A 54,275-nucleotide genomic window follows, 5' to 3' on the forward strand; every position below is an offset into this window, starting at 1 on the left:
CGCGGCAAGCTGACATCAGGCGGGCGGCCCCTGTTCACCTTCTCCGGCACGATCAAGCGGGTGAAGCGGAAGCCGGCACCACAGCCAAACGCATAGCTCGCCGCCTTCCCTTTTGGCGCCCCGTCGCCCAGACTTCGGTCCAGCGCTGTCGCGCCGGGAGCAACACCAAGGTGCCGCAGAGCACACCGCCGACGGGTCGCGCCTCGGCCTCGCCGCTGCCGTCCATGCCCGCCACCAGCGCGCGCAACTGGCGTGACTATGCGCTGCTGGTCGCGCTGGCCTGCTGCTGGAGCTCAACCTATCCGCTGGCCAAGCTCGCGCTGGATACGATCCCGCCCGTGACCTTCATCTCGGCGCGCTCGCTGATCGCGGCCGCCTTCCTGTTCGCGATCCTGTGGATGCGCGGCGTCAGGATTCCGACCGACGCGAAGGCCTGGAAGCTGTTCGCGACCCAGCAATTGATCAACTCGACCTTTCCGTTCCTGATCATCACCTGGTCGCAGCTCTATGTGCCGGCCGCGAACACGGTGGTGCTGGCCTCGACCACGCCGATCTTCGCCTTCCTGATCACCTCGCTGATCACGCGCCACGAGCCGGCAACGCTGCTGAAGCTGTTGGGCGCGATTCTCGGCCTTGCCGATACCATCGTCATCGTCGGCCTTGATGCGCTGCGCGGCTTCGGGAGCGAGATCGTGGCGGAGATCGCCATCCTGCTCGCCACCATCTCGTTCGCCTGCGCCACGATCTTCGGCCTGCGGCTGTCCGAATACGATCCGATGGTGGTGGCGGCCGGCTCGCTGCTGTTCGGCGGCCTCGTGCTGCTGCCGCCTTCACTGATCATCGACCAGCCCTGGACGTTGCACCCGACGCCGACCGCGATCACAGCCACCATCGTCATGGGCATCGTCTCCAGCGCCCTGGGGCTGATGCTGTTCTACATGTGCCTGGGACGGCTCGGCACGCTGACCACGAACGCGCAAGGCTATTTGCGCATCCCGATCGGCGTCGGCCTCTCAGTGCTGCTGCTCGGCGAGAGCGTGCCCTCGAACCTGGCGCTGGGCCTGGTGCTGGTCATGGCGGGCGTCGCCGCGATGACGGTGCCGACGGAACGGCTGAAACGACGCTAGCTATTACTTGGCGTCGTCCGCCAGCATCTTGCGATACTTCTCGACGTCGCGCGTCACGAGCTTCTGAAGCACCTCGGGCGTGTGCTCGTCGGGATCGGGTGCCACGGTCGAAAGATCGGCGAACCGTTTCTTCACCGCGTCGGTTTCCACGGCCGTACGCGCGGCGGCATTCAGCTTGGCGATGACCGCCGGCGGGGTGCCCTTGGGCGCGAACAGGCCGTTCCAGCCCTGCGCTTCGAATTCGGGCAGGCCGGCTTCGGCTGACGTCGGCAGGTCGGGCACTGTGGCGAGCCGGACGGTCGAGCCGACCACGAGCCCGCGCGCCAGCTTCTCGTTGATCGACTGCGAGACGGAGGCTGCCGCATCGCAGACGCCGTCGATCTGGCCGCCGATCGCGTCGGTGAGCGCGGGCGCGGCGCCGCGATAGCCGACCAGCGTCGCGTCGATCCCGGCGGCTGTGACGAAGCTCTTGCAGATCAGGTAATTCGAAGAGCCGACGCCGGCATGGCCGAGATTGATCTTGCCCGGATTGGCCTTGGCGTAGGCGATGAACTCCTTCAGGTCCTTTGCCGGAAAATCTTTGCGCACGGCGATGATGCCGAACGTCTTCGCCACCATGGCGATCGGCACGAAGGAGTCCGGCGTGAACGGCAGTTTTGGATAGATCGTATAAGTCGCGGCGTTGGTACCGGCATTGCCGATCGCAATGGTGTAGCCGTCGGGCTCGGCGCGGGAGGCACGCGCCAGTGCGGTCGATCCGCCGGCGCCGGCGACGTTCTCGATCACGATGGTCTGGCCGAGCGCGATGCCCATCTGCTCGGCAACGGTGCGCGCGATCACGTCGGAGGTGCCGCCAGCCGCGAACGGCACGATCATGGTGACGGGACGCTTGGGGAAATCCTGCGCGAGCGCGGCTGTCGCGAACGCAACGACGGCGACAGCGGCCGGCAGCCGCTTCAGCACGAACGCAATCACGCGGCTTTTTCCAGATGCGCGGTGAGGCCAGCGAACAGACCGCGGCCGTCGGTGCAGCCCATGATGTCTTCGACGTGGTTTTCCGGATGCGGCATCATGCCGAGCACGTTGCCCTTGTCGTTCACGATGCCGGCGATGGATTGCGCGGCGCCATTGATGTTGCTGACATCGTCGATCGTGCCGTCGGCCGAGCAGTAGCGGTACAGCACGCGACCCTCGCCTTCGAGCCGCTTGATAGTCTCCGCGTCCGCCGCATAATTGCCCTCACCATGCGCGATGGGCACGCGGATCACCTGCCCCGCATTGTAGCCGCGCGTGAACGGCGTGTCGGAGCGCTCGACGCGGAGATGCACGTCGTGGCAGATGAATTTCAGCCGCGCATTGCGCATCAGGACGCCGGGCAAGAGACCGGACTCGCAGAGGATCTGAAATCCGTTGCAGACGCCGAGCACGAGGCCGCCCTTGGCCGCATAATCGCGCACCGCGTCCATCACCGGCGCCCGCGCCGCAATCGCGCCGCAGCGCAGGTAATCGCCATAGGAGAACCCGCCGGGCACCACCACGAGGTCGGTACCATCAGGTAGCGACGTCTCGGCATGCCAGACCATTGTGGGCTCGCTGCCCGAGATCAGCCTCAAGGCACGCGCCATGTCGCGCTCGCGGTTGATTCCGGGAAAGACGAGGATGGCGGCTTTCATGGCAGAGGTTCCGAACGAGGATTGAATGGGGCTGGCACGGCTGCCAAATCGGCAGCAGACATAACCATTTGACGGGGATTTTACCAGTGCTAGCCTTGCCCGCGAGCGTTGTGCACAGGCCATAGCCCGCCATTCGGCCGATCGATTCGCCCGGGATCAAAGCCATGAATGTCCCCTCGCTGCCCGCATCCCTCTCCGAGCCGGTGTCCACCGAGGGCGTCATCGCCGCCGGTGCCTATGTCGACGGCCGGCGCGTCGCCAATATCGCCATCAGCGAAGCCTCGAGCTGGCGGGCGAAGCCCGGCCACGTGGTCTGGATCGGGCTGCACGAGCCCGACATGGCGCTGCTCAGCGCGGTGCAGAAGCAGTTCGACCTGCACGAGCTCGCCATCGAGGACGCCAACCATGCCCATCAGCGACCGAAGATCGAGCAATATGGCGAGGCCCTGTTCATCGTGGCGCGCACGGCGCAACTGATCGAGGGCCGGATCGCCTTCGGCGAGACGCACATCTTCGTCGGCGAAGGCTATCTGGTCTCGGTGCGCCACGGTGCGTCGACGTCCTACACGCCGGTGCGCGAACGCTGCGAAAGCTGCCCGCGAGCGCTCGCGCGCGGCGAGGACTACATCCTCTACGCCATTCTCGATTTCATCGTCGACAACTACTCGCCCGTGCTCGAGAGCATTCACGAAGAGGTCGAGAGCATCGAGGATGACGTGCTCTCCAAGTCGATCAGCAAGGCGCAGATCGAACGGCTCTACATGCTGCGCCGCGACCTCTTGCGGCTCCGGACCGCGATCGGCCCTCTGGTCGAGGTCTGCCGCCGGCTCGAGCACGACGAGCTGGCGATGGTGCGCGCGACGATGCAGCCGCTGTTCCGCGACGTCACCGACCACGTCCGCAACATCCAGGAGCGGATCGATTCGATGCGCGAGGTGCTGGCGTTCGCCTTCGAAGCGAGCCTGCTGGTCGGCCAGGCCCAGGAGACGGCGGTCTCCAAGAAGCTCGCCTCGTGGCTCGCGATCATCGCGATCCCGACCGCGCTCGCCGGCATCTACGGCATGAACTTCAAGCACATGCCGGAGCTGGACTGGGAGTACGGCTATTACACGCTGCTCGGCGTGATGCTAGTCTCGTGCGGGGCGCTGTACTGGCGTTTTCGTCGGGTCGGGTGGCTGTGAGCCATCCCGTTCACCCGATCAGCTCGACCCGATAATTCTCGATCACGGTGTTCGCCAGCAGCTTGTCGGCGGCGTCCTTCAACGCCGCCTCCGCTTTCGCCTTGTCCGCGCCGGCGAGCTCGATGTCGAACACCTTGCCCTGGCGGACGCTGGCGACGCCGTCGACGCCGAGCGACTTCAACGCACCCTCGATCGCCTTGCCCTGCGGATCGAGGATGCCCGTTTTCAACGTCACGGTAACACGTGCCTTCACGTCAGATTCCTCTTAGCTCTTCACCAGCACCGGGCCGGAGCCCGCCGGACGCTCGTTCTCCATGAGGATGCCGAGACGCTTGGCGACTTCGGTATAGGCCTCGAGCAGCCCACCGAGATCCCTGCGGAAACGGTCCTTGTCGAGCTTCTCGTTCGACTTGATGTCCCACAGACGGCAGCTATCCGGCGAGATCTCGTCGGCGACGATGATCCGCATCATGTCGTTCTCGAACAGTCGGCCGCACTCCATCTTGAAGTCGACGAGGCGGATGCCGATGCCGAGGAAGAGACCGGTGAGGAAGTCGTTGACACGGATGGCAAGCGCCATGATGTCGTCGATCTCCTGCGGTGTCGCCCAGCCGAAAGCGGTGATGTGCTCTTCCGACACCATGGGGTCGTTGAGCTGGTCGTTCTTGTAGTAGAACTCGATGATCGAACGGGGCAGCTGCGTGCCCTCCTCGATGCCGAGGCGCTGCGACAGCGAACCGGCGGCAACGTTCCGCACCACCACTTCGAGCGGCACGATCTCGACTTCGCGAATCAACTGCTCGCGCATGTTGAGGCGGCGGATGAAATGGGTCGGCACCCCGATGTCGTTGAGGTGCTGAAACAGGTACTCCGAGATCCGGTTGTTGAGGACACCCTTGCCCTCGATCACCTGATGCTTTTTCGCATTGAACGCGGTGGCGTCGTCCTTGAAGTGCTGGATCAGGGTACCGGGCTCCGGGCCTTCGTAAAGAACCTTTGCCTTGCCTTCATAAATGCGACGCCGACGGCTCATGGGGATGTACCGTGTTTTGTTGAAATCCATGTATCTGGTGTGCTCCGGTTGACGAGACTACGACCCACAGCGGAGCTGCCGTGAACGGCCCGGAACCCCTAGAAACAGAACGGGAACCCAGCCCTAGGCAACCTATCCGATTGGCTGTCCCAGCACAATCGATCCGGCCGTCCGGCATCAAACTTATACCGTCTTGCCTGCGGCTTAACGGCTCGTTGTTTTGCCGATTCGTGCCCCCTATCTAGGCATGCACCGGGGCTCTCGCAACGAGGGCCGGCCGGGTCCAGTCAGCAGGGAATTGGAAAAGGCATGAGCACGTTGGACAAGCGCGAGGAAGGCTTCGAGAAGAAGTTCGCCCTCGACGAGGAGCAGAAATTCAAGGCGGAAGCCCGCCGCAACCGCCTGCTCGGGCTGTGGGCGGCCGAAAAGCTCGGCATTACCGGCGATGCCGCCACGGCCTATGCCAAGGAGGTGGTCGCGGCCGATTTCGAGGAAGCCGGTGACGCCGACGTCCTGGGCAAGGTCATGGCCGATTTCGCCGCGAAGAACGTCGCCATCACCGAACAGGCGATTCGGGCCAAGATGAACGAGTTGATCGCGGTGGCGGCGGCCGAGGTGAAGGCCGGGAAATAAGGCGAAAGCGGCATCCGCACGCACTGTCATTCCGGGGCGGTCCGCAGGACCGAACCCGGAATCTCGAGATTCCGGATCGCCGCTATCGCGGCGTCCGGAATGACGGAGGGATCGATCACCCCTCCTTGAATCCATACTCCGGCACGTTGCCGCTGGCGCCGTAATATTTATACGGCAGGAATTTGCCGCTCATGGTGATCTTGACGCGGTCGCCCTTCGGATTGGGCAGGCGCTCCATCACCATGTCGAAATCGATCGCCGACATGATGCCGTCGCCGTACTCCTCCTCGATCAGCGCCTTCCAGGCCGGACCGTTGACCATGACCAGCTCGTAGAAGCGGTAGATCAAGGGATCGGTCGGCGGCATCGGCATGCCGCGCATCGGCGTCTCGTTCAGCATCGTGGTCTCGGCCTTCGTCAGGCCGAACAGTTCAGCGGCGTTCGCGGCCTGCGGCTTGGTCAATTTCATTTGGCCGAGGATCGCGCCTGTTATCAGCACCTCGGAATAGCCGCCGATCTGCTCGCAAATATGTTTCCAGGTCCAGCCCTTCTCGCGCTTGATGTCGAGCAGCTTCTCGGTGAGGTCTTCGCGTTTCATGTCAGGGTCTCCTTTTTCAAGCAGTCAGCCCGGGACTCGTCCCGGGTATCCAGGTCTGTCGTTGCTCGTCTCCACTGGACGCGACGGTCAGTCCGGGCTTGCCGATATGCACCACCGGCACATTGCGCGGATCGTGAGCGGGCGTCTCGGCCGCGAAAGTCTTGCTGCGCGTCACCAGGAAATCAACGATGTGGTTGCGCAGCGCGTAGTACAACGGGTGGCGGTGCAAATCGGTGCGGCCGCGGTCCCTCGGCAGTGGGTTCACGACCACTTCGGCCAGCACCGCGCCGGGACCGTTGGTCATCAGGAATATCTTGTCGGCGAGATAGATCGCCTCGTCGACGTCATGGGTAATCATGAACGCGGTCTGCCCGGTCTCCAGACAGATGCGCCGCACCTCGTCCTGCAGCGTGCCGCGCGTCAGCGCGTCGAGTGCCGAGAACGGCTCGTCCATCAGCATCATCTTTGGCGTAATGGAGAGCGCACGCGCGATGCCGACGCGCTGCTTCATGCCGCCGGAAAGCTCGGAAGGTCGCTTGTGTTCCGAACCCGTCAGGCCGACGAGATCGATAAATGTCTGCGCATGCGCCTTCACCTTGGCGCGATCCCAGCTCCGCCATTTCGAGCTCACGGCGTAGGCAACGTTGCCGAGCACGGTGCGCCAGGGCAGCAGCGCATGGCTCTGGAAGATCACGGCGCGATCGAGGCTGGTGCCTGAAATGGCCTGTCCGTCGACGATGACCGCGCCTTCGCTCGGCGCATCGAGGCCGGCGAGGATGTTGAGCACCGTTGTCTTGCCGCAGCCGGAATGGCCGATCACACAGCAGAACTCGCCGCGCGCCATCGACAGCCAGAGATTCTCGAAGACCGCCGTCGTCGCGCCGTCCGCGCCCGGATAGCGCTTTGCGATGGCTTCGATGGAGATGAATTTTTCGGTCACGGCCCTACTCCGGAAACGTGACCATGCGCGTGAAACGCGCAAGGATTTGGTCGAGCAGCATGCCGACGACCCCGATCAGCAGGATCGCGATGATGACGTTGGTGATCGAGAGGTTGTTCCACTCGTTCCAGACGAAATAGCCAATGCCGGTGCCGCCGACCAGCATTTCGGCCGCGACGATCACCAGCCACGCAATGCCGATCGAGATGCGCATGCCGGTCAGGATCGTCGGTGCTGCCGCCGGGAGGATCACGGTGAAGGCGCGCCTGATCGTGCCGACCTCGAGCGTTCGCGCGACGTTGATCCATTCCTTGCGTACGCTCGCGACCCCGAACACGGTGTTGAGCAGCATCGGCCAGATCGAGCAGATGAAGATGACGAAGATCGCGGAGATCGAGGAATCCTTGATAGTGTAGAGCGCGAGCGGCATCCACGCGAGCGGCGAGATCGGCTTCAGCACTTGGATGAAGGGATCGAGCGCCTGACTTAGCAGCGGCGACATGCCGATCAGGAAGCCGAGCGGGATGGCGACGAGCACGGCAAGCAGATAGCCGGTGCCGACGCGCGCGATCGAGTAGCCGAGCTGGATGCCGAGCCCCTTGTCGTTCGGCCCGTTGTCGTAGAACGGCCTCCTCACATGCTCCCAGAGTTTTGCGCCGACATCGAGCGGCCCGGGCATGGCTGATTTGCCCTGGGTCGCGGTCAGGCCCATCAGCTTGGCGTATTCCGCGCTCATCGTGGCCACCGGCGCCGTCGAGCGCACGGCGAGATGCCAGACGCCGAGGAACGCGACGAGCAGCACGATCGAGACCAGGCCGGCGCGGATACGGAGGGAGGCGGTGGTCATCTCCCTCTCCCCGTTCTTACGGGGAGAGGGTCGGGGTGAGGGGCATGCTTCCACATATTCGGTGAGAGACGAACTCGCGGAGAGTCCCCCTCACCCGGATTGCATCTAACGATGCAATCCGACCTCTCCCCGCAAGCGGGGCGAGGTGAAAAGACAGCGCGGCCGCTCACGACGCCTTCCTGATCTTGAAGCCCGCCAAATAATCCTCGGGCTTGGCCGGATCGAAAGTCTTGCCCATCACCGCGAACGATTTGTAGCTGCCGGCCGGCGGCGCCAGGCCCATCTCGGTCATCAGCTTCCTGGTGTCGGTGGCGAGATAGACCTGCTCGGCGACCGCCTTGTAGTCGACGTCGCCCTTGATCTGGCCCCAGCGCTTCATCTGCGTCAGCATCCACACCGCGAAGGACTGCCAGGGGAACGGGTCGAAATCGACGCGCTTTTCGTCCGTCTTCACGCCGCCGAGGCCGTCGGCATAGGTGCCGGTCAAGACCTGTTCCAGCACCGTGACCGGCGCGTTGATGTAGTTCGCCGGCGCGATGGCTTCCGCGATCTGCTTGCGGTTCTCCGCCTTCGACGCATAGGCCGTGGCATCGACGATCGCGCGCGTCAGCGCGGCAAAGCTGTTCGGCGCCGTCGTGATGAACTCGCGGCTGGCCGCGAAGCTGCAGCAGGGATGGCCGTCCCAGATTTCCTTGGACAAGAGATGCATGAAGCCGACGCCGTCATAGATCGCGCGCTGGCAGATATTGTCGGGCGCGAGGAAGCCGTCGATGTTGTCGGCGCGCAGGTTTGCCACCATTTCCGGCGGCGGTACCGAACGCAGCTGCACATCGGTGTCGGGGTCGATCCCGTGTTCGGCGAGATAGTAGCGCAGCAGATAATTGTGCATGGAATAGTCGAAGGGGATGGCGAATTTCATGCCCTTCCAATCCTTCGGGTCGCGCTTGTCCTTGTGCTTGCTCGCCAGCACGATGCCCTGCCCGTTGATGTTCTCGATCGCGGGCACGGCAAACGGAATCGCGTTGGCACCTAGGCCAAGCGAGATCGCGAGCGGCATCGGCGCCAGCATGTGCGCGGCGTCGTATTCCTTGTTGATGGTCTTGTCGCGGATCACGGCCCAGCCGGCGGTCTTGACCACGTCGACGTTGAGGCCGTGCTTGGCATAGAAGCCCAGCGGCGCCGCCATGATGATTGGCGTGGCGCAGGTGATCGGGATGAAGCCGACCTTGAGATCCTTCTTTTCCGGCGTGCCGGCCTGCGCAAAAACCTCGGTCGCGGTCTGAAGCGGGAAGAACTGCGACAGCGCGGCCAGCGCGGTGGAGGCCCCGACCGACTTCAGGAATGCTCGCCGCGCCAGGTCCTGCGGAAACATCGCGCGCATCACGGCAGAGGCGACCACGCCCTCGTAGCGCTTCTCCTCGCTCTCGACGGGATCACAGCGCAACGCGGTGGCCTGCTCATGCTCCGCCGCGGATTGATGCTGACCACAGGCACAGCCGGCTCGCAGGTTGCGATTGGGATCAAACGGATTGTCGAAAGTGGACATCGGACCTCCTGCGCGTCGTTGCGAGGAGAATTACGCAAGGAGCATGCCACCACCTTCGCGCCCACCAGTGCCTTGATGACGCAGCACTTTCGCCTGCACTTGGTCTTTACGAAAATTCGTGATAAACGACATTTCGTAGTTGAATAACGAGATTTCGTAATGGCAACGACGCCAATGCTCGCCCACGACGACGTGGCCCCGACCATCGATCCGCGCGTCGCGGCTTTCGAATCCTCGGTCGAAGCGACGCTGCTGATCGACCCCTTCGGCGACCTGATCGTCGATGCCAATCCCGCCGCCTGCGCCCTGCTCGGCTACGACCGCGCGCTGCTGCGCCAGACCAGGCCGAGCACGCTGCATGCCGGCGAACTTCCGGCGCTGACCGTGTTCACCCAGGCCGTGCTGCACAAGGGCGCCTACTGGACCACGGCGCTCAACCCGCGCCATGCCACCGGGCAAAATCTCCGGCTCGAATATGCCGGCTGCGTCCTGCCCCATGACGGGCGCACGCTGGTCCAGCTCACCCTGACCGATCTCGAAGCACGCCGCCGCCGCAATGTCGATGCCGCCGCTGAAGACCACATGCGCAGCGGCATCTCGACCTGGCAGCGGGTCGAGCGCGTGTTCCAGGACATCGAGCGCGAGAACCAACTGATCCTGCGCGCCGCCGGCGAAGGCATTTACGGCGTCAACGCGGAAGGAAAGACCACCTTCGTGAACCCCGCCGCTGAGCGGATGCTGGGCTGGACTGCCGAGGAGCTGGTCGGCAAGGAAATCCATCCCATCATGCACCACACCCACCATGACGGGCGGCACTATCACAACCATGATTGCCCGATCTACGCGGCGTTCCGCGACGGGGCCGTGCACCAGGTCGACGGCGAGGTGTTCTGGCGCAAGGACGGCTCGCCGGCCTGGGTCGAATACACCTCCACGCCAATCCGCGACCGCGGCGTGGTGGTCGGCGCCGTCGTGGTGTTTCGCGACGTCAGCCAGCGCCGCGAGGCCGACGAGAAGCTGCACGCCGCGCTCGCCGAAGTCGATCGCCTGCGCGAACGTCTCGAGCTCGAAAACGCCTATCTCCAGGAAGAAATCCGCATCGAGACCAATCCGCGCGGCATCATCGGTGGCAGCGAGGCGATCCAGAAAACGCTGCGCCAGGTCAAGCTGGTGGCGCCGACCACCGCTGCGGTGATGATCACCGGCGAGTCCGGCACCGGCAAGGAGCTGATCGCGCGCGCCATTCACGAGGATTCCACCCGCAGCGACCGGCCGCTGATCCGCGTCAATTGCGCCGCGATCCCGCGCGAATTGTTCGAGAGCGAGTTCTTCGGCCATGTCCGCGGCGCCTTCACCGGCGCGACGCGCGACCGCATCGGCCGCTTCGAGCTCGCCGATGGCGGCACGCTGTTCCTCGACGAGGTCGGCGAGATTCCACTCGAATTGCAAGGCAAGCTGCTGCGCGTGTTGCAGGAGGGCAATTTCGAGCGGGTCGGCCAGGAGCGCACCCGCGCGGTCGACGTCCGCGTCATCGCCGCGACCAACCGCGACCTCAAGCAGGAGGTGCAGCGCGGCCGTTTTCGCGAGGATCTCTATTTCCGGCTCAACGTGTTTCCGATCGAGACGGTGCCGCTGCGCGAACGGCGCGAGGACATTCCTCTGCTCGCCCAGCATTTTCTGACCCGCGAGAGCAAGGCGCTGAAATCGAATCTGCGCTTGTCGGAAGGCGATGCGCGGCGGCTGACGCGCTATGACTGGCCGGGCAATGTCCGCGAACTGCAGAACGTGATCGAGCGCGCTGCGATCCTGTCGCAGAACGGCCGTTTGCGGATCGATCTGCCCGACTCCTCCGGCACGCAGGCCCCGGTTGGCGCCACGCGGCAGAAGGCTGACGCACGGCCCGCTGTGATGACGTCATCCGAAATGCGCGATCACGAGCGCGCCAACATCCTGGCCGCGCTCGAGGGCTGCGCCGGAAAAGTGTTCGGCCCCGGTGGCGCGGCCGAGATGCTGGATATCAAGCCGACCACGCTGGCCTCGCGGATCAAGGCGCTGGGAATCGCGCCCCGTCCGCGTGCCCTCGGTTAGCGGCGATCACGCCGCCTTGGTCGTCACCTCCGATGCGATCGGCAATCCCTGCTCGATCGGCAGCGACGGATCGCGCGACCATTCGTTCCAGGAGCCGAAATACATCCGCACGTCCTTCACGCCGGCGTTTTTCAGCGCCAGGAACGTGTTCGAGGCGCGCGCGCCCTTGAAGCAGTAGAGATAGACCGGCGTGGAGGGCGAGATGCCGACAGTGGCGCATTCCGCCAAAATCTCGTCCTTGGACTTGAAGCGCGGGCCCTCGGCGGTTGGCTTCATCATGCGATACCATTCCAGCCACACCGCACCGGGGATGCGACCCTTGCGCGGGCAGTAATCCTTCCCGTACGGAGACGAGCTGTCGCCGATCCATTCGTCGACGTCGCGCACGTCGAGAATGGCGACGCCCGGCTTGCCGACCGCCGCCAGCATGGTCTTGGCGTCGATCAGGATATCGCCCGCTTCAGGCACGATTCCGAACGACGCCTTCGCCGGCGCCGGCACATCCTTCGTCACCGGAAGACCTGCGGCCGCCCAGGCATCGAAGCCGCCATGCAGCACCTTGATCTTGGGATAGCCGAGCATGGTGAGCAGGTAGTAGCCGCGGCAGGACTGGCCGAAGCCGGAGTTCATCGACTGCTCGTAGATCACGGCGGTCTCCTTGCCGGACAGGCCCGCGCCGCCAAAGGCGTCGGCGAACTTGGTCTTCAGCTCGGCCATGCCCTCCGGCGTCGAGGTCGCAAGAAACGTGAATATCTCATGCACGTTCACGGCATTGGGAAGGTGCCCGGCGCCATAGGCGTCGGGGTTGCGGGTGTCGATCACGACACAGGGCTCGGTCTTCAAGAGATCGGCAAGTTCGCTGGCAGAGATCAGAACGTCCGTCATTGGCAGCCTCTCCGTTGAGGTTAGATGGTGGGTGGGCTCGTAAAACTCAGGAATCGGCAAGCATCTTGCGCAACTGCTTGGTGGCAGGCGTGACGATCGCGACGAAATAGGCCTCGCGCAGCCGGCGCTGCGCGCGGTGGGACTTGAGGTAGCCGCGCGCGCCACAATGCAGCATCGCCGCATGCGCCGCCGCGACGCTGGCCTCGCCGGCGCGAAGCCTGAGCGCGATCACCTTGCGCCAGTAGGTCTCCTCTTCATTGTAGGGATCGCGCGCCAGCGCCATGGTCTCGGCCTCGAGCTCGGCGGCGAGATCGCGGAAATGCACCGGCTGTTGCGGCAAATAGCGGTTGATGTGACCGAGCGGGTTGTCGACCTCGTCCATGATGTTGATGCAGTCCTTGATGAGCCCGAGCGCCATGCCGGCCTGCAGCAGGATGAACCCGGCGCGGATCTTCTTGACGAACGGCGCGGCGGGATCGGCCAGGATCAGCTCGTCCGGCACGAAGGCGTCGCGGAACTGCACGCCGTAGGTGCCGGTCCCGTCCATGGCGAGAAACGGCTTGCATGGCGTCAGCGTGATCGCGGGATCCGAGCAGTCCGCCAAAAACATCACCTTGCCGGGCTCGCCACTTGCGATGCCCGGCTCGTCCTCGCGTTCGAAGATGGTGCCGAAATAATGGCCCGGGCCGAGATTGGAGACCCAGGGCAGCGCGCCGCGCACGATGTAGCCGCCGTCGACCTTGCGCCCCTTCAGTTTGAGCTTTTCGATGCCGAAAAAGCTCTTCATCGGATTCGAAAGCCCGGTGCCGCCGAGCACGCGACCGGTCGAGAACGCATCGCCGAAGCGCTTGGCGAGCTTCATATTGGTGGAGTTGGCGGCGTACCAGACCAGCGTGTTCTGGCACCACGCCATGAAGGCGGTGCTGCCGCAGACCTCACCGATCGCCGACATGGCCTGGATGGCACAGCGCAAATCGGCGGGACCTTCGTGGGGCATGTGACTGCCCCAGGCACCGACCTCGCCAAGTTTGCGCAGCACTTCGGCCGGATAGACCGAGCCGTCGTCGATGCCGGCGGCGAGCGGCGCGAGCTGCTCCCGCGCGATCCGCGCCACCTCGCCTGCAATGGACGGTGCGGGCTGATCCAAAACTTCGGCCCGTGATAAAGCCAGTGAACCCATGATCGTCTCCCGCACCTGTCCTGATTGCCGTTCGCTAGATGCCGACCTCGAGATTGACCGGGCGGGTGAAGGTGTTGGCGACCGGCGACCATTGCTTGACGTGGGCGACCAGCGCATTGATCTCGTCCGGCGAGATCCCCTCGCATTCCATGTCGACCTTGACGCGGACGTCGGTGAAGCCGACCGGCTTGTCCGAGACGTCGCCGGTGCCCCAGACCGCGGTGATGTTGAGGTCGCCCTCCAGCTCGAGCTCGAGCTTGTTGACGATCCAGCCGCGATGCACGGCGTTGGCGTGCAGGCCGACGGCGAGGCAAGAGCCGAGCGCGGCCAGCGAGGCCTCGGACGGATTGGGCGCAGTGTCGTCGCCGAGCAGACCGGGCGGCTCGTCTACGATGTAGGGCTGCAAATTGCGGATGTAGTTGGCGTGGCGGAATTTTCCTTCCGCGACCGTCTTGCACTTCAAGGTCTTGATGACCTTCGGATTGGCCTTGCCGCTCGCGATCAGTTGCTCGAGGCCATTCTTGTCGATGGGCGCGAGGCAACCCGTCAGCACTGTCTTTTGAACGAGGGCAGTCATCATCTTCTCCCTGGCAGAAGTGGAAATCGGCAGGATACCGAACGGTCTGTTTCCTTGCATAGAGCGTGCCAGAGCCCGCCAAAATCAAAAGGCGAAGCATTGGAGCGGCTTAGGGAGCGTTGCCTGCGGATCGATCAGTCGCCCTTTGCTCAAAGGCGATGCAGATGCGCCTCCCGTGCGAATCTTTTCGGCGCCGAACAGATGCGGCTTGCTGATGCGGCGCGGCTGCGGGTAAGTTTGGAATCATGACAAAGACGTCAAAGAAAAAGCCTCATTCGCCCCACGCCGGGGCAGGCGACGAGGAGTCCGCGCGCGGACGCCTGCTCAGCGCCGCGACGCATCTGTTCTGCAAGAACGGCATCAACGCCACCGGCATCGACGCGATCATCGCGGAAGCCGGCACCGCGAAGACCACGCTCTATAAATTGTTCGGCTCCAAGACCAATCTCGTCAACGCGGTGCTGGAGAGCGAAGGCAAGCAGTGGCGCGAATGGTTCATCGGCGCCATGGAGGAAGGCGGCGGCGATGCGCAAGCCAAACTCACGCGCATCTTCCCGGCCCTGAAGAGCTGGTTCGCCGAAGAGCGCTTCTACGGCTGCCCCTTCATCAACGCGGTCGGCGAGCACGACAAGGACGCCAAGCAGTTCCGCAATATCGCGCTGAAGCACAAGAAGATCGTGCTCGGCCATATCGAGAAGCTCGCCGGCGAGCTCGGATCGAACGAACCCATCGTGCTCGCGCACCAGCTCGGCCTGTTGATCGACGGCGCGATCGTCGCGGCGATGGTGTCGCGCGATCCGGGTGCGGCGGATACGGCGGCGCTGACGGCAGGTCCCCTGCTCAGCCAGTCCAAGGCAAAGAAGAAGCGCGCGGCGGATCAGCTCGAGGCGGTGTGATCGCTCCCATCCCGTAGCCCGCATGAGCGACGCGACATGCGGGACGACCGTCCCCGGATGTCGCGTCGCTCATCCGGGCTACAGCACTCGCAGCCGCTCGCGCGGTAACGCAGCAATGAACCGCCTGATCGCCCCCAGCACCGGTCCCTGATCGCCTGCAAAGAACCAGTGATCATGGCCGTCGAGCTCGACGAATTGCGCACCTTTGATCCGGCTCGCGAGATCGCGGCCGGCCGCAATCCGTACGGCCTTGTCGTCCCGACGATGCAGCACCAATGTCGGCATGGCAATCTGCGGCAAAAGCTGCCGCACGTCGGCGTCGCGAAACGCCTCGAGCACGGCCGAGATGCCGCCGGGACTGGAGGCCGCGCGCAATAGCCCCGCCCACCAGGCGCGGGCCTGGGGATCGCCGGCAAGGCTGGGCGCGAAGGTTTCAATCTCTACCGGTCCTCCCCATTGCGCAATGAGGTGCTTGCTCCAGGCGTCGTACTGGCTGGCGCGCAACGCGTGCGGATAGTCCTGCGACCAGCAGCCCTTGGCCAATGCACCGAACAGAATGAGTCCGGCCACGAGACGCGGCTCATCGACCGCAAATTTGATGCAGGCTGGCCCGCACTCGGATGCGCCGAACAGCACGACATGGCGCGAATCCGTCGCCCGCAGAACGGTACCGATATCCTCCGCGGTGACATCGATACCGGGGGCCGATCCAACCCGGTCCGACAGCCCGATGCCGCGACGATCGAACACGATCAGGCGCCCAAGCTTCATCAGTGAGGCCAGAAACCTCCGGCTCGCGGGATGCTCCCAGGCGCGTTCCACATGCGACACGAAGCCCGGCATGACCAGGATGTCGACCGGACCGCTGCCATAGGTCTGATACGCCAGATGCACGCCGGCGCCCTTGACATAGCGCGTCGCTGGAATCGCATGTGCCGCCGCAGGACTCATTAGCGCCTCGGTCTCCGCTTCGGGCGCAACACCAAGCTCGTCACGCAGCCGCTGCGTCAGTGCCGCGTGGTGCCGCTCTGCCGCGCTGCGGTCGCCCGCCAGCAGCAGGCTGCGGATCAGATGCCGGCCGTAGACCTCGCTCAAAGGATCGAGCTCGGCCAGACGGGTCGCATGTGCGGTCGCGGCAAAGTAGTCTCCGGCAGCAGTCTTGTCCTGCACCAGACGCTCCAGCGCGTGAACGAGACGTCCGCGCAGCGCCTCGCGGCGAAAGAACGCCCAGTCGTCGAATTCCGGACAGTCCTCCGGCGAGAAGCCTGCGAGGAAATCTCCCCGATAAATCTGGCAGGCCTGGTCAAAGTCACCGCGATCGCAGGCGCTCTCGAACAGATGTGCATCGACTTGCAGCGCGACTGCCGGAGACCACCGCAGACTGGTCCGATCGGTCTCGAACACCTGCTGACCGAGCGTCAGCTCGATGCGGTGAAGCAGCCGCCGCAATCGCGCAAGGCCGGTCTCGCGGTCGGCCTCCGGCCACAGCAGCGTGGCCACCACGTCGCGGGCCGCAGCGCACTTGGCTTCCGCGAGATAGACCAGCAGCGCGAGGCCCTTGCGCAGGGCCAACTTGATCGGGCGGCCGTCGGCGTGGACCTCCGGGAACCCGAACGTCCCCAGCGAAAAAACCGTCATGAAAGTCCTCCCTCCCCTCGCGGCGCCCCCGGGGGACGCACAGGGGACGGTCCAGCGATAGCAGTCGGGGCAGATCGAGCCTGCTCGCCGGCGAGCAACTCAGGCTCCTGCATGCGGCACGGCTGCATCAGGCACAATAGGAAAAAACATGATCTCGCGCCTCCTGATCCTGCTCTACGCCATCGTGAGCTACGTCATCTTCACGGTCTCATTTCTCTATGCGCTCGGTTTCGTCGGCAATTATGTCGTGCCCAAGTCGATTGATAAGTCGATCGACATGCCGATCGGCGTCGGCAGCCCGACGGACCTGAGCGTGGCCATCGTCGTCAACCTGCTGCTGATGAGCCTGTTTGCAATCCAGCACAGCGTCATGGCGCGCCCGGGCTTCAAGCGATGGCTGGTCAAATTCCTCCCCGCAGCCTGCCAGCGCAGCACCTATGTGCTGCTCTCCAGCCTGATCTTGCTGCTGCTGTTTTGGCAGTGGCGTCCGATCCCCACGCCGGTCTGGCAAACCAGCGGAACAGCGGCCTGGTTGCTGATCGGCGTACATTGGCTCGGCTGGCTGATCGCGTTCGCCTCGACCCACATGATCGATCATTTCGATCTGTTCGGCCTGCGCCAGGCCTTCGTTGCGTTCCGCGGGAGCGCGATACCAGGTCAATCGTTCAGGACGCCGCTGCTCTACAAGATCGTGCGGCATCCCATCATGCTCGGCTTCCTGCTCGCGTTCTGGGCCACGCCCGAGATGACCATTGGCCACCTTCTGTTTGCACTCGCAAACACCGCCTACATCCTGGCCGCGCTTCAGTTCGAGGAGCGCGACCTGATCGCCGAATTCGGCGCGACCTACCAGGACTATCGCCGACGCGTTCCCATGCTGCTGCCGCGTCCTTTCGGAGCGCCCCGATGAAAGCGATTCTGTGCACATCGTTCACCGGACCCGGCGATTTGCGCCTCGGCGAGATCGACGAGCCGAAGCCGGCCGGCGACGAGATCCTGATCGACGTCCACGCGGCTTCAGTCAGTTTCATGGACCAGTTGGTGGTCTCGGGGCTCTACCAGATGCGGCCGCCGACGCCCTTCGTGCCTGGCACGGAAGCATCCGGTGTCGTCGTCGCGGTCGGCGACGAGGTCACGGGATTCGCGCCTGGCGACCGCGTGGCGTGCAGCGCCTGGACCGGCGGCTACGCCGAACGGATGATAGCGAAGGACTCAAAGTGCGTGCGTCTGCCTGAAGGCGTCGCGTTCGAAGCCGCGGCGACGGTCCTGCATAATTACGGCACGGCCTATTATGCGCTGGTCGAACGGGCCCGGGCGCAGCGCGGCGAAACGCTGTTCGTCACCGGTGCTGCTGGCGGAGTTGGCCTTGCCGCCGTCGACCTCGGCCGCCATCTGGGACTGCGTGTCGTCGCCGGTGTCGGCTCCGACGACAAGGCAGCCCTGGTCCAGAGTTACGGCGCCAGCGAAGTCGTCAACTATCGCAGCGAAGATCTGCGCGGCCGGATCAAGGCGATCACGGCAGACGGCATCGATATCGGCTTCGGCACTGTCGGTGGCGCGATATTCGAGCAGATGGCCCGCTCGATGAAGTGGGGCGGACGGCTGATGCCCATCGGCTTCACCAGCGGCGAGATTCCCCAGCTCCCGATGAACCTTCCGCTGCTGAAGAACTATTCCATCCTCGGCGTCTTCGTCGGCGCCTGGGCGGAGAAATTTCCCGCGGACGCCGCGCGTATGAATGCCACGCTGATGCAATTGCTGGCCGGCGGAAAAATCCGCCCGCATATCGATCGCGTCCTCCCTTTGGAGGAGGCCGGCGAAGCCATGCGTGCCGTGGCCAACCGAACGGTTCAGGGGCGAATTGTCCTCAAGATCAGGTAAAGTGCACGGGGAAGAGAGAACAAAACCTATGACACAGATCATCATCGACAAACGCTTTTGCGGTCCTCCCAACTCCGGCAACGGCGGCTATGTCTGTGGGCGGCTGGCCCGCCACATTGCCGGCGCCGCGGAGATAACGCTGCGCGCACCGCCGCCGCTGGACACCCCGCTTGATGCGGTCGCGACGAACGACGGCACATGGGAGCTTCACGACAGCGACAAGATCGTCGCGACCGGGCGGCCGGCAAGCGTCGAGCTTGCGCGGCTGGAGACAGCGAGCCTGGAGAAAGCACGCGCCGCCGAATTGCTGGCGCTAGTCCAGCCGCACGAGCATCCGCTGCCGAATTGCTTCGTTTGCGGTCCCGCGCGTGCGAAAGGCGACGGCCTGCGCATCTTCGCCGGGCCGCTCAGCCGTCATGCGCAGATTCCTGTCCTCGCGGCGACCTGGGCACCAGATTCGAACCTCGCCGCCGAGGACGGCCTGGTCGCACCCGAATTCCTCTGGTCGGCGCTCGATTGCCCCACCGGCTTTGCCTGCAATTACGATCAGCAGAGCGGCGGCTTCGAAAAGACCCCGCTCCTGCTCGGGCGGATGTCGGCTCACATCGACGCCCGCCCGCGCCCGGGAGACCGCTGCATCATCACGGCCTGGCCAACCGCCCGCGACGGCCGCAAGCGCATGGCCGACGCCGCGGTGCATGATGGAGCCGGGAAATTGCTCGCGGTGGCGCGCACGACATGGATTGCGGTGGAGCGCGAGGTGCAGCTCGGGCGCCTTTCGTAGAGGGGACATGGGCGCCCGGTACGGAGCCAGCCAGCTTTCGGCTAGCCAAGAGAGCACTCCACCTTGCCCACCATGCGACGCTGCCAAGCGTCGAGAAGCATTGAACCCCTATTTGATCAAAGATACCCTTGCAGCTGTCGCCAACGCAAAAAAGATCCAAGGGGGTACGCGATGATCCGCAAGTTAACGGCATTTGCAATCCTTGCTACGGGCACGTTCATCGCTGGCGTCGCAAATGCCGAGGCACAGCAGCCGGAGCTTAATGCGCCTGACCTAGTCCTCGTTAATGGCAAGGTTCTGACGTTAGACGACCGATCGACCGTCACGGAGGCAGTCGCCGTCGCGGATGGAAAGATCATCGCGACCGGAACCAGTGCTTCGATCAAGGCGCTTGCAGGCGCCCGGACCCGCGTGCTCGATGTGTCTGGCAAGACCGTCATCCCCGGATTGATCGATACACACGCTCACTTCAAAGCCGCTGGTCTGGGCGACTATGTCGTAAGCCTGGGCCGAGCCAAGACCGTTGCGGACGCGCTCGAGGCCATCAAATCATTCGCCACGAAGAAAAAGCCGGGTGAGTGGATTGTAGGTGGCGCGTGGCATCCACCCTCACAATTGGCCGAGAAGCGCTATCTGACGAGGCAGGAGATCGATAGCGTTGCTCCAGACAACCCGGTCTATCTTCGCACCGTCGGGCATTTCTCGATGGCGAACACCATGGCTCTACAAGTGGTCGGTGTCGACAAGACCACCGCGGATCCGAGTGGTGGAAAGTTTGAACGCGATGCAGCCGGTGAATTGACCGGCGTGCTCGTGGAGACGGCGATCGATCGGGTCGAGAAGGCCGTACCACCCTGGACAGAAGACGACGAAATGCGGCAATTCACCATTGCCGAAGGTGTGCTGAACAGTTTTGGCATCACCAGTGTGATCGAAGGCGCAACAGAGCCACGCGACGTCCGCACGCTGCAGAAGCTTGTCGCAGCCGGGAAGGCCACTTTGCGCACCGGCGTGATGTTTCGACCGGAGCCCCCAGCTGATCTGACTGCATGGGAAGCGATCATGTCAGGCAATGGCGCCTCATCAGGGTTCGGTGACGATTGGCTCAAGTTCGCCGGCATCAAGATCTTTTACGACGGCGGCATGACGCTGAAGACGGCGCTCATGCGTGACGTGTATCCCGATTCACACGACAACTATCACGGCATCACGCAGCAGACTCCCGAGCGGCTGAAGCAACTCATCGCCGTCAGCAACCGTTATGACTGGCGTGTCGGTGTCCACGTGGTGGGCGACCTGGGTATTGACCAGGTGCTCGATGCCTTCGAGGCAGCGGATAAAGAAAAATCGATCCGCGATCGTCGCTTCGTCCTCATCCACGCCAGCCTGATCCGGCCAGAACAGATGGAGCGTGCGCAGAGACTCGGAGTCCGCATCGATTTCCAGAACGTTTTCATGTGGGATAAGGCAGCGACCGTCGAACGATTTCTCGGGAAAGCGACCGCCGACCGCGCCGTACCGACCAGAACGTTGATCGAAAAAATGGGGCTCAACAGCCTCGGCGCCGGGACGGATTTTCCGGTCAACCCGATCAACCCCTTCCTCAACATGTACATCATGGTGACCAGGAAGGACCCCAACGGAAACGTCTACGGCTCGGCAGAAGCCATCACCCGCGAGCAGGCCCTCCGTCTCTACAGCAGCGCGGCTTCACGCTACACGTTCGATGAAGCGCGCAAAGGGACCATCGAACCCGGAAAGCTGGCGGACATCGTGGTGCTCTCCGCCGACTACGCGACCGTGCCGGAGGAGCAGATCAAGGACATCAAGGTGGACCTGACCCTGGTCGGCGGCAAGGTTGTCTTCCAGCGCTGAACCGGCGCTGATCGGCCAAGGTGAGCGAGACCGACAATCCGCTTTGCTTTTCGACGAAATCTAAGCGCTCTGCTGTATCATTCCCTGCAGCCGCTCCAGCTCCGCCTCGATATCGCGCTCCACATCCGCCGCCCGAATCTCCAGCACCCGATAATCGCGCGCCTCCAGCCACGCCCGCCGCGACGCACGATCCGCGACGATCGCCTCGTTCTCACCCGCGTTCACCAGCTCGATCGCGATCCGGTGCGGGAACGAGACGAAGTCCGGGATGTGCCGCCCCACCGGGGTCTGGCGCTTGAACCCTCCTGCGAAACGGCGATCGCGTGTGAGCGCCTGCCAGAGCAGGCGTTCGGCGTCGGTTGGGTTGCGGCGGAGCAGGCGGGCGAGGCCGCGTACGGTGGAGCCACTGTCGGGCACGCCGCCGCCCTGCCCGTGCTCGGCCAAAAGCGCGCGCAGCCGCGTGGCTTGCTCGCCGTCGAGCACGCCGCCCTTGGCCGGGCCCTTGCGCCCTTCCGCGATCGCCATCACGACACCGTGCAGGGTGTGCATGTCCTGCTTGGTCGGCTCCATCCGAGTGAAGATGTTGCGCAGGTTCACCAGCATGGTGTCGCGCTTCTCGGCCGGGCGCAAAAATTCGACCCGGTCGAGCTCGCGGATCAAATTGTCGAAGAAGGCCTGCATCTGGTGCTGCGAGGCGCGCTCGGAGCGCTCCGGCATGGCGTGCGGCAGCTCGCCGGAGGTCGCGCGCTTGAACCATTCGTAGCCGACCAGCAGCACGGCCTGGGCGAGGTTGAGCGAGGCAAAGCCCGGATTGACCGGGAAGGTAATGATGCGGTTGGCAAGCCCGACCTCCTCATTGGTCAGGCCCCAGCGCTCCCGGCCGAACAGGATACCGGCCTTTCCGCCGGCGGCGACGTGCCCGGAAATCTCACTAGCTGCGGCTTCCGGGCCCACCACCGGCTTGGCCTGGTCGTGGGGGCGCGCGGTGGTGGCGAACAGCAGGTCGAGGTCGGCGACGGCCTCACCGACCGTGTCGAACAATTCGACCTTGTCCAGAATATAGTCGGCCCCGGCCGCGGCGCGCTGGGCGGCGATGTTCGGCCAGCCGTCGCGCGGATTGACGATGCGCAATCGGCTCAGTGCGAAGTTACCCATGGCGCGCGCGGCCATGCCGATGTTTTCGCCCAGCTGCGGCTCGACCAGGATGACGATGGGACCGTCGAGGGAAAGGCCCGCCTTGCTCTTGTCAGTCCCCGACATCTCGCTTCGCTTTCACACTGGTTCTCAAGGCCTTGGACAGGCCCTCTTGATGAAATGATTCAAGGCCGGTCCTGACCTGGTCTCGACCTGGTCTCGACCCGGTCTTGACCTGCTCTCGGGCCGGCTGCCCGTTCGCCTGTCGTTTGCCTGTCCCGACAAAATTCTCAAGGGAAATAACGGGTTGGATTCGACTTTTGAATCTCGCCTGAAACTTCAGCCCTGCCCTCGCGACGGGGCTCCTCGAACCCCCATCTGCGGGGGCTGGATGAGCCAAAAGTGCATAATCCCTTGGCTTTCGCCCGCTGCTATCAGGTGCTAAGAGGCGGCGGATATTCCCGTGGCGCGCCAAAGCGCCGTTCCCAAGAGGCTTCCCCGATCATGGCAAAAATCAAGGTGTCCAACCCCGTCGTCGAACTCGATGGCGACGAGATGACCCGGATCATCTGGCAGTACATCAAGGACAAGCTGATTAACCCATTCCTGGATGTCGAGCTGCTCTATTTCGACCTGGGGATGGAGTACCGTGACGAGACCAACGATCAGGTGACGATCGACGCCGCCGAGGCCATCAAGAAGGTCGGCGTCGGCGTCAAGTGCGCCACGATCACCCCGGACGAGGCCCGGGTGAAGGAATTCAACCTCAAGCAGATGTGGAAGTCGCCGAACGGCACCATCCGAAACATCCTCGGCGGCTGCATCTTCCGCGAGCCGATCATCTGCAAGAACGTGCCGCGCCTCGTTCCGGGCTGGAGCAAGCCGATCATCATCGGTCGCCACGCCTATGGCGACCAGTACCGCGCCACTGACATCAAGTTCCCGGGCAAGGGCACGCTGTCGATGAAGTTCGTCGGCGAGGACGGCACCGTGATCGAGCGGGAAGTGTTCAAGGCGCCCAGCGCCGGCGTCGCCATGCAGATGTATAATCTCGACGATTCCATCATCGACTTCGCCCGCGCCTCGCTCAATTACGGCCTGCTGCGCAACTACCCGGTCTATCTCTCGACCAAGAACACCATCCTCAAGGTCTATGACGGCCGCTTCAAGGACATCTTCCAGGACATCTACGACCGCGAGTTCAAGAAGGAATTCGAGGCCAAGGGCCTGACCTACGAGCACCGCCTGATCGACGACATGGTGGCCTCGGCGCTGAAATGGTCCGGCGGCTATGTCTGGGCCTGCAAGAACTACGACGGCGACGTGCAGTCCGACACGGTGGCACAGGGCTACGGCTCGCTCGGCCTGATGACCTCGGTCCTCCTCACCCCCGACGGCAAGACGGTGGAAGCCGAGGCCGCCCACGGCACGGTGACCCGCCACTACCGCGAGCACCAGAAGGGCAAGGAGACCTCGACCAACTCGATCGCGTCGATCTTCGCCTGGACCCGCGGCCTGTCGCACCGCGCCAAGCTCGACAACAATGCCGAGCTCGCCAAGTTCGCCAACACCCTGGAGAAGGTCTGCGTCGACACCGTCGAGGAAGGCTACATGACCAAGGACCTCGCGCTCCTGGTCGGCGCCGACCAGCGCTGGCTCTCGACCACCGGCTTCCTCGACAAGGTCGCCGAGAACCTCGGGAAGGCGCTGGCGGCTTAAGCCGACCGCAATTTCGCCGGACTGGGCCGGACATCATCACGGGCCGCGCCGCAAGCGCGGCCCGTTCTCTTTGGGACCTTTCGCGGAGATGCGACGATGTCGATTAAGCTTGCCGTCCCCTGCCTGTTGCTGCTCGCTGGACCGGCTGTGGCCGCCGACCCGCTCCCCGACGCCATCGCCGCGCCCGGCGAGAGCATCGTGCTCAGTGTCCACGCCGAGGGCGCGCAGGTCTATGAGTGCAAGGCCGGCACCGACGGCAAGCTCGCTTGGGCCTTCCGCGAGCCGATCGCGACGCTGCTCGTCGAGGGCAAGACCATCGGCCGGCACTATGCCGGGCCGAACTGGGAGCATGCCGACGGCAGCGCCGTGGTGGGCAAGATGACCGGCAGACTGGCGATCGGCAACGCGTCGGGCAAGACCACGGACATCCCGTGGCTCAAATTGGAGGTGACCGCCCACCGCGGCAGCGGCGTCCTCACGCCGGTTACGACGGTTCAGCGCATCAACACCCATGGCGGCTGGTTAGACGACGGCCCTTGCGAAATCGCCGGCAACTTTCAAAGTGTGCCCTACTCGGCCGACTACGTGTTCCTGAAGAAGGGCTGAGCCCTCAGCGGTCGGTGCCTTCGCGCTCCGCCTGCGCCAGCTCCGCCACGGCAAGGTCGCCGCTGCCCTCCAGCCGCGCCTTCGCCGTCTTGTGGACGTGCGCGGCGAGCGTCGGCATGCGTTCGATCAGGGCGTGAAAATCCTGGGCATCGAGCACCAGCAGCCGGGTCTTGCGCGTCGCCGTCACCGTGCCGCTGCGTTTTGTCTTATGCAGCAGCGCGATCTCGCCGAAGAAGGTGCCATCCGCGAGCCGCACCTGCTGGTTCGGCAGCGCGATCTCGACCTCGCCGGCGGTGATGAAGTACATCGACGAAGCCGCATCGCCCCGCCGCACCAATATCTCGCCCTGCTCGATGGTGCGCGCCCGCAGCAGCCGCATGATGTCGGCGATCTCGGATGCGCTGAGATGCGAGAACAGCGGCACCCGCGCCAGCATGCCCCAGGTGACCACGAAGTCGCGCCGTTTCACCTCTTCCGCAAAGGCCGTCGAGATTATCGCGACCGGCAGCGCGATCATGGCAAAGCCGCTGATGATGGTAAAGACGGAGATGAACTTTCCGAGCGCCGTCACCGGCACGACGTCGCCATAGCCGACGGTGCCGAGCGTCACGATCGCCCACCACATCGCCTGCGGAATGGTGCCGAGCTTGTCGGGCTGCACGTCGCGCTCGATGGCGTAGAGCAGCGAGGCAAACGTCAGAACCGCGCCGATCAGGATGACGATGCAGCCGATCAGCGCCCGCCGCTCGGCGTGCACGGCCGCGAGCAGCGAACGCATCGCCGGCGAGTACCGCACCAGCTTGAAGAACGGCAGCACGCCGAGGGCTGCCAGCGTCGCATGCCGGCCCGTAGCGAGCACGACCGCAGCCGGCAGGAACGCGAGCAGATCGATGATGCCGAGTGCGGAGAACACATAGCCGAGCCGGTCGGACAGCGCGGACGCCGTGCGCTGGGTATGGCCCGCCACCGTCCACAGCCGCGCGGCATATTCCAGCGCGAATACGATCACGGAGAGGATGGAGATGCCCGCGAATAGCGCGCCGAACTGCGCATCCAGCTCCGGCACCGAGGCAAGGATCATCGCAGCGACGTCCAGCACGATGACGCCGATGACCAGCTGGATGAAGCGCGACCCGACCGAGTAGGCCAGCGGATCGTGCTCCAGCAATTCGTAGAGGCGATCCCTCAGATTGGGATCAGTTGAGCCACGCCCTCGCGGAACGGGGCGCACCTGGCTACGCGCCGGCCGATTTTTGTTCAGTCATGGCTTTTTCGATCGCCGTGAGCGCCGCGGCCGCATTCGCGCCATCGGGGCCGCCGGCCTGGGCCATGTCGGGCCGGCCGCCGCCGCCCTTGCCGCCGAGCGCTTCGGAGGCGACCTTCACCAGATTGACCGCATTGAAGCGCGAGGTGAGATCCGCGGTGACGCCGACCACGACGCCGGCCTTGCCGTCCTCGGTCACGCCGACGATGGCGACGACGCCGGAGCCGATCTGCTTCTTGCCGTCGTCGGCAAGGCTCTTGAGATCCTTCATCTCGATGCCCTCGACCGCGCGCGCCATCAGCTTGACGTCGCCGACCTCGCGCACGCCGGAGGCCGCGCCGTTGCTCGCAGCCGCACCGCCGCCCATCGCGAGTTTCTTGCGGGCGTCGGAGAGTTCGCGCTCGAGCTTCTTGCGCTCCTCCATCAGGGCACTGATGCGCGCCGGGACGTCGTCGATCGAGGTGCGCAGTTCGTTGGCCGCCGTCTTCGCCAGCGCCATGGTCTCGTTGGCGTGCTTGCGCGCGTAGTTGCCGGTCAGCGCCTCGATGCGGCGCACGCCGGAGGCAACCGCGCTCTCGCCGGTCAGCGTGATCAGGCCGATATCGCCGGTGCGCCTGACATGCGTGCCGCCGCAGAGTTCGACCGACCAGCCGAGCGCGTTGGCGCCGCGCTCGCGCGCGGTCCGGCCCATCGAGACGACGCGAACCTCGTCGCCATATTTCTCGCCGAACAGCGCGCGTGCGCCGGCCTCGCGGGCCTCGTCCACGCCCATGACGCGGGTCGAGACCTCGTCATTCTCCAGCACCACGTCGTTGGCGATATCCTCGACGCGCGCGAGCTCTTCCGCCGTGATCGGCTTCGGATGCACGAAGTCGAAACGCAGCCGATCCGGCGCGACCATCGAGCCGCGCTGGGCGATGTGGTCACCGAGCACCTGGCGCAGCGCCTCGTGGATGAGATGCGTGGCCGAGTGATGCGCGCGGATCGAAAAGCGCCTGCCGTGATCCACTTCGAGCTGCAGCGCGGTGCCGAGCTTGAGCTCGCCGCTCTCGACCGTGCCGACGTGAACGAAGAAATCGCCGAGCTTCTTCTGCGTATCGGTGACGCGGAATTTGATGCCGCCCTCGCCCGTCAATACGCCGGTGTCGCCGACCTGGCCGCCCGACTCCGCGTAGAACGGCGTCTGGTTCAGCACGATCGCGCCGGTGTCGCCGGCCTTGAGACTCGTGGCTTCCCTGCCGTCCTTGACCAGCGCGGTCACCACGCCTTCGGCGCTCTCGGTCTCGTAACCCAGGAATTCGGTTGCCCCCAGCTTTTCACGCAGCGGGAACCAGATCGCCTCGGAAGCCGCTTCGCCAGACCCCTTCCAGGATTCGCGCGCCTTGGCCTTCTGACGCTCCATCGCATCGGTGAAGGAAGCCTGGTCGACGCTGATGCCGCGCGACTTCAGCGCGTCCTGCGTCAAATCGAGCGGGAAGCCGTAGGTGTCGTACAGTGTGAAGGCGACGTCGCCGTCGAACATGTCGCCCTTCTTTAAGGACGCGCTCTTCTCGTCGAGAATGGCGAGGCCGCGCGTCAGCGTCTTGCGGAAGCGGGTCTCTTCCAGCCGCAGCGTTTCCTCGATCAAATTTTCCGCGCGCATCAGATCGGGATAGGCCTGGCCCATCTCGCGCACCAGCGCCCAGACCAGGCGATGCATCAGCGGTTCTTGCGCACCGAGCAGCTGCGCATGGCGCATCGCGCGGCGCATGATCCGGCGCAGCACATAGCCGCGGCCCTCGTTCGAGGGCAGCACGCCGTCGGCGACCAGGAAGGCCGACGAACGCAGATGGTCGGCGATGACGCGGAACGAGGCCACGGTCTTCTCGTCCGGTCCGCTTCCGAGAGCCGACGCGGTCGCGTCGATCAAATGACGGAACAGGTCGGTCTCGAACACGCTGTCGACGCCCTGCATGATGCAGGCCATGCGCTCCAGCCCCATGCCGGTGTCGATCGAGGGACGCGGCAGCGGCACGCGCTCCTCCTTCGTCACCTGCTCGTACTGCATGAAGACGAGATTCCAGAATTCGAGGAAGCGATCGCCGTCCTCCTCCGGGGAGCCCGGAGGCCCGCCCCAGATGTGCTCGCCGCGATCGATGAAGATCTCCGAGCACGGCCCGCACGGCCCGGTGTCGCCCATTGCCCAGAAATTGTCGGAGGTCGGGATGCGGATGATGCGATCGTCGGAGAAGCCTGCGATCTTCTTCCACAGTCCGGCCGCCTCGTCGTCGGTGTGGTAGACCGTGACGAGCAGCTTGTCCTTCTTGAGCCCGAATTCCTTCGTGATGAGCGTCCAGGCCAGCTCGATCGCGCGCTCCTTGAAATAGTCGCCGAAGGAGAAGTTGCCGAGCATCTCGAAGAAGGTGAGATGGCGCGCGGTGTAGCCGACATTGTCGAGGTCGTTGTGCTTGCCGCCAGCGCGGACGCATTTCTGCGAGGTGGTGGCGCGCTGATAGGGCCGCTTCTCGACGCCGGTGAAGACGTTCTTGAACTGCACCATGCCGGCATTGGTGAACATCAAGGTCGGATCGTTGCGCGGCACCAATGGCGAGGACGACACGATCTCGTGGCCGTTCTCGGCAAAGAAGTTCAGAAAGGTCGACCTGATCTCGTTGACGCCGCTCATGTTCATCCAATCGGGTGTGCTTGCACCCGCCTTCCAGCCATCCAAACCGCGAGTTTGGGCTGATATCTGCGGGTCAAAGCGCTTTTAGACAAGGCCAGCTTCGCTGTCCAGAAACTGTGCAGACAGATCAAGGCGTTGCCGCACTCGCGTAATCCGTTGGAAAGCCGTCGATGCCGCGTTGACAGGCTTGGCCGGCCTGTGGTCTTTACCCATCTGTATCGTACGGCCACGTCGGGAGAGACCGGCACTGGTGCCGGCGCCGAAGGAGCAACCGCCCCGGAAACTCTCAGGCAAACGGACCGCGTGGCTTTGACAGCATCTGGAAAGAGGCGCCGACCGGCTTAACCCGGATGGCGTCCGCCGACGGGATAATACTCTCAGGCACAGCGACAGATGGGGCTTCGACTGGTGTCCACGGGAAATCGTTCCCGGGGAACCGCCGAGGGCCCCCCGATGCTTGCGCGTGACGACAAAGACTCCCTGAAACGCACACCCCTTTACGACCTGCATGTCTCGCTCGGCGGCAAGATGGTGCCGTTCGCGGGCTATGACATGCCGGTGCAATATCCGGCCGGAGTCCTGAAGGAGCACCTTCATACCCGCAACGCAGCCGGCCTGTTCGACGTCTCTCACATGGGCCAGATCGCACTCAGGCCGAGATCGGGCAAGGTCGAGGACGCCGCCCGCGCGCTGGAACGGCTGGTGCCGCAGGATATTCTGGCGATCGCGCCTGGCCGGCAGCGCTACGCCCAGTTCACCAATGCCGAGGGCGGGATTCTGGACGATCTGATGGTCGCCAATTTCGGCGATCACCTCTTCCTGGTCGTCAACGCCGCCTGCAAGGCCGAGGACGAGGCGCATCTGCGCGCGAATCTGTCCGACGCCTGCGTCATCGATTCGCTTGCCGACCGCGCGCTGATCGCGCTGCAAGGGCCGAAGGCGGAATCCGCGCTGGCGAAATTATGTGCAGAGGCGCCCGCCATGAAGTTCATGGATTCGGGCCCGCACAAGGTCGCCGGCCTCGACTGCTTCGTCTCGCGCTCCGGCTATACCGGCGAGGACGGATTCGAGATTTCGGTTCCTGCCGGCGGCGCCGAGCGGCTCGCCAGGGCCCTGCTGGACAATCCGGACGTCATGCCGATCGGGCTCGGCGCCCGTGACAGCCTGCGGCTCGAAGGCGGGCTTTGTCTTTACGGCCACGACATCGATACCGCGACCACGCCGGTCGAGGCCGCACTGGAATGGTCGGTGCAGAAGAGTCGCCGCACCGGCGGCGCGCGTGCCGGCGGCTTCCCCGGCGCGGAAAAGATTCTCGCTCATTTCGATCACGGCGCATCCCGCCGCCGTGTCGGCCTGCGCACCGAGGGCCGCGCGCCGGTGCGCGAGGGCGCGCTGCTGTTTGCGGACGCAACCTCCAGCGAGCCGATCGGAAAGGTCACCTCGGGCGGCTTCGGCCCGAGCCTGAATGCGCCGGTCGCGATGGGCTATGTGCCCACGAGCCTGAGCGCGCTCGACACAAAACTCTTCGCCGAGGTGCGCGGCCAACGCCTGGCCGTGCAAATCGCCGCCATGCCCTTCGTGAAAAACACCTACAAACGCTGAGGACTGAGAAAATGACCACGACGCTGTACACCACCGACCACGAATGGCTCGCGATCGACGGCGATGTCGCCACCGTCGGCATCACCGACTACGCGCAATCGCAGCTCGGCGACGTCGTGTTCATCGAATTGCCCAAGCTCGGCCGCACGCTGAAGAAGGCCGAACCCGCCGCCGTCGTGGAGTCCGTCAAGGCCGCATCGGACGTCTACGCGCCTGTTAGCGGTGAGGTGCTCGAGACCAACCCCGAGCTCGCGAGCGAGCCGGCGCTGGTAAACTCGGACGCGCAGGGCAAGGCGTGGTTCTTCAAGATCAAGATGGCCGACAAGAGCGAGCTCGGCGGTCTGATGGACGAAGCGGCGTACAAGGCCCACACGGCGTGAGATGATGCGAACTCTGACCTCATATTCGGTGTCATCGTCCGCGAAGGCGGACGATCCAGTACGCCGCGGCCCATCGGCCCTAGCCGAAGCGGCTGCGTTTACTGGATGCCCCGCCCCCGTGCGCAAGTGCGCACTAGGCGGGGCATGACGGCGACAAGAACATCTGAAGCGAGGACCCATGATGACCGCACACCGCAAATCCAACGGCGACACCAGCAGCTTCGTTCGCCGCCACATCGGCCCCTCCACGCGCGACGTCACCGCGATGCTCGAGGCCGTCGGCGCGAACAGCGTCGATGCGCTGATGGCGCAGACGCTTCCCGCTTCGATCCGGCAGGCCGCCCCACTCGATCTCGGCAAGCCCTTGAGCGAGACCGAAGCGATCGCGCATATGGCCGAGCTCGCCGCCCAGAACCAGGTCTTCACCTCGCTGATCGGCCAAGGCTATTCCGGCACGATCTTGCCTGCGCTGATCCAGCGCAACATTCTGGAGAACCCGGCCTGGTACACGGCGTACACGCCCTACCAGCCCGAGATCAGCCAGGGCCGGCTGGAGGCGCTGCTCAACTTCCAGACCATGATCTGCGATCTCACCGGGCTCGACGTCGCCAACGCCTCGCTGCTCGACGAGGCGACCGCGGCCGCGGAAGCGATGGCGCTCGCGGAGCGGCACTCAAAAGTTGAAGCAAAAGCCTTCTTCGTCGACAAGGACGTGCATCCGCAGACGCTCGCCGTGATGCGCACCCGCGCGGAGCCGCTCGGCTGGACCCTGATCGTCGGCGATCCCCTCACCCATCTCGACAAATCAGACGTGCTCGGCGCGCTGCTGCAATATCCGGGCAGTTCGGGCGCTGTGCGCGACCTCAGGCCCGCGATCGCCAGCCTGAAGGCCAAGGGCGCGCTTGCGATCATCGCTGCCGATCTGCTGGCGCTGACACTGCTCGCCTCGCCCGGCGAGCTCGGCGCCGACATCGCTATCGGCTCGGCGCAACGTTTTGGCGTGCCGATGGGGTATGGCGGGCCGCACGCGGCCTATATGGCGGTGCGCGATGCGCTGAAGCGTTCGCTGCCCGGCCGCATCGTCGGCCTCTCCGTGGACTCGCGCGGGATGCCTGCCTATCGCCTCGCACTGCAGACCCGCGAGCAGCACATCCGGCGCGAGAAGGCGACCTCCAACATCTGCACCGCGCAAGTGCTGCTCGCCGTAATCGCCTCGATGTATGCGGTCTATCACGGCCCCGAAGGCTTGACCCAGATCGCACGCAATGTGCATCGCCGCACGGCGGTGCTCGCCGCGGGCCTGCGCAAGCTCGGCTTTGCGCTGCAGTCCGACAGCTTCTTCGACACGCTCAGCGTGGTTACAGGCGCGAAGCGTGCCGAGATCGTCGCGCGAGCGGCCGCCGAGAAGATTAATCTCGGCGTTGGCGACGACAGCTTGCGGATCGCGCTCGACGAGACCACGACGCCCGCGACGGTGGAAGCGGTCTGGCGCGCCTTCGGTGGCCAGCTTGCCTATGCCGAGATCGACGCGACCACGCGTGAGGCGCTGCCGGAGGCGCTCAAGCGCGCGACCTCCTTCCTCACCCACCCCGTCTTCCATGCGCATCGCTCGGAGACCGAGATGCTGCGCTATATGCGCAAGCTCAGCGATCGCGACCTCGCGCTCGATCGCGCGATGATCCCGCTCGGCTCGTGCACCATGAAGCTGAACGCGACCACCGAGATGATGCCGCTGACCTGGCCCGAGTTCGGCTCGTTGCATCCCTTCGCCCCGCGCGAGCAGGCCAAGGGCTACCACGCGCTGTTCGCGCGCCTGGAGAAGTGGCTGTGCGACATCACCGGCTATGACGCGATCTCGCTGCAGCCGAATTCCGGTGCGCAAGGAGAATATGCCGGGCTTTTGGCCATCCGCGGCTATCACGCGGCGCGTGGCGAGACCCACCGCAAGATCTGCCTGATCCCCTCCTCCGCCCACGGCACCAACCCGGCTTCGGCCGCGATGGTCGGCATGGACGTGGTGGTGGTCGCCTGCGAGAAGAACGGCGACGTCGACGTCAACGATCTCCGCGCCAAGGCCGAGAAGCATTCGAACGACCTCGCCGCCGTCATGATCACCTATCCCTCGACGCATGGCGTGTTCGAGGAGCACATCCGCGAGATCTGCGACATCGTGCATGGCCATGGCGGGCAGGTTTATCTCGACGGCGCCAACCTCAACGCGCAGGTCGGCCTGAGCAGGCCCGGCGATTACGGCGCCGATGTCAGCCATCTCAACCTGCACAAGACCTTCTGCATCCCGCATGGCGGCGGCGGCCCGGGCATGGGCCCGATCGGCGTCAAGGCGCACCTTAAGCCGTTCCTGCCGGGTCATCCCGCGACGGATGGGAATGCGCCGGTCGGCCCAGTCTCGGCAGCGCCGTTCGGCTCAGCCTCGATCCTGACCATCTCCTACATCTACATCCTGATGATGGGCGGCGAAGGCCTCAAGCGCGCCACCGACATCGCGATCCTCAACGCCAACTACGTGGCTGCGCGGCTCGATGCGCACTTCCCGGTGCTCTACAAGAACGAGAAAGGCCGCGTCGCGCATGAGTGCATCGTCGATCCCCGCGCGCTCAAGACGACCTCAGGCGTCACCGTCGACGACATCGCAAAGCGCCTGATCGACTACGGCTTCCACGCGCCGACCATGAGCTTCCCGGTGCCGGGCACGCTGATGATCGAGCCGACCGAATCGGAATCCAAGGCGGAGCTCGATCGCTTCTGCGATGCCATGATCGCGATCCGCAAGGAAATCGCCGAGGTCGAAGCCGGCCGCTTCAAGATCGAGGCCTCGCCGCTCCGTCACGCCCCGCACACCGTGCACGATATCGCTGACGACGATTGGAAGCGCGCCTACACCCGCGCCGAGGGCTGCTTCCCCGCGGGCACCTCGCGCACGGACAAATATTGGTCTCCGGTCGGGCGCGTCGACAACGTCTATGGCGACCGCAATCTGGTGTGCTCCTGCCCGCCGGTGAGCGATTACGCGGAAGCGGCGGAGTGACGATCGTAGGTGGGTTAGCGCAGCGTAACCCACCACTTCAGCTTCAACGCAAACGACCAGTGGTTGATTGCGCCTACGGGTTCTAACCGTCGGGCCAACGCATGAGGCTTCCCGCTCGGGCCACAAGGCTCTCGCAATGAGTGCTCGCAACCGTGAGCGCCCAGGCCTGGGATCTATCGATCTGGTCCTGGAGATCAGCGAGCGCCTGCGCCTGCCAGTGAGCTCTTTCGCGTCCGAGGGACAAGGATTCGGTCTCCGATGCAATTCCGACGAAAGGGGAGATATCGGGATCGTCTTCAAGGCGGGCCTTGAAGCTATGCCCTACAATTGCCCTGGCACCTTCCAACGGAGAGACGCTTCCGGAAAGTATGCCTTTCGCCGTCTCAATAACGATCTGGCGAGCAGCAATGACCTCGGATTGATTCCAACTCACGGCGATCCCGGCCTCACCAACTGATCCGGGTATCTCGTGTATCACAAAACGGAAACAGGCGCCGAAGACGTCGGCAACTCAACGTCCTCAGCGCCCGCTCCTCGCGAAAAACTCTACTGTTGAAGCTTACTCGTCCCCCGGCTCCTCGCCGTCGGCGTCACGCTCGGGGCTGCCGGCGAGGATCTGCTCGGCGATCAGGCCGGAGTTCTGGCGGATCGAGGTCTCGATCTTGGCGGTGATGTCGGGGTTGGCCTTCAGGAACGCTTTCGAATTCTCGCGGCCCTGGCCAAGACGCTGGCTGTCATAGGAGAACCAGGCGCCGGATTTCTCGACGATGCCGGCCTTGACGCCGAGATCGAGGATCTCGCCCATCTTGGAGACGCCCTCGCCGTACATGATGTCGAACTCGACCTGCTTGAAGGGCGGCGCCAGCTTGTTCTTGACGACCTTGACGCGCGTGGTGTTGCCGACCACTTCGTCGCGCTCCTTGATCGCGCCGATGCGGCGGATATCGAGGCGGACGGAGGCATAGAATTTCAGCGCGTTGCCGCCGGTGGTGGTCTCCGGCGAGCCGTACATCACACCGATCTTCATGCGGATCTGGTTGATGAAGATCACCATGGTGTTGGACTTGTTGATGGACGCCGTCAGCTTACGCAGCGCCTGGCTCATCAGACGCGCCTGCAGACCCGGCAGCGCATCGCCCATTTCGCCCTCGAGCTCGGCCTTCGGCACCAGGGCCGCGACCGAATCGATCACCAGCACGTCGACCGCGCCGGAGCGCACCAGCGTGTCGCAGATTTCCAGCGCCTGCTCGCCGGTGTCCGGCTGGGAAATCAGGAGTTCGTCGATATTGACGCCCAGCTTGCGCGCATAGACCGGGTCGAGCGCGTGTTCGGCGTCGATGAAGGCGCAGATGCCGCCCTTCTTCTGCCCTTCCGCCACCGTGTGCAGCGCCAGCGTGGTCTTGCCCGAGGATTCCGGCCCGTAGATCTCCACGACGCGCCCCTTCGGCAGGCCGCCGATCCCGAGCGCGATGTCGAGCCCGAGCGAGCCCGAGGAGACCGCCTCGACGTCCATCGAGCGGTCGTTCTTGCCGAGCTTCATCACCGAGCCCTTGCCGAACTGCCGCTCGATCTGGGAGAGCGCGGCGGCCAGAGCTTTACTCTTGTCCATGGAAGATCCTTCGACGATACGCAGGGCAGTGGTGGACATTGGGTCGTGCTCCTTATGGCGAGGATTCGCTAGAGGGACAAACGGCTGGCGAGGCGGCGCGGCGATAAAATCAATGTACCCCATTTGTTCTAGGTTCGCAATATGTTCTTTTGCGGATTTGCGCGTTAAATGACGCGCATCAAAGACGGATGAGCTGCGCGCCGTCAGAATTCCGTAATCCTGCGGCACCGAACCTTTTCGCGGTCTGCGGCCTTTTCTGGGATGGGACTCTTGCATGGGAGTCTTGCATCGGACTCTTGGACGGGACCGCAACTCTGGGGACCTCAGTCATGACGAACAACACGCATCACGATACGACCCGGCGCAATCCGCTGCTGGAGGCGGCGCGGGAGGAGATGATCAAGTTCGAGCGCAAGGAAAACGAGTTCCGCAAGAAGGATCGCGAAGAGCGTGCCGCCGAGCTGCATTTGCCGCTGGACGCGATCAAGGTTCATTAGGCCGCGAGGACGAGCGCTTAGGAGCTGACCGAGGCCCGCTTGCCGACTCGGCAGGCGGCGGTGTTTGCCAGCGGCAACGCGCTGGCGACGATCCCGGAGCAGCGCCCTTTGATCTCAGGGAATCGGCACGGGAATCGGGATTCGGACGGCCATGGAGGCGAGTCCGTGCCCATATGGTATCTAAATACTACCAGTAAGCCATTGATGGCACGACGGAATTTGTGGGCGGGCTACTGTGCATGGGGTTGTTTTCGCGTTTTTGAAAGGCGCGCACGGCCCTTTCGGCCCCCGGAAGCCGTCTCCGGCACCCAACACCGCCTACAGCAGAACCAGCAACCCGATGCCGATCACCAGCACGACGAAGCCAGCCGCCGTCGCGGCGGCGAATGACCGCTCTACGTTGTCCATGATGCCACCCCGTTGCCGGCACGCCACGTTTCCCCCATGGCAGCACCGTCGCTGCGAAATCTCGCCTGCGGTTGTGTCCTGAGTTGTGCGAACGGATGTCGAAATTGGGACCGGTGCAGGGCCAGTGTGCGGCCCCCGAGCTCCGCCGGCTTTCGCTGCCACCGTCGGGCCTTGTCAGGCTGTCGTAAGCTGAGCCGGCTAGGGTCGCCTGGCTATGGTGTTGCAGCCCAGCACCTCAGCCTCCAATAACCTTCTCCCCGCTTGGTTCTCCCAAGCGGGGTTTTTTCATGCTGATTTTCATTCGGATTTTCTTGCCGATTTCATGCCGGCCGGCCGGTTTGCGAACCGCCCTCCTCCTGCGTCAGGCGCAGCGAGAAGGCGCGGATCACCGGCGCCGCGAGCAGCACGATCGGCAGCATCGCCGCCCATGCGATCAGCCACGACACGAGCCAGTGCGCGAGGAAGTCCAGCGCGTTCGCTACGGGAAAGCTGGCGATGCCCGCGGCGATCAGCGAGGTCAGTCCGGACTGGATGATTCCAAACACGAAATGAGAATAGCGGCGGGGAATGCCCAGCATGACGCGCCCATGTTGCTGACCGTCATCGGACCAAGCAAGGCACATGCCGCCGCATTCCGGAAGGCGCCCTTACCCATCCCAGGAACTCTGTTCTTGGCCGGAGAACCACGGAGAGGCCTCGCGCCGTCGCTGGGCGGCAGCGCGTGCGTTTGCGGGATAGCCGTGCGCTATCCGGGGCTTACCGACAGATTTAGCCTTTCCTGGAATATTATGCCGCCCAGCATGTTCTCAGGGATGGAAGTGAATCGTGGGAGATGGCCATGAATCACAGGGGCATCGAGTTCACCGTCGCCAAGACGGCACTTCCCGGCATCTGGCAGTGGCAGTTCCGGATCGGCGAGCAGATCAAGACCGGCAGGACCGAGACCAAGATCGATCTGTTGGCGATCCGGCGGGTGCAGCTGCGCATCGATCGGGAGCTGAAGGCGATCGGGCGCAACGCGACCTGAGCGGCCGGACCGAGATCGTCGTAGCATGGCTGGCAGGGGCGCAGCCGCGTCCATGGGCTATTCCGTAGCCGCCCGGAATTGATCTGCCGATGGTTTAGGATTGGACTGCCCGCGAATTTGGCCGTGGGGACGGAGCCATCAGGCGCGATCGGTACGAACCATGCCGCTCTACTTCTTTCGCATCCGGAACGGCCGCTATTCCGGCTGCGCCGACCAGGCGTCGGAATTTGCCGATCGCGATTTGGCCTGGAAGGAGATGACCAGCGTCTGCGCCGACATGGCCGCCGGCATCGCCCGCAAGCTCCAGGAAAATTCCGAATGGAACATGGAGCTGCTGGACGAGGCCAAGGAGCCCGTGTTCCGGATCCGCATCACATCCGAGACCTTCGAATAGGGCCAGGCCTAATCCGCGCTGGGCAGCCGTCGCATGGTGAATTCGATGTCGCCGCCGGGCAGCTCGCGCCAAGTCTCGACCGCGCTCATGTAGCCGGCCTTGGGGTAGCGGGCGAAGAAAGCCTGCGCCCTTTCCCGCGCCGCCGCGCGCGGCAGCGTGAAGGTCTCGCGCAGATAGCCGTCGCCGGCCGTCGCGCCGGGCTTGCCGCCCATCGTGCGCCGGCGCGCCATCCGCTCGGCGAGATCCCGCGGACGATCGGCCATGTCCCGCCTCCTTTACGCAATACGCTCTCGCGCAATGTAGGAAGCAGGCCGACCGAAGAGGAGTCCCGGCCGGAGGCATCAACCGCCTCCGATCGGGCAGATGGTCAATTGGCAGACGTGCCGGACTTCTTCTTCGGCGCACCGGTCGCGGCCGAGGCCTTTGGCGCCGCCGCCTGCTTCGGCGGGTCGGAGCGCATGCCGCCCCAGGGATCGTTGGAGGCCTTGGAATCCGGTATCTTCTTCAGCGTTTCCTTGTAGGCCTTGTCACGCTCGGCTTCCGCGGCCTTCTCCTCGGGGGTCTTGCCAGGCCCCTCCTGCAGCAAATTGAGATTGGGCATTTGCGCATAGACCGGTCCCGCCAGCACGGTCGGTCCCGCCAGAACAGCCAGCACCGCGGCCATAGGGAAAAGCTTCATCATTGGCTCCTTGATCATCCATGGCGGCACGGGTCGCCCGCGCCTTGTCGCCCCGGCCACAACCGCAAGGGCCGCTCGGCCCGCTAGAGCCGGTCCGATTTGCACGATTTCGGCGCGTGGAGCCAGTCGTCCCAGATCGGGCCGCACTTGGTGCACCCGTTCAGCAACAGGCCGAGCCCGGCCAGACAAAACACGAGGACATACCGACGCAACATCACCCACCCATACCCACTCCGTGGCATCATACCGGGCGAAGTCGGGCATTTTCAAGCCGACCGGGACCCGCGGCAGGCCGGGTGACTTTGCCGCGCCGGTCTGCTCGGATTGCCGAACATCCGACAATACGGAGGGAACGACAGCAATGCCATCGCAGCCAGAAGCCGAGTTCGGCATCACTGAGGCCCGACGCATCCTCGGCGAGGTCTTTGCGCCCTGGGTCCAGGATCTCAACCTGTCGGTCGAGCGCATCGAGCACCTGCCGCCGCCGGACGTGCCGGACTGGCAGCCGGCAGCGCTCCTGCGCATGCCGTTCTCGGAGCGCCTGTGCCGCAACGGCGGCGTGGTCTGCGGCCAAGCGCTGATGGCGCTCGCCGACACCGCGATGGTGATCGCGAACCTCGCCGCCAACCGCGGCTATCGACCGATGACGACGGTCGACCAGACCACGCATTTCATGCGCGCGGTCTCCTCGTCGGACGTGCTGGCCGACGCCCGCGTGGTGCGGCTCGGACGCAGCATGAGCTTTGGCCGGGTCACGCTGCTCTCGGCCACCGACAACAAGCCGGTGGCGATGGTGTCGAGCGCGTTCGCGATGCTGCCGGGTTGAGTATCAGCCGAAAAGAGGAAAGCCGCGTGAGCGCAAAGCGCACCGCGGCTCTCGATGGCGTCATGTCGAGACAGGAAGCGCGATCGCGCTTCGCGCCGTCACGCGGGAGACGTTACTTGCCGAGCACTTCGTCAGCCGCCGTGACGATGCTGACGTTCGGATTTTTTCCGCAATAGCTGCCGAACTGCTTGGCGTTCTCGACGAACACGTCGGTGTCGATGATCGCGTTCTCTTCGTCGCCCTTGTACCAGCCGTCCATCCAGGTCAGCACCATCTTGATGGTGTCGTCGCCGCTCTCCAAGAACTGCTTGCAGCTCATGGTCGCGAGATCGAGCTTGGTGGCGTGGGCGGGCATGGACGACAGCGAGAGCGCTGCGGCGAACAGAAGCGAAAACGTGGTCTTCATCAATATCTCCATCGGCGCGTAGCGCCACAAAGGAACGGCTTGGGGGAAAATCGGCGGAGTGACTTCCGGTTCGACGTCGTAAACGAAATCTGAAGCGCTGTGCAAGTAGCGCCAGTATTGAATTTAGTTCAACGTAATTGGCGCAGCGAGAGGCGCATCGGCCTCGCTTTCGTACAGTAGTGCATATGATGTGAATGATGGTTCGCATCGCGCGCGATGCTGCGTCATGTTCGCGCGATACGACCTCGGCGCCGCCAGCGCAGTCCTGCAACCACGAGCGCGATAATCGCGAGCGCGATCGCCGATGATGCCGCAAAAAATCGCCCACCGGGACGATCGATGGTACGCGACCATAACGACGGCCCCTCGCCGGGCCGTGCCAGGCGAAACGCAACGACGCTGTCGCCGATCGAGGTGCCTGCCTCGGAGTGGCCGCCGGCGCCGATCGCGACATACTGCTCGCCCTTCCAGAAATAGGTCATCGGATTGGCGACGCCGGGCACGGGCAGCCGACCCTGCCACAGCTCACTGCCGCTGCGCGCGTCGAAGGCGCGCAAATAGGCGTCCATCGCTCCGGTGAAGACGAGCCCGCCTGCCGTGACAGCGAGCCCGTTGACGAGCGGCGCACCCCACGGCAGCGGCACGCCGAGCGGGGCCAGATCCTCGGTGGTGCCGACCGTCGAACGCCAGAGGATCTTGCCCGCCTTCAGATCGACCGCGACCATCTCGCCCCAGGGCGGCTTGTTGCAAAGAAACCCGAGCGGCGACATTGCCACCGCACGCGACATCGCAAACGGCGCACCATTCTGCTGGCCGAAATCATGACCGGGCGGAGGATCGAATCCGGCCGCCTCCGCCCGCGGAATCAGCTTGATGAGATGAACGGCCCGGCTGGTGTTGGCATAGAGGACCTGGTTGACGGGATCGAAGGCTGCGCTGCCCCAGTTGACGCCGCCGCCGGTGAAGGGAAACTCCAGCGTGCCTTGCGTTGAGGGTGGCGTGTACAGGCCCTCGTTGCGTGCCTCCGCAAACTGCGTCTCGCAAGCTGAGCGGCGCAGGCCAGGAACGAGCGAGAGCGCATCCTCAGTCGAGATTTTTTGCGACATCAGCGGTGGCACATGCGTCGGGAATGGCTGCGTGGGCGACAGCCGTTCACCTTCCGCGGCCCCCTGCGGAACGCTGCGCTCCTCGACCGGCCACACCGGCTTGCCGGTATCGCGATCGAGCACAAAGACAAAGCCCTGCTTGGTCGGCTGGATCACGACATCGCGCTGACCTTCGCCGGTGTCGATGCGCGTGAGCGTCGGTTGCGCCGGAAGATCGTAATCCCAGACGTCGTGATGCACGGTCTGGAATGCCCATACGAGTTCGCCGGTCTCAATGCGCAGCGCGACCACCGAATTGGCATGCTCGTTGTTGCCCGGCCGCTTGCCGCCCCAAAAATCCGGCGACGGCGAGGACGTCGGCAGGAATACCAGTCCGCGCGCCGCGTCGACCGACATCGGCGCCCAGACATTGGCGTGACCGGCTTCGATGCCGTCGCGCTTGAGCGGCTCGAACGTCCAGCGCGGCTGACCGCTACGCGCATCGAACGCGCGCACCACACCGCTCGGCGCGTCGACGCGGCGGTTGTCGCCGATCGCGGAGCCGACCACGACGACGCCGCGGCCGACCGCCGGCGGCGAGGTGATCTGGAATTCGCCGGGCCATTCCAGCTTCATGCCGATATCGGGCCTGACCTCACCGCCCTCCCCGAATCCGCCACAGGGGATACCCGTCTTCGCATCGAGCGCGATCAGGCGAACATCGTTCGTGCCCATGAAGATACGCGATCGACATGCGGCATCCGCAGGCGCCTCATCGTCGATCCAGTAGGTGACGCCGCGGCAGACGTAGCGGTTGGCGGGACGCTGGTTGATTGCGATCTTCGGATCGTAGCGCCATTTCTGCGCACCCGTGCCGGGATCGAGCGCAATCACCTCGTTGAAAGGCGAGCAGAAGACCAGGCTGTCCTCGACGAACAGCGGCGTCGCCTGGAATTTGGTTCGCCGCATCACTCCGGGCGGCCGCGCCGCGAGATCGCCCGTCTGGAATTCGAAGGCCCGAACCAGGTTGCCGACATTGTCGGGCGTGATCTCTCGCAATGGCGAGAAGCGCGAGCCACCGGGATCGCCACCCCAGCTCTCCCAGGCGAGGCCTGGCCGCGCCGAAAACAAGAGGAGCGTGATGAGAGCTGCCAAATACCGGGGGCGGGTCGCCAGCGCCCGCCTCACCTATTTCGGCTTCTTGGCGGGTTCAGGCGGACGCGCCCCGCTCCAAGGGTCGTACTTCTCCTTGGATTCGGGAATGCGCTCGAGCGCGGCCTTGTAGGCCTTCTCGTCGACCTTGGGCTTGTTGTCCGCCTTCTGGCCGCCCTCGTTAGGCTGACGCCTGCCGCCGCCCATCTGCGCCTGCGCGGAGGCAACCGCCAGCGCCAGCACGGCGGCCGCTATGACCAAAATCCTCATGGGCGCAATCCCCCTCGTCTGGGGTACAAACTAGCCGGCAATTATGGAATAGCCAATGCCGCGGGGTCCAGGGCTTCAGGAAATTCTGGCTCCAGGAAATCTTGCTCCAGGAATCTTGCTCCAGGAAATCTTGGCTTCAAGAAATCCTGGCTTCAGCAAATCTTGGTTGGCCGGGTCTTCGTCGGATCGCATTCGTGCCTATATTTTGGCCCGCAGGGGACCTTCACGGATGTTACGGATTATTGCTCACGCCGCGCTGCTGGCCAGCGCGCTCGCGCTCGCGGCCTGCGGCTTTGCCGACAGCCGCGCACCGGTGCCCGAGTTCATGCGCATGAAGGAGGCCGAGCAGCCGCCGCCCGAAGCGGCCCCCGACGTCAAACGCGTCGTGCGCGAGCAGATCGAATTCGTCTTCCTCAGCACGTCCTATCCGCGTGAGGTGCATGTCGCCTCACCCCATCGTGAGGTGCGGGGACCGGGCTGGACAGCTTGCGTCCGCGCCCAGCTCACCTCGGCGACCGGATCGCCGCTCGGGCCACAGACCTACATCGTGACCATATCGGGCGGAAAGGTGGTCGATCGCCGCCGCGCCGAAGCGGACGACATCTGCGGGTCGGAAAGCTACGAGCCGATCTAGGAAGCAGATCAAGCCGAACATCGATCCGGTTCCGGGAAAAACCTGTAATTTGGCCGGAACGATCATGGCCTCCCCTTCTTGTTACCGCCGAGGGCAGTTTCGAGGAGGACATGATGAGGACATTCACGATTGCATTGCTGGCTGGTGTCGGAGCCTTGGCAGCGGTGAGCGGCGCGAAGGCCGCCGACGTCTATACGACCAGCGAATACACCAGCCCCGATCTCGTCCAGCAAGTGCGGCTGGTCTGCGACGATTCCGGCAATTGCTATCGCACCCGCGGCGGCTCGCGCGTGATCGTGCGCGACTCCTATGCGACCATGCCGCGCGACCGCTACTATGAGCGCCGCACCTATCGCGACTGGGACGATGGTCCGCGCGGCGGCGTCGGTATCCGCGCGCCCGGCGTCAGTGTTGGCGTCGGTGTCGGCGGGGACCGCTGGTAATCAATGATGACATGACAGGCGGGACCGAACGAGACAACTCGTCCGGTCCCGCCCATGCGATTCGTGTCGCAGACGTCAGGCAGCAACTGTCTGCTGCTGGAACTGCTCGTAGGCCGCGATCGCATCCGCGGCATACATCAGCGACGGCCCGCCGCCCATGTAGACGGCCATGCCGAGCGTCTCCTCGACCTCCTCGCGCGTTGCACCGAGCTTGACCAAAGCTTCGGTATGGAAGCCGATGCAGCCATCGCAATGCGCGGCAACGCCGAGCGCGAGCGCAATCATTTCCTTGGTCTTCTTGTCCAGCGCGCCGTCGCGCGTGGCGGCCTGTGCAAGCGCGGAAAATCCCTTCATGGTGTCGGGAATGTCGCTGCGCAGCTTGCGCATGTTGGCGGAGATTTGGCGGGTGATCTCGGGGTAATTCTTGTCCATGACTTACTCTCTGCGTTTACTCTAGGTGTCGAACGGATCGGCCGGCGTGACGAAGCGCGTCAATGACGGCAGGTGAGCGACGAAGCGGGCGAGCGCCATGCCGGCACTCATCGCAACGACGAAGATGACGGCAGACACGGAGCCAAATCCGAGCGCGGTCAGCGCCGGCCCCGGACAGAAGCCCGCCAGCCCCCAACCCACACCGAAGATCGGGGGGCCTGCGATGATCCTGGGATCGATGTCGTTGCGCGTCGGAAGATAAAATCGTTCGGCGAAGTAGGGCCGCGCGAGCTTCAGGACGCGTTTGAAGCCGGTGAAAGTCACGGCCACCGCGCCGGCCATCACGAAGGCAAGGCTCGCATCCCAGGTCCCCGCCGGGATGCCGCCGACGTCGAGGAAGTTCAGGACCTTCGCCGGATTCGCCATGCCCGAGACGATCAGGCCCAGGCCGAAAATCACGCCGATCAAGAATTGAACCGGTATAGCCATCGCCATCAGTTCCAGTGCCGCATCACGAGGACCGTCGCCATGCCGGTCGCCATAAAGGTCATGGTCGCGACCAGCGAGCGCGCCGAGAGCCGCGACAGGCCGCAGACGCCGTGGCCGGAGGTGCAGCCACTGCCCCAGACCGAACCGAAGCCCGTAAGCAAGCCGCCGACAATCAAAACGACCGGATTCGCCTCGATTGTCTGCGCCGGCAGGCTTCCGGTGACGAGCAGCACGAGCACGGGCGCGGCGACGAGGCCTGCGATGAAGGCAAGCCGGCCAGGAAATTGGCGGTCCTCGTAAGGGGGAAACAGCCGCGCCGCGATGCCGCTGACGCCGGCGATCCGCCCCGTCGCCCACATCAGCAGAACGGCAGACAAGCCAATCAGCGCACCGCCAACAAGGGAGGCGATTGGCGTAAATGATGTCGAGACCATGCGACCTCCGGATCGAGCACGCCCGGCGCGGGCGGATACCTTTATTTTAGTTCTTTCGTATTTTCGAATATACTAATATATATGTCGGCCATGAAACGCAAGCTCCGCAATCAAGAGTTGGTCGCGCTTGAGGAGAAGGCTGAGGAGGCTTCCCGCCTCCTCACGGCCATGGGCAATCCGAAGCGACTGCTGGTCCTCTGCAACATGCTGGACGGCGAGAAGTCGGTCGGCGAACTCGCCGACATCGCGGGCCTGTCGTCGGCCGCACTATCTCAGCATCTCGGCAAGATGCGCGCATTGAGCCTGGTCAAACCCAGAAGGGATGGTCAGACGATATACTACAGTATCGCGAGCCAGGAAGTCCGCGCGTTGCTGGAGACGCTGTACCGCCTCTTCTGCACTCCCGGATAGGCCTCTCGCTTGCGCTAGACGCGAGGAGCGCAGGATGACCGACGACACCATCATCGAGGGACCGCTCTACGAGAAGCGGAAGAAGGTCTACCCGCAATCGGTCCACGGGCCGTTCCGTCGCATCAAATGGGCGATCCTCTGCGTCACGCTCGGGACCTATTATCTGCTGCCCTTCATTCGCTGGAACCGCGGACCCGGCCTGCCGAACCAGGCTGTCCTGGTCGACTTGCCGCATCGCCGGTTCTATTTCTTCTTCGTCGAACTGTGGCCGCAGGAGGTCTATTACTTCACGGGCCTGCTCATCATTGCCGCCATGGTGCTGTTCCTGATGAACGCGGTGGCCGGTCGTATCTGGTGCGGCTACATGTGCCCACAGACGTTATGGACCGATTTGTTCTATGCAGTGGAACGCTGGGTCGAGGGCGACCGGCGCGAGCGCATGCTGGGCGACAAGCGCTACTGGACCTTTGGTCACATCCGGAAGGTCGCAACCAAGCACTTTCTCTGGATCATGATCGCCTGGTGGACCGGCGGCGCCTGGGTGCTCTATTTCGCCGACGCGCCGACGCTGGTGAAGGAGCTCGCCACCTTCCAGGCGCCGTTCATCGCCTATCTCTGGATTGGCATCCTGACCGCAACGACCTACGTCTTTGCAGGTCACGCCCGCGAGCAGATGTGCATCTACATGTGTCCCTGGCCGCGCATCCAGGCGGCGCTGACCGACGAATGGGCGCTCAACGTCACGTATTGCCGCGACCGTGGCGAGCCACGCATGTCGGTGAAGAAGGCGCAGGTCGCCCGCACCCATGGCGACATCGCGGGCGACTGCATCGACTGCCACCAGTGCATCAATGTCTGCCCGACCGGCGTCGACATCCGGCACGGCATCCAGCTCGGCTGCATCCAATGCGGCCTGTGCATCGACGCCTGCGACAACGTGATGCGGGAGATCGGCCGGCCCGCCGGCCTGATCGGCTACGATACCGACATCAACATGCAGCGCCGGAGCGAGGGCAAGGCGCCGATTTACCGCATCATCCGCGCGCGCACCCTGATCTATACCGCGGCCATTGCCATCGCTGGCGGCATCATGCTCTACGCGCTCGCCACGCGTGCGACGATGGACGTCAACGTGCTACACGAGCGCAATCCACTCTTCGTTCAGCTCGCCGGTGGCGGCGTCCGCAACGACTACACCCTGCGCATCCTCAACAAGGGCGAGCAGCGGTCGTTTGCGCTCGAGGTCTCCGGCCTGCCGGGCGCGACAATTCGCGTCGCCGGCATCGAGGTTGGAGCTGACGGCAAGCCCGTCGTCGAGGTCGGGCAGGATCAGACCCGCGAGGTCCGGCTGTCGGTGCAGGTCGGCCCGGCCCAGCTGCCGCAGACCTCGCGCGACATCGACATCGGGATCACCGACACTGCCGGCGGCGGACGAGCAAGCGCGCGCGACCATTTCGTGCCGGGTGACCGATAGCCAGCTGTCTCCCGCTGCATGCCAGGCCTATCGCAGCTGAAAGATGCGGCGGAAAGCTTGCTTGCGGCCATCCTTCGAGACGCCCGCCTGGGGCGGGCCCTCAGGATGAGGTCGCGGTTTGCGGCGAGATTTCAGACCCTCATGGTGAGGAGCCCGCACAAGCGGGCGTCTCGAACCATGCAGGCCGAGGTCGTCCGGCAGCCTTCTGCCACCCTATGCAATCGCCATGCGGCGGCTCGTGGCCGCATGCTCAACGGGACGTTAATATTACCACTCGAATTGAAGCGGCGTCCCAACGGTATTTTCCAATCTTTGCGCTAAGCATGGCCTCCTGAACGGGGACGACGGGACGTGGTCGATATCGCGCACCAGGCTGCGATCAATCCGGCATCGGCAAAGCATGCCGCGGCGGCGCGCGCGCGTGTCCCGCTTACGGCGATCGAACCCAGCCAGTGGCGCGCACTCGCGCAGCGCGCGATCGAGCCGAACGGATATTACCTGCCGGGCTGGGAGCTCGCTGTCAGCGCAACCGCGCGCGGCCGCACCGATGCCTCGGCGCTTTCCGCATGCGATGGATCGCGGCTGATCGGGCTGATGCCGGTGATCTCGCTCTGGCGGGCATGGAAGATCCCCCTGCCCGCGCTGGTGAGCGCGCATCCCTATGGTACGCTGTGCAGCCCGCTGATCGACCGCGATGCCCGGATCGAGGCAGCGGCGCGCCTGTTGCAGCAGGCCCGCGCGGCCGGAGCGCATGCGCTCGTGCTGAACGATGTCGCGCTCGATGGGGCGGCAATGACCGCCCTCAACCAGGTTCTGAATCGCGACGGCCTGAAGCCGCGCCTCCTCAACTCCTACATCCGCGCCAGCCTCGACGCGACCCAGGACGGTGAGACGCTGCTTCGCGATGCGCTCGGCACCAAAAAGCTCAAGGAGCTACGCCGCCAGCGCCATCGTCTCGAAGAACACGGCGCGGCCGTGTTCGACGTCGCGCGCAGCCCCGACGAGATCAGGCCGGCGCTCGAGACATTTTTGCAGCTCGAAGCCAGTGGCTGGAAGGGCAAGCGCGGAACCGCGCTGGTCCAGCATGCCGGCGATGCAACCTTCATCCGCCGCGCCGTTCCCGCGCTGGCAGAAACCGCGCAATGCGAGATCGTCACCCTTCGCGCCGGCGCGACGCCCGTGGCCGCCGGCATCGTACTGCGCCATCAGGACCGCGCCTTCTTCTTCAAGCTCGGCATCGACGAGCGCTTCGCAAGATATTCGCCGGGCGTGCAGCTTACGCTCGAGCTCACCCGCCGCCTCTGCGCCGATCCGGCCATTGCCAGCGCGGATTCCACCGCGAGCGCCGATCACCCTATGATCAACCCGATCTGGCGCGGGCGTTTCGCCGTCGGCGACGTGCTGATACCGTTGCTGCGGAACGACCCCATCGTCGCGCTCGTTCACGGAGCGCTCGCGGCGCACGGCACCGCCTACGCGGCGGCGCGCCGCGCAGTTCGCCTGCTTCGTAAATAGGATAGCTCCTACTCCGCCGCCTGGGCGTTGATCTCCGCCGAGACCTCGCGGATGGCGCGTGCGAGCATGTTGGGATCCTGCGCGCCGGAGACGGCGTATTTCTGCGCGAACACGTAGGTCGGGACGCCGGAGATGCCCTTCTCGGCGGCTTCCTGCGCGTCCGCCGACACGCGCGCGACGTCCTCGTCGGTCACAAGGCGCTTGCGCACGTCGTCGGCATCGAGGCCGACATCGGCAGCCGCCTGCACCAGCACGTTCAAATCGGTGAGGTCGCCGCCGTCGCGGAAGTAGAGCTCCATCAGGCGCTGCTTCATCTCGGGCGCCTTGCCGATCGCCTCCGCCCAGAGGATCAGGCGGTGGCAGTCGGTGGTGTTGGGCTGACGCGCGACAAGCTCGGGCCGATAGACGAGCCCCTCTTCGCCCGCGGCCGCAACGACGCGTCCCGCAATGCCCTTATAGGCCTCGACCGAGCCGAACTTCTTGGTGAGATACTCCTCCCGGCTGATGCCCTCGGACGGCACCCAGGGATTGAGGAAGAAGGGACGGAAATTGAGCTTGACCGGAACGTCGGGCACCAGCGCCAGCGCGCTCTCGATCCGGTGCTTGCCGATATAGCACCAGGGGCATACCACGTCGGAGACGACGTCAATCTGGAGCGGCTTTAGGGTGCTCATGAGCGCCTCCTTCGGGCGTTGCGGGTTGTGCCCAAAGATAAGCCGAACCCATTCCGAGGCAAGGCCGCTAGCTCATAGCTGCTGCCATTTGTCGGAGCCGCTCGGCAGTGCGCTCGTCGGCCGGGAAGAAGGTTTCCAGGGCCAGCTCCGACAGCGTGATATCGACCGGCGTACCAAACACCATGGTGGTGGAGAAGAAACTGAGTATCTCCCCGTCATGTCGCAGCTTGAAAGGGATCGCGACATTGTCGCTCGACAGCGGCGCCGCGCGCGCCGGGATCGGATAGCTCTTCAGGTCGTTGTACAGCTTGATCAGCTCGGGATCGGCGGTCGCCTCGCATTGCCGGTGCAGCCGCTCCAGCAGATGTCCGCACCATTCGGCGAGATTGACCGTGCGCGGCGCCAGAGCCTCGGGATGGAAGGCAAGCCTCAGCACGTTGAAGGGCTGACCGAGCAGTCGCTGCGGAATGCCGGCGAGCAGCGGCGCCAGCATGCGATTGGCCGAGACCAGATTCCAGTGGCGGTCATAGGCCAGCGCCGGATTGGGCTCGTGCGCCCTAAGGACGAGGTCGATCGCCTGGCGGGCTGATTTCAAGGCGGGATCCTCCAGCGGGCGCTGCGGAAAGGCCGGGGCGTAACCGGCTGCGACCAGCAGCACGTTGCGTTCGCGCAAGGGCACGTCGAGGCGCTCGGCTAATCTGAGCACCATGTCGCGCGAGGGTGCGGCGCGGCCGGTCTCGACGAAGCTCAAATGCCGCGCCGAGATTTCGGCCTCGCCGGCGAGATCGAGCTGGCTCATGCGGCGGCGCTGCCGCCATTCGCGCAGATGGTCGCCGATATGGACCGGCTGGCTGCGTTCGGCCTGTGCCGTGGATGCATGTGCGGTCATGGTCGAAAACCTAGCACGCAGATTTCGGCCCTTCCATTACGTCGGAGGTAATCGAATTGGGCCTCGGGCCGGCGCATCTTGGGTCGCAACAGGAGACGACCATGATCGCACTGCTGCTCTACCGGACCGTCGCAGACCACCTTGTTCCCTGGGCCATGGCACTCGCAACCCGGATGCTGGCGCGCGGCCTCAACATGCCGGAGCCGCTGGTGCATTCGACCGGCGACTATGTCGTCGCGCAGGTCACAGCCTTCGAGCACAGCGTCGGCAGGAGCCTCTGCCCGTTCCGCCTCGCCCGCCTGCTCCGCGCCTGGTGGCGCGGATTGCACTGACTTTCACCTCGAGCCCAACCCAACCATGGAGACCACGATGATTGACGCATCCACCTTGCTTCGCCGCGCGCTTCTTGCCGACGCGATCTTCAGCGGCGTCGCCGCTCTCGGTTTCACTTTCGGCGCCAGCGCGTTCGCGTCGCTGTTCAACCTGCCCGAAGCGCTGCTGCGCGAGACCGGCCTGTTCCTGATCGCCTACACCGCGCTCGTCGGTTGGCTCGCCTCGCGCGGCTCCGTGGCAAAGCCGCTGGTGCTGCTGGTCGTGGTCGGCAACGCGGCCTGGACGGTCGGCAGCATCGCGCTGCTGCTCTCGGGCGCGGTGTCGCCGAATCTTGCCGGCGAGCTCATGGTCGTGGCGCAGGCGATCGCGACCGGCGTGTTTGCCGAACTGCAATATGTGGGATTGCGCAGGAGCGGGAGTATGCTGGCTGCGTGAGGCCGCATCACTCGCTGTCGTCGCCCGGCTTGACCGGGCGACCCAGTATTCCAGAGGCAGTCGTCGCATACGAAAAGGCCGCGGCGTACTGGATGCCCCGCTTTCGCGGGGCATGACAGTTGTGCCAGAAGCTCGAACTCAGGCTACGCCCGCGCGCGCCCGTTGGCTTTGCCAACAGCGACGCCGTTGAGCTTCTTCTTTTTGGCGGGCTTTGCCCCCGCCTTCTGCGCTTTACGCTCCGCGCGCGCCCTCACCTTGGCGCGCTCGGTCCGCGCTTCGGCGCGCAGCTTCTTGCGCTTCTTCTCGCAAGATTCGCACTTGCAGCCGATCGGCTTCAGATAGGCTTTGAAATAATCAGTGCCGTAGTCGTAATTGATCTCCTCGCCCGGCTCGATGTTCTTGATAGCGCGGATGAAGACCTTGCGCTCGCGCGGCCGGACGTCGGATTCGGCGTTGGGCCGGCACGAATGGTTGATGTAGCGCGCGAGGTTCTTGCGCACCGAGCCGTCGATCGTCCAGCGGCCGTTGAGCTCGAACAGGTACTTGTTCTCGATGTCGTCGTGCTCGGGAATCCGGGAGTCCAGGATCGGTCCGTAATAACGGATGATCCGGGTGCCCTTCTTGATCGGCTTGGTGGCGAAGAGGCCGAGCCCGGTCTTCGAGCGGCCGACGCGATAAGGTTTGTTCGACGAGGTGGCTGGCATGATCACGAAAAACGAGGACGCGAATGAGGCTGAAAGAGCCCAAGCGAAGCCGCCCTTCTAGAACGATTCCGCGCCGCTGTCAGGTGTCTGTCGAGACTGTTTGAACCTTGCCCACAATCAAGACGTCTGATGGTACGGAGTTCCCGCTCGATCAAAGGCGTCGTCATGTTCCGCATCACCACCGCAGGCTTGGCCATACTGCTCCTGGCCATGTTGCTGATGTGCAGCGGTCTCGACCGCGCCGACGCCCAATCCGTGGGCAGCCAATATACCTCGACGGCCCCGAAGGATTGCCACCAGATCGGCAAGCCCAGCGAGCTAGACGGCAGCACCACGCGGGTCTGCAAAGGCAAGGATGGCCTCGAGATCCTGATCGCCGAGGACGACCTTCGCGAAATCGTCTCCGTCGGCCGCAATCGCAGGGCTGCGGCCGAGGAACCGGCGGCAAAAGTCTGGTTCGCCCCGTTCAACTCGTCCGAGACCACCGTCGAATGGCGCACCGCGGCCGCCAGGCCGTTTGCGATCATCCAGCGCTGGCACATCGCCGATGGCACCGATCCCGACAAGGAGGAGCGGCCGAACACCAAGGCCATGCTGATCGTGACCCGGCTGCCACCCGGCCCCGTCTGCCATGTCGCCTATGTCGACGCGATCGCCAACCCGAACGCCAATGAGCTCGCGCGCAAGGCCGCGGACGAGTTCGCCCGCAGTTTTACCTGCGGCAAGGACGAGGTGAAGATCATCGGCGCGCGCGGCCGAGCCGTCGAGCTCGCGACGATGCGCTAGGCCACCGTCTTGGCGCGACCGTCGCACGGGTTGCGTTCGTCCCGACCGAATCAGGGGCCCGGCGGCTTCCCCGTCACGGGCGACATCAGCATCGCCTCGAGCAGTCGTTCGGGAGTCGTGCCCTCGGGCAGGCGCCCCAGAATATCCTCCAGCCGCCCATCGAGCAGCAGCATGGTAAAACCATGTACCATCGACCACGCGCGCGCGATCGCGGCGCCCTGATGGAGCGTCAGCGCGTCGCCGCTGATCTGCTCCTGCCGCATCATGCCGACGGCATTGGCGAGCCCGGCAAAGGACGCCTCGGCGGCCTCGTGCAGCGACGGCCTGGAATAGTCGAGGCGCTCGGTGCGGAACATGATGCCGTACATGCCGGGATGAGCCTGGGCATAGGCAACATAGGCTTTCGGCCGCGCCAGCGCGCGCTCGATCGGGGTGGTGGCGGAGTCGGAGGACGACGCCATCGCCGCATTGAACTGGCGGAAGCCAACCGCCGCGAGCTCACTGAGAAGCCCGGTGAGGTCGCCGAAATGATGGGTGGGCGCGGCATGCGAGACGCCCGCCTCGCGCGCCACGGCGCGCAATGTCAGGCCGGCGAGCCCGTCACGCTCCAGCACCCGTTCGGCGGCCTGGAGCAGCGCCTCGCGCAGCGCGCCATGGTGATAGGGCGCCTCGGCCTTGACGCTCGCCGTCCGTCGCGCGAGGCGCGCCGGGGCGCTCGCCTTCTTTGGGGTGCGCGCACCGCGCGCGGTTGCTGTCCTGATTTCGCTCTTGCCCATAGGCCAGCTATAAGACGCAATATTTACAGTGTAAAGATTTCACTTGACCAGAACTCCTCGTACGACTATTTGATCTTTACGATGTAAAGATGAGGGAGGATACGCCGTGCAGCAGGACGCCGTTGCCGAACGCCGCCACAATCTCGGTCCGATTCCGTTCGAGGCCGACGCGCCCTTCCTGAAAATCATCGGTGAATTGCCGCGCGAGCTGAACGGCACGCTCTATCGCAACGGCCCCAATCCGCAGTTCGAGTCGCCCGTCGCGCACTGGTTCGTCGGCGACGGCATGCTGCACGCCTTTCATCTCGAGAACGGGCGCGCCAGCCATCGCAACCGCTGGATCCGCACGTCGAAATGGCTGGCCGAGCACGATGCCGGCCGCGCGTTGTTCGGCGGCTTTGGCCGCAAGCTGCCGGATACCCCGGCGAACCTGACCGACGGCGGCGTTGCGAATACCAACATCATCTTCCATGCCGGCAAGCTGCTTGCGTTGGAGGAGTTGCATCTGCCGACCGAGATCGAGCCCGGTACGCTGGCGACGCGCGGCTATCACAATTATCAAGGCCGCATCGCCGGCACCTTCACCGCGCACCCGAAGATCGATCCCGTCACCGGCGAGCTGGTGTTCTTCGGCTACAATGCGGCGGGACCGCTGACGCCTGCCCTCTCCTACGGATCGATCGATGCGTCCGGCAAGGCGACGCGCTTCGAACGTTTCGAGGCGCCCTATGCCAGCATGGTGCACGACTTCATCGTCACGGAAAACCACCTGCTGTTTCCGATCCTGCCCCTCACCGGCAGCATGGAGCGCGCGATGAGCGGGCGGCCGCCCTATGCCTGGGAGCCGGACAAGGGCGCCTATGTCGGCGTGATCAAGCGCAAGGGCAGCGCGAAGGACATCGTCTGGTTTCGCGCTGAGGCCTGTTACGTCTTCCACGTCATGAATGCATGGGAGGAAGGTGACCGCATCATCGCCGACGTCATGCAGTTCGAGGAAGCACCACTGTTCACGCATCCCGACGGCACGCCCACCAATCCCGAGAAATCCTTCGCCCGCCATTGCCGCTGGACGTTTGATCTTGCCGGGAATACCGACCGCTTCCAGCAGACCTATCTCGACGATCTCACCGGCGAATTCCCGCGCATCGACGACCGCCGCGCCGGATTGAAGAGCGGTCACGGCTGGTACGCCTGCGCCAATCCGACGCTGCCGATGTTCGGCGCGTTGTCCGGCGTCGTCCATGTCGATGGCAAGGGCAAGCGCCTCGGCCATTATCTGCTGCCGGCCGGCGACACCATTTCTGAACCGGTCTTCGTCCAGCGGTCGAAAGATGCGGCAGAAGGCGATGGCTGGCTGCTGGCGGTGGTCTGGCGCGCGCGGGAGAACCGGAGCGACCTCGCCGTGTTCAACGCTGGAGATATCGAGGCCGGTCCCGTGGCGCTGGTGCAGCTCGGACATCGCGTGCCCGACGGTTTTCACGGCAATTGGGTCGGCGCGCAGTAGCTGCTCCTCGTCATCACGGATGCCACCAAAGAGGTCTCTGATGCACATGCCATCGAGCACTGCGGACTATCTCGTCCTGGTCCTGATCTGCGCCGCCCTCACACTTCAGATGATCCAGCCGCGGCGGAGCGGCCAAACCGTCTTCAACGGCGGTATCTTGCTCGCCCTCGTCCTCTCGGTCGCCTGTGCGT

Annotated in this window: 59 protein-coding genes and 1 riboswitch (2 of these 60 only partly in view); of the genes, 30 read left to right on the forward strand and 29 right to left on the reverse strand. The window is 64.5% G+C overall.

Going from position 1 to position 54,275, the window contains the following annotated elements; all coding sequences use genetic code 11:
- Positions 1–96 carry the 3' end of a PaaI family thioesterase gene (locus FXB41_RS35230; protein ID WP_007602274.1) on the forward strand. 384 nt of this gene lie to the left of the window's left edge, so 96 of the gene's 480 nt are visible here — the last part of the coding sequence; its start codon lies off the left edge, out of view; the stop codon is at positions 94–96.
- Between the two features lie 74 nt (positions 97–170).
- Positions 171–1,127 carry a DMT family transporter gene (locus tag FXB41_RS35235; protein WP_219684987.1) on the forward strand — a complete coding sequence of 319 codons (957 nt, stop codon included), beginning with the start codon at positions 171–173 and terminating at the stop codon, positions 1,125–1,127.
- A 3-nt stretch (positions 1,128–1,130) separates the two neighbouring features.
- Here FXB41_RS35235 and FXB41_RS35240 read toward each other — a convergent pair whose 3' ends face one another.
- Positions 1,131–2,102, reverse strand: coding sequence for a tripartite tricarboxylate transporter substrate binding protein BugD (locus FXB41_RS35240; protein ID WP_219684988.1), 972 nt, complete (start codon positions 2,100–2,102; stop codon positions 1,131–1,133).
- On the reverse strand, positions 2,099–2,800 hold the full coding sequence (gene purQ / locus FXB41_RS35245; RefSeq protein ID WP_219684989.1) for a phosphoribosylformylglycinamidine synthase subunit PurQ: 702 nt from the start codon (positions 2,798–2,800) through the stop codon (positions 2,099–2,101). The genes FXB41_RS35240 and purQ overlap by 4 nt, the downstream gene beginning before the upstream one ends.
- Positions 2,801–2,964: 164 nt before the next feature.
- On the opposite strand from purQ, the gene FXB41_RS35250 reads away from it, so the two are divergent.
- Positions 2,965–3,981: a magnesium and cobalt transport protein CorA gene (locus FXB41_RS35250; protein WP_219684990.1), complete on the forward strand. Its 1,017-nt coding sequence runs from the start codon at positions 2,965–2,967 to the stop codon at positions 3,979–3,981.
- A 10-nt stretch (positions 3,982–3,991) separates the two neighbouring features.
- On the opposite strand, the gene purS is transcribed toward FXB41_RS35250, so the two are convergent.
- The gene (gene purS, locus FXB41_RS35255; protein ID WP_007602264.1) at positions 3,992–4,234 is read right to left on the reverse strand and encodes a phosphoribosylformylglycinamidine synthase subunit PurS; all 243 of its coding nucleotides are present in this window, start codon (positions 4,232–4,234) and stop codon (positions 3,992–3,994) included.
- A 12-nt stretch (positions 4,235–4,246) separates the two neighbouring features.
- Positions 4,247–5,014: a phosphoribosylaminoimidazolesuccinocarboxamide synthase gene (gene purC / locus FXB41_RS35260; RefSeq protein WP_171944915.1), complete on the reverse strand. Its 768-nt coding sequence runs from the start codon at positions 5,012–5,014 to the stop codon at positions 4,247–4,249.
- A gap of 309 nt (positions 5,015–5,323) precedes the next feature.
- Here purC and FXB41_RS35265 point away from each other — a divergent pair, with 309 nt between their 5' ends.
- Entirely contained in the window at positions 5,324–5,647 is a 324-nt protein-coding gene (locus tag FXB41_RS35265; protein WP_219684991.1) for a DUF1476 domain-containing protein, read from the forward strand.
- 115 nt (positions 5,648–5,762) lie between these two features.
- Here the strand turns inward: FXB41_RS35265 and cynS are convergent, their stop codons facing one another.
- The 4 genes from cynS to FXB41_RS35285 form a co-directional block, all read right to left on the reverse strand.
- Positions 5,763–6,245: a cyanase gene (cynS, locus tag FXB41_RS35270; protein ID WP_219684992.1), complete on the reverse strand. Its 483-nt coding sequence runs from the start codon at positions 6,243–6,245 to the stop codon at positions 5,763–5,765.
- A 16-nt stretch (positions 6,246–6,261) separates the two neighbouring features.
- On the reverse strand, positions 6,262–7,185 hold the full coding sequence (locus FXB41_RS35275) for an ABC transporter ATP-binding protein (protein WP_219684993.1): 924 nt from the start codon (positions 7,183–7,185) through the stop codon (positions 6,262–6,264).
- A gap of 4 nt (positions 7,186–7,189) precedes the next feature.
- On the reverse strand, positions 7,190–8,032 hold the full coding sequence (gene ntrB / locus FXB41_RS35280; RefSeq protein WP_219684994.1) for a nitrate ABC transporter permease: 843 nt from the start codon (positions 8,030–8,032) through the stop codon (positions 7,190–7,192).
- Positions 8,033–8,198: 166 nt separating this feature from the next.
- On the reverse strand, positions 8,199–9,578 hold the full coding sequence (locus FXB41_RS35285; protein ID WP_219684995.1) for a CmpA/NrtA family ABC transporter substrate-binding protein: 1,380 nt from the start codon (positions 9,576–9,578) through the stop codon (positions 8,199–8,201).
- A 159-nt stretch (positions 9,579–9,737) separates the two neighbouring features.
- Here FXB41_RS35285 and FXB41_RS35290 point away from each other — a divergent pair, with 159 nt between their 5' ends.
- On the forward strand, positions 9,738–11,666 hold the full coding sequence (locus FXB41_RS35290; protein ID WP_219684996.1) for a sigma 54-interacting transcriptional regulator: 1,929 nt from the start codon (positions 9,738–9,740) through the stop codon (positions 11,664–11,666).
- 6 nt (positions 11,667–11,672) lie between these two features.
- Here the strand turns inward: FXB41_RS35290 and FXB41_RS35295 are convergent, their stop codons facing one another.
- From FXB41_RS35295 to FXB41_RS35305, 3 genes are read right to left on the reverse strand one after another with little or no spacing between them, the layout of a single operon-like run.
- Complete coding sequence (locus FXB41_RS35295) at positions 11,673–12,551, reverse strand: sulfurtransferase (protein WP_007602248.1); 879 nt, start codon at positions 12,549–12,551, stop codon at positions 11,673–11,675.
- A 46-nt stretch (positions 12,552–12,597) separates the two neighbouring features.
- Positions 12,598–13,731 (reverse strand): acyl-CoA dehydrogenase family protein, encoded by a 1,134-nt coding sequence (locus FXB41_RS35300; RefSeq protein WP_219684997.1) that lies wholly within the window; start codon positions 13,729–13,731, stop codon positions 12,598–12,600.
- Positions 13,732–13,765: 34 nt separating this feature from the next.
- The gene (locus FXB41_RS35305) at positions 13,766–14,308 is read right to left on the reverse strand and encodes an OsmC family protein (protein ID WP_219684998.1); all 543 of its coding nucleotides are present in this window, start codon (positions 14,306–14,308) and stop codon (positions 13,766–13,768) included.
- A 245-nt stretch (positions 14,309–14,553) separates the two neighbouring features.
- On the opposite strand from FXB41_RS35305, the gene FXB41_RS35310 reads away from it, so the two are divergent.
- Positions 14,554–15,204 carry a TetR/AcrR family transcriptional regulator gene (locus FXB41_RS35310; RefSeq protein WP_219684999.1) on the forward strand — a complete coding sequence of 217 codons (651 nt, stop codon included), beginning with the start codon at positions 14,554–14,556 and terminating at the stop codon, positions 15,202–15,204.
- Positions 15,205–15,282: 78 nt separating this feature from the next.
- Here FXB41_RS35310 and FXB41_RS35315 read toward each other — a convergent pair whose 3' ends face one another.
- Positions 15,283–16,842 (reverse strand): bifunctional AfsR/SARP family transcriptional regulator/alpha/beta hydrolase, encoded by a 1,560-nt coding sequence (locus FXB41_RS35315; protein ID WP_219685000.1) that lies wholly within the window; start codon positions 16,840–16,842, stop codon positions 15,283–15,285.
- A gap of 148 nt (positions 16,843–16,990) precedes the next feature.
- Here FXB41_RS35315 and mddA point away from each other — a divergent pair, with 148 nt between their 5' ends.
- From mddA to FXB41_RS35335, 4 genes are all read left to right on the forward strand, one after another.
- Positions 16,991–17,752, forward strand: a complete 762-nt coding sequence (mddA, locus tag FXB41_RS35320; protein WP_007602238.1) for a methanethiol S-methyltransferase — start codon at positions 16,991–16,993, stop codon at positions 17,750–17,752.
- Entirely contained in the window at positions 17,749–18,723 is a 975-nt protein-coding gene (locus FXB41_RS35325) for an NADPH:quinone oxidoreductase family protein (protein ID WP_219685001.1), read from the forward strand. Before mddA ends, FXB41_RS35325 begins: the two co-directional genes overlap by 4 nt.
- 28 nt (positions 18,724–18,751) lie before the next feature.
- Positions 18,752–19,507: a PaaI family thioesterase gene (locus FXB41_RS35330; RefSeq protein WP_219685002.1), complete on the forward strand. Its 756-nt coding sequence runs from the start codon at positions 18,752–18,754 to the stop codon at positions 19,505–19,507.
- Positions 19,508–19,678: 171 nt separating this feature from the next.
- The gene (locus tag FXB41_RS35335; protein WP_219685003.1) at positions 19,679–21,382 is read left to right on the forward strand and encodes an amidohydrolase; all 1,704 of its coding nucleotides are present in this window, start codon (positions 19,679–19,681) and stop codon (positions 21,380–21,382) included.
- A 60-nt stretch (positions 21,383–21,442) separates the two neighbouring features.
- Here the strand turns inward: FXB41_RS35335 and FXB41_RS35340 are convergent, their stop codons facing one another.
- Positions 21,443–22,642 carry a TrmJ/YjtD family RNA methyltransferase gene (locus FXB41_RS35340; RefSeq protein ID WP_219685004.1) on the reverse strand — a complete coding sequence of 400 codons (1,200 nt, stop codon included), beginning with the start codon at positions 22,640–22,642 and terminating at the stop codon, positions 21,443–21,445.
- Between the two features lie 378 nt (positions 22,643–23,020).
- On the opposite strand from FXB41_RS35340, the gene FXB41_RS35345 reads away from it, so the two are divergent.
- Together FXB41_RS35345 and FXB41_RS35350 are read left to right on the forward strand one after the other, a co-directional pair.
- The gene (locus FXB41_RS35345) at positions 23,021–24,235 is read left to right on the forward strand and encodes an NADP-dependent isocitrate dehydrogenase (RefSeq protein WP_219685006.1); all 1,215 of its coding nucleotides are present in this window, start codon (positions 23,021–23,023) and stop codon (positions 24,233–24,235) included.
- Positions 24,236–24,331: 96 nt separating this feature from the next.
- Positions 24,332–24,841, forward strand: coding sequence for a DUF3455 domain-containing protein (locus FXB41_RS35350; protein ID WP_219685007.1), 510 nt, complete (start codon positions 24,332–24,334; stop codon positions 24,839–24,841).
- Positions 24,842–24,845: 4 nt separating this feature from the next.
- On the opposite strand, the gene FXB41_RS35355 is transcribed toward FXB41_RS35350, so the two are convergent.
- Positions 24,846–26,072, reverse strand: coding sequence for a cyclic nucleotide-gated ion channel (locus tag FXB41_RS35355; protein ID WP_219685008.1), 1,227 nt, complete (start codon positions 26,070–26,072; stop codon positions 24,846–24,848).
- Positions 26,073–26,076: 4 nt separating this feature from the next.
- A complete protein-coding gene (alaS, locus tag FXB41_RS35360; protein ID WP_219685009.1) occupies positions 26,077–28,770 on the reverse strand; it encodes an alanine--tRNA ligase in 2,694 nt (897 codons plus the stop codon).
- A 222-nt stretch (positions 28,771–28,992) separates the two neighbouring features.
- Positions 28,993–29,081: riboswitch (glycine riboswitch) on the forward strand.
- A 142-nt stretch (positions 29,082–29,223) separates the two neighbouring features.
- Here alaS and gcvT point away from each other — a divergent pair.
- The 4 genes from gcvT (at position 29,224) to FXB41_RS35380 (ending at position 34,255) form a co-directional block, all read left to right on the forward strand.
- Positions 29,224–30,372, forward strand: coding sequence for a glycine cleavage system aminomethyltransferase GcvT (gcvT, locus tag FXB41_RS35365; protein WP_219685010.1), 1,149 nt, complete (start codon positions 29,224–29,226; stop codon positions 30,370–30,372).
- A gap of 11 nt (positions 30,373–30,383) precedes the next feature.
- Positions 30,384–30,752, forward strand: a complete 369-nt coding sequence (gene gcvH, locus FXB41_RS35370) for a glycine cleavage system protein GcvH (RefSeq protein ID WP_007602218.1) — start codon at positions 30,384–30,386, stop codon at positions 30,750–30,752.
- A 181-nt stretch (positions 30,753–30,933) separates the two neighbouring features.
- Positions 30,934–33,798, forward strand: a complete 2,865-nt coding sequence (gcvP, locus tag FXB41_RS35375; protein WP_219685073.1) for an aminomethyl-transferring glycine dehydrogenase — start codon at positions 30,934–30,936, stop codon at positions 33,796–33,798.
- A gap of 136 nt (positions 33,799–33,934) precedes the next feature.
- Positions 33,935–34,255 (forward strand): hypothetical protein, encoded by a 321-nt coding sequence (locus FXB41_RS35380; RefSeq protein WP_219685011.1) that lies wholly within the window; start codon positions 33,935–33,937, stop codon positions 34,253–34,255.
- A 102-nt stretch (positions 34,256–34,357) separates the two neighbouring features.
- Here the strand turns inward: FXB41_RS35380 and recA are convergent, their stop codons facing one another.
- Complete coding sequence (gene recA, locus FXB41_RS35385; protein ID WP_007602214.1) at positions 34,358–35,446, reverse strand: recombinase RecA; 1,089 nt, start codon at positions 35,444–35,446, stop codon at positions 34,358–34,360.
- A gap of 290 nt (positions 35,447–35,736) precedes the next feature.
- Between recA and FXB41_RS35390 the strand changes: the two genes are divergently transcribed.
- On the forward strand, positions 35,737–35,904 hold the full coding sequence (locus FXB41_RS35390; protein ID WP_219685012.1) for a hypothetical protein: 168 nt from the start codon (positions 35,737–35,739) through the stop codon (positions 35,902–35,904).
- A 728-nt stretch (positions 35,905–36,632) separates the two neighbouring features.
- Here FXB41_RS35390 and FXB41_RS35395 read toward each other — a convergent pair.
- Positions 36,633–36,890, reverse strand: a complete 258-nt coding sequence (locus FXB41_RS35395) for a DUF2798 domain-containing protein (protein WP_219685013.1) — start codon at positions 36,888–36,890, stop codon at positions 36,633–36,635.
- Positions 36,891–37,150: 260 nt separating this feature from the next.
- Between FXB41_RS35395 and FXB41_RS35400 the strand changes: the two genes are divergently transcribed.
- Positions 37,151–37,339 (forward strand): hypothetical protein, encoded by a 189-nt coding sequence (locus FXB41_RS35400; RefSeq protein ID WP_007602208.1) that lies wholly within the window; start codon positions 37,151–37,153, stop codon positions 37,337–37,339.
- A gap of 160 nt (positions 37,340–37,499) precedes the next feature.
- Positions 37,500–37,733 (forward strand): DUF6894 family protein, encoded by a 234-nt coding sequence (locus FXB41_RS35405; protein WP_018456379.1) that lies wholly within the window; start codon positions 37,500–37,502, stop codon positions 37,731–37,733.
- An 8-nt stretch (positions 37,734–37,741) separates the two neighbouring features.
- On the opposite strand, the gene FXB41_RS35410 is transcribed toward FXB41_RS35405, so the two are convergent.
- Entirely contained in the window at positions 37,742–37,996 is a 255-nt protein-coding gene (locus FXB41_RS35410) for a hypothetical protein (RefSeq protein ID WP_219685014.1), read from the reverse strand.
- A 104-nt stretch (positions 37,997–38,100) separates the two neighbouring features.
- Complete coding sequence (locus FXB41_RS35415) at positions 38,101–38,412, reverse strand: hypothetical protein (RefSeq protein ID WP_219685015.1); 312 nt, start codon at positions 38,410–38,412, stop codon at positions 38,101–38,103.
- A 361-nt stretch (positions 38,413–38,773) separates the two neighbouring features.
- Between FXB41_RS35415 and FXB41_RS35420 the strand changes: the two genes are divergently transcribed.
- Complete coding sequence (locus tag FXB41_RS35420; RefSeq protein ID WP_007602203.1) at positions 38,774–39,238, forward strand: PaaI family thioesterase; 465 nt, start codon at positions 38,774–38,776, stop codon at positions 39,236–39,238.
- 112 nt (positions 39,239–39,350) lie between these two features.
- On the opposite strand, the gene FXB41_RS35425 is transcribed toward FXB41_RS35420, so the two are convergent.
- From FXB41_RS35425 to FXB41_RS35435, 3 genes are all read right to left on the reverse strand, one after another.
- Positions 39,351–39,644 (reverse strand): HdeA/HdeB family chaperone, encoded by a 294-nt coding sequence (locus tag FXB41_RS35425; protein ID WP_007602202.1) that lies wholly within the window; start codon positions 39,642–39,644, stop codon positions 39,351–39,353.
- A 224-nt stretch (positions 39,645–39,868) separates the two neighbouring features.
- Complete coding sequence (locus FXB41_RS35430) at positions 39,869–41,884, reverse strand: pyrroloquinoline quinone-dependent dehydrogenase (protein ID WP_219685016.1); 2,016 nt, start codon at positions 41,882–41,884, stop codon at positions 39,869–39,871.
- A gap of 33 nt (positions 41,885–41,917) precedes the next feature.
- Positions 41,918–42,151 (reverse strand): hypothetical protein, encoded by a 234-nt coding sequence (locus tag FXB41_RS35435; protein ID WP_007602200.1) that lies wholly within the window; start codon positions 42,149–42,151, stop codon positions 41,918–41,920.
- Between the two features lie 229 nt (positions 42,152–42,380).
- On the opposite strand from FXB41_RS35435, the gene FXB41_RS35440 reads away from it, so the two are divergent.
- Together FXB41_RS35440 and FXB41_RS35445 are read left to right on the forward strand one after the other, a co-directional pair.
- Positions 42,381–42,785 carry a hypothetical protein gene (locus tag FXB41_RS35440; RefSeq protein WP_219685018.1) on the forward strand — a complete coding sequence of 135 codons (405 nt, stop codon included), beginning with the start codon at positions 42,381–42,383 and terminating at the stop codon, positions 42,783–42,785.
- A 110-nt stretch (positions 42,786–42,895) separates the two neighbouring features.
- Entirely contained in the window at positions 42,896–43,228 is a 333-nt protein-coding gene (locus FXB41_RS35445; RefSeq protein ID WP_035994586.1) for a hypothetical protein, read from the forward strand.
- Positions 43,229–43,303: 75 nt separating this feature from the next.
- On the opposite strand, the gene FXB41_RS35450 is transcribed toward FXB41_RS35445, so the two are convergent.
- Genes FXB41_RS35450 through FXB41_RS35460 form a run of 3 tightly spaced genes read right to left on the reverse strand, consistent with a single transcriptional unit; the run spans position 43,304 to position 44,583 of the window.
- Entirely contained in the window at positions 43,304–43,660 is a 357-nt protein-coding gene (locus tag FXB41_RS35450) for a carboxymuconolactone decarboxylase family protein (protein ID WP_007602197.1), read from the reverse strand.
- A 21-nt stretch (positions 43,661–43,681) separates the two neighbouring features.
- Entirely contained in the window at positions 43,682–44,149 is a 468-nt protein-coding gene (locus FXB41_RS35455; RefSeq protein ID WP_219685019.1) for a DUF6691 family protein, read from the reverse strand.
- A gap of 5 nt (positions 44,150–44,154) precedes the next feature.
- Positions 44,155–44,583: a YeeE/YedE family protein gene (locus FXB41_RS35460; protein WP_007602194.1), complete on the reverse strand. Its 429-nt coding sequence runs from the start codon at positions 44,581–44,583 to the stop codon at positions 44,155–44,157.
- A gap of 90 nt (positions 44,584–44,673) precedes the next feature.
- Between FXB41_RS35460 and FXB41_RS35465 the strand changes: the two genes are divergently transcribed.
- The 3 genes from FXB41_RS35465 to FXB41_RS35475 all read left to right on the forward strand — a co-directional run bounded on the left by FXB41_RS35465 (position 44,674) and on the right by FXB41_RS35475 (position 47,983).
- Positions 44,674–44,994, forward strand: a complete 321-nt coding sequence (locus tag FXB41_RS35465; RefSeq protein WP_007602193.1) for an ArsR/SmtB family transcription factor — start codon at positions 44,674–44,676, stop codon at positions 44,992–44,994.
- A gap of 34 nt (positions 44,995–45,028) precedes the next feature.
- The gene (gene ccoG, locus FXB41_RS35470; RefSeq protein ID WP_219685020.1) at positions 45,029–46,468 is read left to right on the forward strand and encodes a cytochrome c oxidase accessory protein CcoG; all 1,440 of its coding nucleotides are present in this window, start codon (positions 45,029–45,031) and stop codon (positions 46,466–46,468) included.
- Between the two features lie 351 nt (positions 46,469–46,819).
- On the forward strand, positions 46,820–47,983 hold the full coding sequence (locus FXB41_RS35475) for a GNAT family N-acetyltransferase (protein WP_219685021.1): 1,164 nt from the start codon (positions 46,820–46,822) through the stop codon (positions 47,981–47,983).
- A gap of 8 nt (positions 47,984–47,991) precedes the next feature.
- Here the strand turns inward: FXB41_RS35475 and FXB41_RS35480 are convergent, their stop codons facing one another.
- Positions 47,992–48,657 (reverse strand): DsbA family oxidoreductase, encoded by a 666-nt coding sequence (locus FXB41_RS35480; RefSeq protein WP_219685022.1) that lies wholly within the window; start codon positions 48,655–48,657, stop codon positions 47,992–47,994.
- A gap of 67 nt (positions 48,658–48,724) precedes the next feature.
- Positions 48,725–49,546 (reverse strand): helix-turn-helix domain-containing protein, encoded by an 822-nt coding sequence (locus FXB41_RS35485; protein ID WP_219685023.1) that lies wholly within the window; start codon positions 49,544–49,546, stop codon positions 48,725–48,727.
- Positions 49,547–49,647: 101 nt separating this feature from the next.
- On the opposite strand from FXB41_RS35485, the gene FXB41_RS35490 reads away from it, so the two are divergent.
- Together FXB41_RS35490 and FXB41_RS35495 are read left to right on the forward strand one after the other, a co-directional pair.
- A complete protein-coding gene (locus FXB41_RS35490) occupies positions 49,648–49,878 on the forward strand; it encodes a hypothetical protein (protein ID WP_219685025.1) in 231 nt (76 codons plus the stop codon).
- Between the two features lie 37 nt (positions 49,879–49,915).
- Positions 49,916–50,314 carry a hypothetical protein gene (locus tag FXB41_RS35495; protein WP_007602185.1) on the forward strand — a complete coding sequence of 133 codons (399 nt, stop codon included), beginning with the start codon at positions 49,916–49,918 and terminating at the stop codon, positions 50,312–50,314.
- A 143-nt stretch (positions 50,315–50,457) separates the two neighbouring features.
- On the opposite strand, the gene FXB41_RS35500 is transcribed toward FXB41_RS35495, so the two are convergent.
- Positions 50,458–51,018 carry an SET domain-containing protein gene (locus tag FXB41_RS35500; protein ID WP_219685026.1) on the reverse strand — a complete coding sequence of 187 codons (561 nt, stop codon included), beginning with the start codon at positions 51,016–51,018 and terminating at the stop codon, positions 50,458–50,460.
- Between the two features lie 165 nt (positions 51,019–51,183).
- On the opposite strand from FXB41_RS35500, the gene FXB41_RS35505 reads away from it, so the two are divergent.
- The gene (locus FXB41_RS35505; RefSeq protein ID WP_219685075.1) at positions 51,184–51,804 is read left to right on the forward strand and encodes a hypothetical protein; all 621 of its coding nucleotides are present in this window, start codon (positions 51,184–51,186) and stop codon (positions 51,802–51,804) included.
- Between the two features lie 50 nt (positions 51,805–51,854).
- On the opposite strand, the gene FXB41_RS35510 is transcribed toward FXB41_RS35505, so the two are convergent.
- Complete coding sequence (locus tag FXB41_RS35510; protein WP_219685027.1) at positions 51,855–52,580, reverse strand: TetR/AcrR family transcriptional regulator; 726 nt, start codon at positions 52,578–52,580, stop codon at positions 51,855–51,857.
- 106 nt (positions 52,581–52,686) lie between these two features.
- Between FXB41_RS35510 and FXB41_RS35515 the strand changes: the two genes are divergently transcribed.
- On the forward strand, positions 52,687–54,084 hold the full coding sequence (locus FXB41_RS35515; protein WP_219685028.1) for a carotenoid oxygenase family protein: 1,398 nt from the start codon (positions 52,687–52,689) through the stop codon (positions 54,082–54,084).
- A 40-nt stretch (positions 54,085–54,124) separates the two neighbouring features.
- Positions 54,125–54,275 carry the 5' portion of a hypothetical protein gene (locus FXB41_RS35520; RefSeq protein ID WP_219685030.1) on the forward strand. 110 nt of this gene lie beyond the right edge of the window, so only the first 151 of its 261 coding nucleotides appear in the window; the start codon lies at positions 54,125–54,127; its stop codon lies off the right edge, out of view.

The organism is Bradyrhizobium canariense (genome assembly GCF_019402665.1).
GTDB classification, from domain to species: domain Bacteria; phylum Pseudomonadota; class Alphaproteobacteria; order Rhizobiales; family Xanthobacteraceae; genus Bradyrhizobium; species Bradyrhizobium canariense.

What these genes read in the sequence shown, in the direction of transcription:
- purQ (WP_219684989.1), bottom strand. Translation starts at nt 2,800, where the DNA reads ATGAAAGCCGCCATCCTCGTCTTTCCCGGAATCAACCGCGAGCGCGAC.
- FXB41_RS35250 (WP_219684990.1), top strand. Translation starts at nt 2,965, where the DNA reads ATGAATGTCCCCTCGCTGCCCGCATCCCTCTCCGAGCCGGTGTCCACC.
- purC (WP_171944915.1), bottom strand. Translation starts at nt 5,014, where the DNA reads ATGAGCCGTCGGCGTCGCATTTATGAAGGCAAGGCAAAGGTTCTTTAC.
- FXB41_RS35265 (WP_219684991.1), top strand. Translation starts at nt 5,324, where the DNA reads ATGAGCACGTTGGACAAGCGCGAGGAAGGCTTCGAGAAGAAGTTCGCC.
- cynS (WP_219684992.1), bottom strand. Translation starts at nt 6,245, where the DNA reads ATGAAACGCGAAGACCTCACCGAGAAGCTGCTCGACATCAAGCGCGAG.
- ntrB (WP_219684994.1), bottom strand. Translation starts at nt 8,032, where the DNA reads ATGACCACCGCCTCCCTCCGTATCCGCGCCGGCCTGGTCTCGATCGTG.
- FXB41_RS35285 (WP_219684995.1), bottom strand. Translation starts at nt 9,578, where the DNA reads ATGTCCACTTTCGACAATCCGTTTGATCCCAATCGCAACCTGCGAGCC.
- FXB41_RS35290 (WP_219684996.1), top strand. Translation starts at nt 9,738, where the DNA reads ATGGCAACGACGCCAATGCTCGCCCACGACGACGTGGCCCCGACCATC.
- FXB41_RS35295 (WP_007602248.1), bottom strand. Translation starts at nt 12,551, where the DNA reads ATGACGGACGTTCTGATCTCTGCCAGCGAACTTGCCGATCTCTTGAAG.
- FXB41_RS35300 (WP_219684997.1), bottom strand. Translation starts at nt 13,731, where the DNA reads ATGGGTTCACTGGCTTTATCACGGGCCGAAGTTTTGGATCAGCCCGCA.
- FXB41_RS35305 (WP_219684998.1), bottom strand. Translation starts at nt 14,308, where the DNA reads ATGACTGCCCTCGTTCAAAAGACAGTGCTGACGGGTTGCCTCGCGCCC.
- FXB41_RS35310 (WP_219684999.1), top strand. Translation starts at nt 14,554, where the DNA reads ATGACAAAGACGTCAAAGAAAAAGCCTCATTCGCCCCACGCCGGGGCA.
- FXB41_RS35315 (WP_219685000.1), bottom strand. Translation starts at nt 16,842, where the DNA reads ATGACGGTTTTTTCGCTGGGGACGTTCGGGTTCCCGGAGGTCCACGCC.
- mddA (WP_007602238.1), top strand. Translation starts at nt 16,991, where the DNA reads ATGATCTCGCGCCTCCTGATCCTGCTCTACGCCATCGTGAGCTACGTC.
- FXB41_RS35325 (WP_219685001.1), top strand. Translation starts at nt 17,749, where the DNA reads ATGAAAGCGATTCTGTGCACATCGTTCACCGGACCCGGCGATTTGCGC.
- FXB41_RS35330 (WP_219685002.1), top strand. Translation starts at nt 18,752, where the DNA reads ATGACACAGATCATCATCGACAAACGCTTTTGCGGTCCTCCCAACTCC.
- FXB41_RS35335 (WP_219685003.1), top strand. Translation starts at nt 19,679, where the DNA reads ATGATCCGCAAGTTAACGGCATTTGCAATCCTTGCTACGGGCACGTTC.
- FXB41_RS35340 (WP_219685004.1), bottom strand. Translation starts at nt 22,642, where the DNA reads ATGTCGGGGACTGACAAGAGCAAGGCGGGCCTTTCCCTCGACGGTCCC.
- FXB41_RS35345 (WP_219685006.1), top strand. Translation starts at nt 23,021, where the DNA reads ATGGCAAAAATCAAGGTGTCCAACCCCGTCGTCGAACTCGATGGCGAC.
- FXB41_RS35350 (WP_219685007.1), top strand. Translation starts at nt 24,332, where the DNA reads ATGTCGATTAAGCTTGCCGTCCCCTGCCTGTTGCTGCTCGCTGGACCG.
- alaS (WP_219685009.1), bottom strand. Translation starts at nt 28,770, where the DNA reads ATGAGCGGCGTCAACGAGATCAGGTCGACCTTTCTGAACTTCTTTGCC.
- gcvT (WP_219685010.1), top strand. Translation starts at nt 29,224, where the DNA reads ATGCTTGCGCGTGACGACAAAGACTCCCTGAAACGCACACCCCTTTAC.
- gcvH (WP_007602218.1), top strand. Translation starts at nt 30,384, where the DNA reads ATGACCACGACGCTGTACACCACCGACCACGAATGGCTCGCGATCGAC.
- gcvP (WP_219685073.1), top strand. Translation starts at nt 30,934, where the DNA reads ATGACCGCACACCGCAAATCCAACGGCGACACCAGCAGCTTCGTTCGC.
- FXB41_RS35380 (WP_219685011.1), top strand. Translation starts at nt 33,935, where the DNA reads ATGAGTGCTCGCAACCGTGAGCGCCCAGGCCTGGGATCTATCGATCTG.
- recA (WP_007602214.1), bottom strand. Translation starts at nt 35,446, where the DNA reads ATGTCCACCACTGCCCTGCGTATCGTCGAAGGATCTTCCATGGACAAG.
- FXB41_RS35390 (WP_219685012.1), top strand. Translation starts at nt 35,737, where the DNA reads ATGACGAACAACACGCATCACGATACGACCCGGCGCAATCCGCTGCTG.
- FXB41_RS35395 (WP_219685013.1), bottom strand. Translation starts at nt 36,890, where the DNA reads ATGCTGGGCATTCCCCGCCGCTATTCTCATTTCGTGTTTGGAATCATC.
- FXB41_RS35400 (WP_007602208.1), top strand. Translation starts at nt 37,151, where the DNA reads ATGAATCACAGGGGCATCGAGTTCACCGTCGCCAAGACGGCACTTCCC.
- FXB41_RS35405 (WP_018456379.1), top strand. Translation starts at nt 37,500, where the DNA reads ATGCCGCTCTACTTCTTTCGCATCCGGAACGGCCGCTATTCCGGCTGC.
- FXB41_RS35410 (WP_219685014.1), bottom strand. Translation starts at nt 37,996, where the DNA reads ATGGCCGATCGTCCGCGGGATCTCGCCGAGCGGATGGCGCGCCGGCGC.
- FXB41_RS35415 (WP_219685015.1), bottom strand. Translation starts at nt 38,412, where the DNA reads ATGAAGCTTTTCCCTATGGCCGCGGTGCTGGCTGTTCTGGCGGGACCG.
- FXB41_RS35420 (WP_007602203.1), top strand. Translation starts at nt 38,774, where the DNA reads ATGCCATCGCAGCCAGAAGCCGAGTTCGGCATCACTGAGGCCCGACGC.
- FXB41_RS35425 (WP_007602202.1), bottom strand. Translation starts at nt 39,644, where the DNA reads ATGAAGACCACGTTTTCGCTTCTGTTCGCCGCAGCGCTCTCGCTGTCG.
- FXB41_RS35435 (WP_007602200.1), bottom strand. Translation starts at nt 42,151, where the DNA reads ATGAGGATTTTGGTCATAGCGGCCGCCGTGCTGGCGCTGGCGGTTGCC.
- FXB41_RS35440 (WP_219685018.1), top strand. Translation starts at nt 42,381, where the DNA reads ATGTTACGGATTATTGCTCACGCCGCGCTGCTGGCCAGCGCGCTCGCG.
- FXB41_RS35445 (WP_035994586.1), top strand. Translation starts at nt 42,896, where the DNA reads ATGATGAGGACATTCACGATTGCATTGCTGGCTGGTGTCGGAGCCTTG.
- FXB41_RS35450 (WP_007602197.1), bottom strand. Translation starts at nt 43,660, where the DNA reads ATGGACAAGAATTACCCCGAGATCACCCGCCAAATCTCCGCCAACATG.
- FXB41_RS35455 (WP_219685019.1), bottom strand. Translation starts at nt 44,149, where the DNA reads ATGGCTATACCGGTTCAATTCTTGATCGGCGTGATTTTCGGCCTGGGC.
- FXB41_RS35460 (WP_007602194.1), bottom strand. Translation starts at nt 44,583, where the DNA reads ATGGTCTCGACATCATTTACGCCAATCGCCTCCCTTGTTGGCGGTGCG.
- FXB41_RS35465 (WP_007602193.1), top strand. Translation starts at nt 44,674, where the DNA reads ATGAAACGCAAGCTCCGCAATCAAGAGTTGGTCGCGCTTGAGGAGAAG.
- ccoG (WP_219685020.1), top strand. Translation starts at nt 45,029, where the DNA reads ATGACCGACGACACCATCATCGAGGGACCGCTCTACGAGAAGCGGAAG.
- FXB41_RS35480 (WP_219685022.1), bottom strand. Translation starts at nt 48,657, where the DNA reads ATGAGCACCCTAAAGCCGCTCCAGATTGACGTCGTCTCCGACGTGGTA.
- FXB41_RS35485 (WP_219685023.1), bottom strand. Translation starts at nt 49,546, where the DNA reads ATGACCGCACATGCATCCACGGCACAGGCCGAACGCAGCCAGCCGGTC.
- FXB41_RS35490 (WP_219685025.1), top strand. Translation starts at nt 49,648, where the DNA reads ATGATCGCACTGCTGCTCTACCGGACCGTCGCAGACCACCTTGTTCCC.
- FXB41_RS35495 (WP_007602185.1), top strand. Translation starts at nt 49,916, where the DNA reads ATGATTGACGCATCCACCTTGCTTCGCCGCGCGCTTCTTGCCGACGCG.
- FXB41_RS35500 (WP_219685026.1), bottom strand. Translation starts at nt 51,018, where the DNA reads ATGCCAGCCACCTCGTCGAACAAACCTTATCGCGTCGGCCGCTCGAAG.
- FXB41_RS35505 (WP_219685075.1), top strand. Translation starts at nt 51,184, where the DNA reads ATGTTCCGCATCACCACCGCAGGCTTGGCCATACTGCTCCTGGCCATG.
- FXB41_RS35510 (WP_219685027.1), bottom strand. Translation starts at nt 52,580, where the DNA reads ATGGGCAAGAGCGAAATCAGGACAGCAACCGCGCGCGGTGCGCGCACC.